The sequence below is a fragment of the Microbacterium sp. LMI12-1-1.1 genome, from assembly GCF_040676455.1.
GTDB lineage: Bacteria > Actinomycetota > Actinomycetes > Actinomycetales > Microbacteriaceae > Microbacterium.
The window spans coordinates 337879-394429 of sequence record NZ_JBEGIA010000015.1 but is presented as its reverse complement, the minus strand read 5'-3'; the positions used below and the strand labels follow the sequence as shown (position 1 = coordinate 394429).

Here is a 56551-nt window from a genome sequence, read left to right as displayed (position 1 = left end):
AGCGCGATGGCGGCCTCGAGCGACGAGTGCCAGTCCGCGAGCGACTCACCGGGAGCGCCGTAGATGAGGTCGACGCTGACGTCGAGACCGGCGTCTCGGGCGGCCGCGACGGCGGTGCGGACGTTCTCGGGGTCGTGCGTGCGATCCAGCGCCGCGAGAACGTGCGGAACGGCGGACTGCATGCCGATCGAGAGCCGGGTGACGCCGGATGCCGCCAGCTCGGCCGCGACCGCCGGCGAGACGGTGTCGGGGTTGGCCTCGACCGTCACCTCGGCGCCCTCGACGATGCCGAAGGTGTCGCGGACGCCGCCGAGCATGCGAGCGAGATCGCCCGGGGGCAGCAGCGTCGGCGTGCCGCCGCCGAAGAACACCGTCGTGGCCGGGCGGTTTCCGCCCGCGCGCTCGAGCACCGGCGCGGCCAGCGCTATCTCGGTCAGGAGCGTGTCGGCGTACTGGTCCTGGCGCGCGCCCCGCAGCTCGGACGCCGTGTACGTGTTGAAGTCGCAGTAGCCGCAGCGGACGCGGCAGAAGGGCACGTGCAGGTACACGCCGAAATCGGTCGCGGGATCGATGCGGATGCCCGACGGGAGCGAGCCGTCCGCGGGAACAGGCTCGCCGAGCGGAAGAGCGGAGCCCATCAGCGGCTCACGCGGGGGTCGTGTAGAGCGGTGAGATGGCGCGCAGGTACCGCGAGAACAGCTCGCGCCGACGGCGCTTGGTGAGCCCGGGCAGCACGCGATAGAGGACCGCGCGCGGCGCATCGAACGCCCGCACCGTGAACCACACCTCGTCGTTGTCGTACCAGTCGAGCATGAACGACTCTTCGCCGCTGACGACCGAGTCGCTCACCGTGCCGAGCGCGAAGCCGACGCGACGGGGCTCCTCCACGGCGAAGATGACACGGAGCTCGGCGTCGGCGCGCAGGCCCTTGACGCGTCCGTCGACGCGGATGGTCGTGCCCGCGCTGACGTACGGCGTGCCGTCCGCGTCGAAGCGCTGCTCAGCCTCCGAGCGGCTGGGCGCGACCGGCGTGCCCTCGGCATCGAAGCTGACGCCCGAGTACATCGGGCCCGATGCGGGGCGCACGTCGCTCAGCTCGAGGCCTGCGCCGCGCTGGGCGGTCCACGACAGCAGCGCTTCGCCGGCGGCACGGAATCTGGCTTCCCCGCTGCCGATGCGCCACGACTGCTCCGCCGGGAGGCTGCGCTCCGGCGGGTAGTGCATCAGATCCGGCGCCTGCGTCGCCCCGACGGCGGCGTAGTCGACGGTGTCGTCACGGAAGGTTCCTCGACGCATGCAGACCAGCCTACTTGGCGCCCTTTCCCTCGACGTCACCCGAGAGCGCGGCGATGAACGCCTCCTGGGGGACCTCGACGCGACCGACCATCTTCATGCGCTTCTTGCCCTCCTTCTGCTTCTCGAGGAGCTTGCGCTTGCGCGTGATGTCGCCGCCGTAGCACTTGGCGAGGACGTCCTTGCGCATGGCGCGGATGTTCTCGCGGGCGATGATGCGCGCGCCGATGGCCGCCTGGATGGGCACCTCGAACTGCTGGCGCGGGATCAGCTTGCGCAGGCGCTCGGTCATCATCGTGCCGTAGGCGTAGGCCTTCTCGCGGTGGACGATCGAGCTGAACGCGTCGACCTTGTCGCCCTGCAGCAGGATGTCGACCTTCACCAGGTCGGCCTCCTGGCTGCCCGCGGGCTCGTAGTCGAGGCTCGCATAGCCCTGCGTCCGGGACTTCAGCTGGTCGAAGAAGTCGAACACGATCTCGCCGAGCGGCATGTTGTAGCGCAGCTCGACGCGCTCCTCGCTGAAGTACTCCATGCCCAGCAGCTGCCCGCGGCGCCCTTGACACAGCTCCATGACGGTGCCGACGTAGTCCTTCGGCAGAAGGATGGCGGCCTTGACGACGGGCTCGCTCACCGTGGCGACCCGGCCGTCGGGGTACTCGCTGGGGTTCGTGACCGTCACCTGCTCGCCGGTGTCGGTGGTGACCTCGTAGATGACGGAAGGTGCGGTCGTGATGAGGTCGAGATCGAACTCGCGCGCGAGGCGCTCGGTGATGATCTCGAGGTGCAGCAGCCCCAGGAAGCCGCAGCGGAAGCCGAAGCCCAGCGCGACCGACGTCTCGGGCTCGTACTGCAGTGAGGCGTCAGAGAGCTTCAGCTTGTCGAGGGCCTCGCGCAGGTCGCCGTAGTCGCTGCCGTCGATCGGGTAGACGCCCGAGAAGACCATCGGCTTGGGATCGGTGTAGCCCGCGAGCGCGTCGACGGCGGGCTTGCGCGCGGTGGTGATGGTGTCGCCCACCTTGGACTGGCGGACGTCCTTCACACCGGTGATGAGGTAGCCGACCTCGCCGACGCCGAGCCCCCTCGTCGGGACGGGTTCGGGACTCGACACGCCGATCTCGAGGAGGTCGTGCGTGGCCTTCGTCGACATCATCTGGATGCGCTCGCGCGGCTCCAGCTTGCCGTCGACCATGCGGACGTAGGTCACCACACCGCGGTAGGAGTCGTACACGGAGTCGAAGATCATGGCGCGGGCGGGGGCATCCGCGTTCCCCTTGGGTGCCGGGATCTGCTCGACGATGCGGTCGAGGAGAGTCTCGACGCCCATCCCGGTCTTTCCCGACACGCGCAGCACATCGTCGGGCGAGCCGCCGATGAGGTTCGCGAGCTCGGCGGCGAACTTGTCGGGGTCGGCCGCAGGCAGGTCGATCTTGTTGAGCACGGGGATGATGTGCAGGTCGTTCTCGAGCGCCAGGTACAGGTTCGCGAGCGTCTGCGCCTCGATGCCCTGCGCCGCGTCGACGAGCAGGATCGCGCCCTCGCACGCCGCGAGCGACCGCGAGACCTCGTACGTGAAGTCGACGTGGCCGGGCGTGTCGATCATGTTCAGCGCGAACGTCTGGTCGCCGGTCGCCCACGGCATCCGCACCGCCTGCGACTTGATCGTGATGCCGCGCTCGCGCTCGATGTCCATGCGGTCGAGGTACTGCGCACGCATGTCGCGGTCGGAGACGACGCCGGTGATCTGCAGCATGCGGTCGGCCAACGTGGACTTGCCGTGGTCGATGTGGGCGATGATGCAGAAGTTGCGGATCAGCTCGGGCGGCGTGGCGGAGGGCTCGAGGGGCTTCAGGGCGCGGGGTGACATGTCCAGACGATTGTACGGGTGCGGGATGCCGAGACTCTGCGCGTCGCCAGGCTGTGGCGGCGGGGCGCCCGGCGAGCGGGCTCCGCGCACCGCGACCGGCGCGCGTCAGGCGGGTGCGGGCAATCGGCTCAGGCCCTCGAGCAGTTCGCCTCGGTCGCTGGCCACGCAGACGCGGATCCAGCCCTCCCCCGATGCGCCGAACGCGCTCCCGGGCGCGACGGCGACGCCCTGTTCGTCGAGGAATCGCTCGCACCACGCCATGACATCGCCCTGCGAGACGTGCGAGACGTCGATCCACAGGTAGAACGCGCCGGTGGGTGCGAGGTGGCGCAGTCCCCGCGCCGACAGCAGCGCCGTCGCGGCGGCGAGATTGTCGCGGTAGTGCGCAGCGCTCTGCGACACGGCGCCCTGGTCGCCGGTGAGCGCCTCGGCCGCGGCCCGCTGCGCCGGCTCGTCGACGCAGCTGACGACGGACTCCTGCACGCGCAGCATCGTCTGCCGCCAACCGGGAGGGGTGACGAGCCAGCCGACGCGGGCGCCCGTCATCGCGTACGTCTTCGACATCGAGAAGACCGAGAGCACCCGACCGTCGCGATCCAGCGTCGCCGGACTCACGTGCGGGGCCCCCCATGTGAAGCGCTCGTACACCTCGTCGCTGAGGAGCCACAGATCGTGCCGCTCCGCCAGCGAGATGAGCGCCTCCAGCGTCGGACGATCGAAGGTCGAGCCCAGCGGGTTGGAGGGCGTGTTCACGATGAGCGCACGCGTGCGCGGCGTGACGAGCGACTCGAGCTCCGCGAGATCCGGCTGGAAGTCGCGCTCCGGACGCAGCGGGTAGGGCACGGGCACGGCCTGCAGCAGGTGGGCGTTCATCGTGAACGTGGTGTAGCCGGGATCCGGCACCAGCACCTCTTCGCCGTGCGACAGCGCGAGTGCCATCGCGAGGTGCAGCGCCTGCGTGGCGCCGACGGTGACCCAGATCTGCTCCGTGTCGACATCGAGGCCGTTCTCACGCGCGAGCTTGCCGCGGATCGCCTCTCGCAGGGCAGGGATACCGCCATTGGGCGTGTAGCGGATGGCGCCGGCCCGCCAGGCGTCCGCCGCGGCATCCCGGATCCGGCCGGCTGCGACCTCGCCCGGCTCGCCGACCGCGAGGATGATCGTGCCGGGCCGTCGCAGCGCACGCTCGAGGATGTGGCGCACTCCCGAGCCGGGCATGTGCGCGATGTGCGGGGCGATCTCGGGCATGCCGCCATGCTAGGCGGCGCCCCCGGCTAGCCTGTCGTCATGGTGGTGCAGGTCGTGCTCGTCCACGGCATCCGGACGTCCGCCACCATGTGGCGCGCCCAGGTCGACTACCTGACCGCGCGCGGCACGCCGGTCACGGCCGTCGACCTGCCCGGCCACGGATCGCGCATGGCCGAGGACTTCACCCTCGAATCGGCCATGATGACGATCGACGAGGCGGTGCGCGCAGCCGCCGAGCGCGGACCGGTCCTCCTCGTGGGGCACTCGATGGGAGGGCTGCTGTGCATCGAGTACGCGGGTGCGGAGGATCCGCCGCCCGTCGCGGGCTTCGTCGCGGCATCCTGCACCGCGATACCGCGCGGTGTGGGACTCGCCGCCTATCGCGTGCTCGCGCGCGGATTCGACTCGCTGCCCGATCGCGGGATGTGGCTGACGAATCGCATGCTCGATCGCATCCTTCCCGATGAGACCCGCGCCGACTTCGGCGCCGGCGGCTATGCCCTGGACGCGCAGGACATCGCGCTGCGCAGCCTCTCGGTTCTGGATCTGCTCGCCGCCCTCCACCGCATCGACGTGCCGCTGTGGTTCGTCAACGGGCAGTACGACCAGCTCCGCGTGAACGAGAAGCTGTTCATGCGCATCGCGCAGCACGCCGAGCTCGTCGTCGTCCCCCGCACCACCCACCACGTCACCGTGATGCGCCCGCGCGTGTTCGACGCGCTCCTCGAGGTGGCTCTGACGACCCTGGAGTCGTCAGACGGCTGACGTCGTGCGATCGCGTGCACGGATCGCGTATGTCATGAACCCGCCGATGATCGACAGGATGCCGCCCACCAGGAAGAGCAGCCAGAAGCCGCCGACGAGCGCCACCAGCCCGGCGCCGAGAAGCGGGCCGATGAGCTGCCCCAGGCTCGCCGAGACGTTGACGAAACCCAGGTCGCGGGCGTGGTCCTCCGCGTAAGGCAGCAGGTCGGTGCCCAGCGCCAGACTCACCGACATGTACGCCCCGTAGCCGACGCCGAGGAGCGCCGCGGCGATCATCGCCGAGGTGAGCGACGGCGCCACGACGAGGATGATCGACGCGAGCCCCTGGATCACGGCCGGCCACACCACGAACGGGAGACGGCGGCCGGTGCGGTCGGAGATCCAGCCCGACACGATCGACGAGACGACGACGAACAGCGTGTACACGAGGATCAGCAGCAGCAGCTCGTCTTCGGCGGTCGCGGCATCCCGGTGCAGCCCGTAGAGCAGGAAGAACAGCAGCAGCCCGGTTCCGAGCGCATTGCCGATGTTCACCGTCAGACGTCCTGCGAGCAGCCAGGCGAAGTCGCGGTCGCGCAGCGCGGCGAGGCGCTCGCGCAGCGTCCTGACCTCCCGCGCCACAGCCACCTCCGCACGCGCGGGCGGATCGGGAAGGAGCAGCGCCGCGACGGTGCCGACGACGGCGAGGAAGCCGGCCAGAGCGAGGTAGCCGACGACGACCCCGAGCTCCAGGAGCACGATGACACCCACCCCGACGACGATCCCGAGCGCCTGCGAGGACGAGACGGCCGCGGATGCCGCGCCTCGCTGAGTCGTCAGCTGGTCGGCGATCAGTGCGGTGAAGGCCGCCGAGGCGACGGCGACGCCCACCGAGACGCCGACCCACGCGAGTCCCACGCCCCACGGGCCCGACGCGAAGGCGATGGCCGTGAGCGACGCCGTGCCGAGCCAGACGCCGCCGAGCGCCCAGGGCCGCCGGCGCCCCCATCGTCCGCGCGTACGGTCGGACAGGCCACCTGCGAGCGGGGCGGCGATGACACCCGCGACGCCGCCGATCGCGAGGACGAGTCCCGACGAGACCACCCCGGACACCCAGCCCGCGGCGTCGTCGGGAGTGTCGAGCTGCAGCGGTATGAGCAGCTGCAGCGGGGTCAGCTGCACCGTCCACAGCGCGAGCCACGCCAGGGTGAAGAGCGTGAACCAGCTTGCGCCGACCTTGCCGCGCTGCCGCGTGCTCACGAGCGCGCCTCGGCGATGAGCGCCCGGTACCAGTCGAACGAGGTCTTCGGTGTGCGCTTGGCCGTGTCGAAGTCGACGTGCACCAGCCCGAATCGCTGCGACCACCCGTCGGCCCACTCGAAGTTGTCCAGCAGTGACCACACCGTGTACTCGCGGACGTCGACGCCCGCGCGCACGGCGGCGCCGACGGCGTCGATGTGGCCTGCCAGATACGCGATGCGCTCGGCATCGTCGACGGGGCCGTCGACGTGGGCGGGCTCGGGGAACGAGGCGCCGTTCTCACCGATCACGAGGGGAGGAAGGCGATCGCCATAGCGGTCGCGGAAGCCGAGCAGAAGCTCCGTGAGCGAGGCGGGCACGATGGGCCACTCCGGTCCGAACCCGGTGACGGGTGCGCCCGGTGTGGGCACGATCTCGAAGGGGACGGGGCTGCCCGGCGCCGCGGCCGCGATCGTCGTCGGATTGTAGAAGTTGATGCCGTAGAAGTCCCCGGGTGCGGAGATGACCTCGAGATCGCCGTCTTCCACCGGCATCGGCGGGATGCCGAACGCCTCCAGGTCCGGGTACGCCCCGGTGAGAACCGGCTCGGCGAAGACGCGGTTGTGGAGGACGTCGTACACCGCGGCCGCGGTGAGGTCGGCATCCGTCCCGCTCGCGGGAAGCACCAGCGTGTGGTTGTTGACGATGCCGACCTCCTCCGCACCGGCGGCCCGCAGCGCGCGCTCGGCCAGACCGTGGGCGAGAAGCTGATGGTGCACGGTGGGCAGCGAGCCGAACAGCAGCTGACGCCCTGGCGCCAGTGTGCCGACGGCATAGCCCTGCAGCGACGTGGAGACGGGTTCGTTGAGCGTGTACCAGTGACGGATGCGGTCGCCGAGAGCCTCGGCGACGATCCCGGCGTACTCGCCGAAGCGCTGCGCAGTGTCGCGCGACAGCCATCCGCCTGCCTCTTCCAGCACGCTCGGCAAGTCCCAGTGGTACAGCGTCGCGAACGGCGTGACGCCGGCGTCGAGAAGATCGTCGGCGAGGCGGCGGTAGTAGTCGAGTCCCGCCTGCAGGACGGGGCCGCCCGCTTCGGGCTGCACCCGCACCCATGAGATCGAGAAGCGGTAGCGGTCGACCCCGAGTCCGGCGAGCAGCGCGACGTCTTCGCGGTGCCGCCGGTAGCTGTCGGGGCCGGGGTCCGCCGTCGCGGCGTCCCGGACGGCGCCGGGAGCGTCGACGAAGTCGTCCCAGATCGACCGTCCGCGTCCGTCGGCGGCACGCGAGCCCTCCACCTGGAACGCGGCGGTCGCCGCGGACCACCGGAAGCCCGGCGGGAACGGTGCGAGGTCGACGGACGGATGCTGCGGCACGGTGGACTCCTTCGTCATGGACGCACGCCTCGGGTGCACGCACCCACGCCTAGATCATGCATCATCGCGCCGCTGCCGCATGCACGCAGGCGGGCGTCAATGGGATGCCGACCGACCTGATAGAATCCTTGTTTGGCTTGCGTGTGGGTTCGCCCTCACGACCGTCGCGAAGCGCCCCTCTCTCGCTGACCGGCACATCCATCCGATTCCCTTCGAACGAAAGAACGTCGACACGTGGCGAACATCAAGTCGCAGATCAAGCGCAACAAGACCAACGAGAAGGCGCGCGAGCGCAACAAGGCCGTCAAGAGCGAGCTGAAGACGCACGTCCGTCGCACCCGCGAGGCGATCGCTGCGGGCGACAAGGCCGCCGCCGAGAAGGCGCTGGGCACGGCGTCCAAGAAGCTCGACAAGGCCGTCAGCAAGGGCGTCATCCACAAGAACCAGGCGGCGAACCGCAAGTCGGCCATCGCCAAGCAGGTCTCCGCGCTCTGAGCCTTCGACACGCTCTGCGACCGTGAGGTCGCCGCCGGCGCGAGATCGCCTGCTGAGCATCGGTCGAGAAGGCCCGTCCCGTCAGGGGCGGGCCTTTCGCGTACCCGCGTTCAAGCGCCGTACGGCGCGCGGGTCGCGATGACCGTGATCATGCGCTCGATAGCGAAGACCGCATCACGAGAGCCGCCCTTGACCTCGGCATCCGCCCTCGCCGTCGCCTGGATCGCGCGACCCAGGCTCTCTTCGTTCCACCCAATCAGATCGCGGCGGGCGCGATCGACCTGCCAGTCCTTCATGCCCAGCCGGGCGGCGAGGGCCGCCGAGGGCTCGCGGTTGCCCGCTACCCGCGCCATGGTCCGCAGCTTCATCGCGACCGCTGCGACCAGTGGGACGGGGTCGGCACCCGAGGCGAGCGCGTGGCGGAGTGCGATGAGCGCCTCGCCGTAGCGGCCGGCGATCGCCGTGTCGGCGACCGTGAACGCCGACGTCTCGACGCGACCGCCGTAGTAGCGTTCGACGATCTGGTCGGTGATGTCGCCGGGAACGTCGGCGATCAGCTGCTGGCACGCCGCGGCGAGCTCGGTGAGGTCGTCGGCGAACGCCGAGACGAGAGCGCGCAGGGCGGTGGGGGCGATGCGCTTCTTGGCGGCCTGGAACTCCCCTACGGCGAAGTCGAAGCGGTCGGAATCGCGCTTGACGGCAGGACACGCGATCTCCACACCGGAGCCCTGTCCGGCGCGGATCGCGTCGAGCAGCTTCTTGCCTCGGACGCTCGCACCGGTGTGACGCAGCACCACGGTGGCGCCGTCCTGTGGCGCCGAGAGGTAGGAGACGGCTTCGGCCAGGAAGGTGTCGGAGCACTTCTCCACGCCGCTCACGCGCACGAGCCGCGGCTCGCCGAACAGCGACGGCGACGTGACGCCCAGAAGGGTTCCCGCGGCGTAGTCGTCGGCGCGGATGTCGGAGACCTCGAGCGTCGGATCCTCGGCGCGCAGGTATTCCCGCACCCCCGCGATCGCGCGCTCGGCGCAGACCTCTTCGGGACCGGACACCAGCACGATCGGCGCGGGCTGTGGCGCCCGCCAGGACAGCTGGGGAATGGCGCTGCGTGCCGCCTTCGCGGGTGCTCGGCGAGCGGGAGAAGCCATTCCCCCAGCCTACCGACGACCACCGACGGCGGTCGTCGGCGGCAGCTGCTGCGGCGGCGGCCGTGAGCGTCGCCGGGAACACCGGCGCTCAGCCGCCGCGCTCGCGCCAGATCGCGACGGCTCCTTCCGACGACCAGAGCGCGATCGCGCCGTCCTGGTCGGTGCGTGCGATGCGCGCGCCCACAGCGTCGAGGATCGCGAGCGTCTCTTCTCTCGGGTGGTCGTAGTCGTTGTCGGTCCCGACCGTGACGAGCGCCACGGCGGGCTGGGCGGCGACGTACAACGCGGCATCCTGGTCTCCACTGCCGTGATGGGCGACCTTGACGATCGCGTACGGCGGGGCGAGCGCGCCGGATGCCGTGAGCACGCGCTGCGGCGACGCGGACAGGTCGCCGAGCGCCAGCGTGGGCGGGATGCCGCCGCCGCGCACGTCGACGACGACGCTGGCGTCGTTGCCCTCCGGGAACGCCCGGCTGCCGGGCTTCGGCCAGAGCACACGCCACCGGGCCGCGCCGAGCGAGCCGGTGAGGCCCGCGGATGCCTCGGTCGCCCGCGCTCCCTGCGCCGTCAGCGCGGTGATCTGGGCCCTGCCCTCGGCGTCGCCGGGACCGTGGAGGACGGTGCCGACCCGGCCGCGCACGGCGGCGAGTCCGCCGATGTGGTCCAGGTCGTAGTGGGTGAGCACGAGCAGGTCGATGCGCTCGATCCCGGCGCGGGAGAGACAGGCGGCGAGTGGCTCGGGATCGGGCCCCGTGTCGATGAGCGCGACGGCGCCGGCCGAGCGGAGCAGCACCGCGTCGCCCTGGCCGACGTCGCAGGCGAGCACCGCCCAGTCGCGGGGCAGCGTCCACCGGCCGGCGATCGAGCTGAGCGCGCCTGCGCCCAGCGCCGCGCCGGTGACCACGGCCACGAGGCAGACGGATCCGGCCCGAGCCAGCCGCTGTGCGCGCGACCCGCCGCGTCCCCGTGCGATGACGAGCCCGATCGCGAGCCCGAGGATCGCCAGGGCCGCCGCTCCCGGCCACCCTTCGAGCCACGGCAGCGCGTCGCCGGGCAGGCCGGCGGTCGTGGTCGCGGTCGCGGCGATCCAGGATGCCGGCACCCACGCGAGAGCCGCCAGACCGGACTGCAGCCACGGGAGTGGTGCGGCAAGGCATGCGGCGAGGCCGAGCACCGTCGCCACCGGCGCCGCGGGACCTGCCAGGAGGTTCGCGAGCACACCGTATACGGGAACAGTCGGCTCGATGAGGATCAGCAGGGGTCCGCACGCGAGCTGGGCGGCGAGCGGCACGGCCACTGCCAGCGCGAGGGGGCGGGGAACGGCGCGAGCGAGGCCTGCAGCGAGCGGCCGCGCGCACAGCAGCAAGGCGGCCGTTGCGGCGGCCGAGAGCGCGAAGCCGAGCGAGGCCGCGAGCCACGGATCGATGACCAGCAGCACCGTCGCGGCCGTGGAAAGGAGCGCGATGCCGACCCCGGCACGGCCGAGCAGCACCGCGAGCATCGCGATGGCGGCCATGGCGGCGGCGCGGATCACGCTGGGCTCCGGCGTGACGAGCACCACGAAGCCCACGAGCACCGCGAGACCGCTCGCGACGCGCAGACCCCGGGAAGCACCGCATGCCGCGGCCAGGGCGAAGGCCATGCCGACGACGAGCGCGCAGTTCGCGCCCGACACGGCCGTGAGGTGCGACAGCGACGCCGCCTTCATCGCCGCGTCGAGCGCCGGCGACACGATCGAGGTGTCGCCGACCGCCAGACCCGGCACGAGGCCGGCGCCCACGCCGGGCAGCCCTGCCACGGCGCGGAGGAGCCCGTGGCGCAGGCCCGCGGCCACGGCGGTGGGACCCTCCGGTGCGTGCACGACGTCGACGCCGCGGGAGGCCCACAGCACGATCACCGACCGCCCGGCGGGACGGCCGGGTGCCGCTGTGCCGCGGGCGTCGACCGCGGCGCCGACGTCGAGCTGCCCGAGACGATCCACGTCGTCGATGGCGACGCGCACGGTGATCTCGACGTCGGCCGCATGCGTCTCGGTGCCGGTCGCGAACCGCGAGGCACGGGCATCGAACGCGAGCGTGCCGTCGGCACGGCGCTCGACCTTCCCGACGACCTGCGCGCGCACGTCGACGGCACGTCCGCCGTCGAGCGCCAGATCGGCGATGCTCGCGCGCTCAGGCTGGGTCCAGGCGACATGGGAGGCGGCTGCCGCGGATGCGGCGGCGGCGAGCACCGTGACGACGAGGGCACGGCGCAGCGCGTTGTGCGGCATCCGGAGCAGTCCCGGCCCCCGCGCAGAGCGAGGGCGGGACCCCGCACGGACGCTCAGGGTCAGGACGGCGACGGCGGCCAGCGCGACGATCGCCCACAGGGCGAGGGCGATCCAGGGCGCGACGGCGGGAGCGAGTGTCGCAGCACCGGCCGCCGCCCAGCACAGTGCGGCGACGGGTACCAGTCTGAGTGCCCCAGCGCGCGGCATCTCACACCGTCACGAGGTCGCGGAGGGACTCCAGCATCTTGTCGCCGATGCCCGGCACGGCGAGGAGGTCTTCGATGCTGGTGAAGCCGCCGTTGTCGTCGCGCCACGCGAGGATGCGCTCGGCGAGGGCGGGCCCGATGCGCGGCAGCGTCTCGAGCAGCGCGGCATCCGCGGTATTGAGGTCGACCCGACCGTCGGCGGGTGCAGCGGCAGACGCGCCGACCGGCGGCGCCTCGCCCTCGCGGGGCACGGGCAGCTGTTCGCCGTCGTCGAGCGTCCGCGCGAGGTTCACCGCGTCGCGGTCGGCGTCGTCGGCGAAGCCGCCCGCCGCCGCGACGGCATCGACGACGCGGGCGCCGGCGGGCAGCACGTACAGTCCGGGAACCCGCACCGCTCCCGACACGTGCACGTAGAGGTCGGCCCTGGTCGTGGCGGCCGCGGCCGGCGTCTGGTCGACGACGACCTCGTCGACCGGCGCCAGCGCACCGCGCAGGATGCCGATGCCGACCGTGATCGCCAGCGCCGCGATCACCAGCACGACGACGGCGCCGATCCCGATACGACGCCGCGCCGCGGAGGGATGGCCAGCGGGCGGCTCGTCGCGGTCACCGGCTGTCACCGGACTCACGCTAAGCGGCCGGTCGCAGCCGGGCGGCGCGCTGGCGCAGGGATGTGGACTTTCCCCGGCGCGACCTTCCTGGGGAGGAGGGTCAGTGCGTGCTGAAGCTCACGACCTTGGGCGGCCGCACGACGGTGCGCGTGATCTCACGGTCGCCGAGGGCACGGAGGACCTTCGCGTCCGCGCGGGCGAGACGCTCGAGCTCCGCAGCATCGATGCGGGCGGCGACCTGCAGGGTTCCGCGCACCTTGCCGTCGACCTGGACGATCGCCGTCACGCTCTCCTCGACGAGCAGAGTCGGGTCGGCGTTGCGCCACGGCACGAGGCCGACGAAGCCGTCGTAGCCGAGGATCTGCCACATCTCCTCCGCCAGATGCGGCGCGAACAGATCGAGGATCATCGCAGTGGCCTCGGCGGCCTCGCGCACCGCAGGGTCCGCCGGGCCTGCGCCGGTGTCGATCACCTTGCGCGTCGCGTTGACGAGTTCCATGAGGCGCGCCACGACGACGTTGAACTTCGTCTGCTCGACGAGGCCGGGAGCGTCCGCGAGCAGGCGGTGCGTCACGCGGCGCAGCGACGCATCGCCCTCCGCCCAGACGACGTCGGGGTCGCTCGTGACATCCGTGGCCACGCGCCACGCGCGCGCCAGGAACTTCTGGGCCCCGGTGGTCGACACGTCCTCCCAGTTGATGTCGTCCTCGACCGGGCCGGCGAAGGCGATCGCGACGCGCACGGCGTCGGCGCCCGGATCGACCATGCTCGACGCGAACTCGACCAGGTTGCCCTTGGACTTCGACATCTTCGAGCCGTCCAGGAGGACCATGCCCTGGTTGATCAGGCTGGAGAAGGGCTCGGTGAAGTCGATCAGCCCCATGTCGAAGAGGACCTTGGTGATGAAGCGCGCGTACAGCAGGTGCAGGATCGCGTGCTCGACGCCGCCGATGTACGAATCCACCGGCGCCCAGCGGTCCGCCTCGCGCGACGAGAACGCCTCGTCGGCGTCCTTCGGCGCGAGGAACCGCAGGAAGTACCACGAGCTGTCGACGAACGTGTCCATCGTGTCGGGGTCGCGCAGGGCGGGCTCGCCCGTCTCGGGGTCGGTCGTCTGCATCCACTCGGTCGCGCCGCCGAGCGGCGACGTCCCCTTCGGCGCGAGGTCGAGCCCCTGCGCGTCGGGCAGGCGCAGCGGCAGCTGGTCCGCGGGGACGGGGACGATGCGGCCGTCCTCGGTGTGGACCATCGGGATGGGGGTGCCCCAGAAGCGCTGACGCGAGATGAGCCAGTCGCGCAGGCGGTAGGACTTCGCCGCGCGGCCCGTGCCGGCGGCTGCGAGCTGCTCGATGATGCGCGCGATCGCGTTCCGCTTCGACAGGCCGTCGAGCGAGCCTGAGTTGATCAGCCGGCCCTCGCCGGTGAGCGCGATACCGGTGCGGGCGGGATCGATGTCGGACAGCGAATCGAGCGGGCCCGGATCGATCGGCACTCCGTCGTCGTCGAGCTCGATGACCGGGATGGCGCCGGTGATCGGCGCGGTGGTGTCGACCACGACCTTGACCGGAAGGTCGAAGGCGCGGGCGAAGTCGAGGTCGCGCTGATCGTGCGCGGGGACGGCCATCACGGCGCCGTGGCCGTAGTCGGCGAGCACGTAGTCGGCGGCCCAGATCGGCAGGCGGTCGCCGTTGATGGGGTTGATCGCGAACCGGTCGAGGAAGACGCCGGTCTTGGGGCGGTCGGTGCTCTGGCGCTCGATCTCGGTCTCGCGCTGGACGCTCTCGAGGTAGTCCTGGAAGCGCATGCGCACCTCCGCCGACGAGCCGGCGGCCAGTTCGGCGGCCAGGTCGCTGTCGGGGGCGACGACCATGAAGGTCGCGCCGTGCAGCGTGTCAGGGCGCGTCGAGAAGACCGTGACCTTGTCGGCGCGGCCCTCGATCTCGAAGTCGATATCGGCGCCCACCGAGCGGCCGATCCAATTCCGCTGCATGCGGATGACCTTCTGGGGCCAGAACCCCTCGAGCTGGTTGAGATCGTCCAGCAGCCGGTCCGCGTACTCGGTGATCTTGAAGTACCACTGCGTGAGCTTCTTCTTGATCACCTCCGCGCCGCACCGCTCGCAGTGTCCGTCGACGACCTGCTCGTTGGCGAGCACGGTCTGGTCGTTGGGGCACCAGTTGACCGGGCTCTCCTTGCGGTACGCCAGCCCGCGCTCGTAGAGGCGCTGGAACAGCCACTGGTTCCAGTGGTAGTACTCCGGGTCGCTGGTGTGGAGGATGCGGCTCCAGTCGTACGACGAGCCGTACTCGCGGAAGCTCTTCTTGTGCTGCTCGATGTTCGCGTAGGTCCACTCGCGCGGGTCGGCGCCGCGCTGGATGGCCGCGTTCTCAGCGGGCAGGCCGAACGAGTCCCATCCGATCGGGTTCAGCACGTTGTAGCCGCGGTGGCGCCAGAACCGCGCCACGATGTCGACGTAGGCGTAGCTCTCGGCGTGCCCCATGTGCAGGTCGCCCGACGGGTACGGGAACATCCCGAGCACGTACTTCCGCGGACGCGTGTCGTCGGCCCCGCCGGCGCGGAACGGGTCGGCCTCGGCCCAGCGCGCCTGCCACTTCTGCTGGATCGAGTACGCGTCGTAGCCCTCGGCGGGCGCAGAGGTGACGGAGGTGTCGGTGTGACTCACGAGGGAAGAACCAATCATGGGATGCCGGGAAGCGCGCGCAGCGCGCGAAGCGCGTCTACCAGGTTAGCGGAACGGCGGTTCACCAGCCTGGCGGGAGCGCTGCCCCCAACGCGGCGAGGGGCGCGCGCGCCTTGACGCCGACCTCGGCGACCTCGGCCGCGGCATCCGATCGCCAGGTGATGCCGCCCCCGGCGCCGACATAGGCGCTGTCGCGACGGACGACGATCGAGCGGATCACCATGGCGAGGTCGAGCCCGCCGTCGTCGCCGATCCAGCCGAAGCAGCCCGAGAACACGCCGCGCGGCGCCGCTTCGAGGCCGTGCAGGATCGTCATCGCCGAGAGCTTGGGGGCTCCGGTCATGGAGCCTGCGGGAAAGGTCGCCTCGAGCAGCTCGCCCACCGTCGTTCCCGGTGCCAGGCGGCCCGACACCGTGCTGACGAGCTGATGCACGGCGGGGTACGACTCGACCTCGAGGAGCGCGTCGACGCCGACGGTTCCAGGCAGGCACACACGGGAGAGGTCGTTGCGCATGAGGTCGACGATCATGACGTTCTCAGCGCGCTCCTTCTCGCTGGCGCGCAACTCGTCGGCCAGCGCGGTATCGCTCGCCGGATCCGGGCCGCGCGGCCGCGTCCCCTTGATCGGCCGGGTGCGGACGACGCCGGCGCCCTCGCCGCTCGACGCCACGTGCAGGAAGCGCTCGGGGCTGGCACTGAGGAGCGCGATCTCCCCCGAGCGCACGAAGCCGCCGTGGTGCGCGGGAGTCGCTCGCCGCAGGCGCCCGTACGCCTCGAGCGGATCCACGGATGCCGGGACCTCGAACCGGGTCGTCAGACACAGCTGGTAGGCGTCGCCCTCGCGAATCGCGTCGCGGCACCGCTCGATGAGCCCCGCGTACTCGTCCGGTGTGTGCCGCGCGCTCGCGACTCCCCGGTCGAGGGCCGGCACCGGCTCCGGCGGCGGAGCGGAGGCGGCGGTGATCGCCGCCGCCAACCCCGGGAGGTCGTCCGGCGATGCGAAGACGTAGATCTGCTGCGCGCCGTGGTCGAACGCGACCAGGCGGCGCACTCGCAGCCAGAGGTCCTGGGGCACGCCGTCGGCGTCGTGGGACGACGGCGCGCCCGCCCGCGCGGCCGCGTCGTCGTAGCCGGTCCAGCCGACCCACCCGCCGTGGAACGGGACGGTGTGTCCTTCGACGTCGCCGGACTCGCCGCTGCACACGGTGGCCGTGGCGAGTAGCGCGTCATCGGGCGTGCCGGTGCCCATCCAGCTCCAGCCGTCGGCGGCGCCGGGTCCGGCATCCAGCCAGAAGGCGTGTGTCTCCTGCGCGAACACGGCGGCGAAAGCGGATGCCGGATCCACCCACTGCGCGACGTGCGCGGCGGCGAGGCTCTCCGACATGTTCCCAGGTTAGAGGGGCGCGGCGGCCTCTAGGCTCGTGGCGTGAACGAGTTCCTCACCTGGCTGCTCGACGCCGTGCAGAGCGTCGACCCGGTGCTGAGGACTCTTCTCGCGGGCTTCGCGATCATGCTCGAGACCAGTGTGCTCATCGGGCTCGTGGTTCCCGGCGACACCATCGTCATCGTCGCCGGCACGGCCGTCGCGTCGCCCCTCGAGGGGGTGATGCTGGGTGTCGCGGTCGTGGTGGGCGCCCTCATCGGCGAGAGCATCGGCTTCTGGCTCGGCCGGTTCCTCGGCCCGAAGATCCAGCACTCGCGCCTGGGCCGCCGGATCGGGGAGGCGAACTGGGAGCGCTCTGAGCGGTACCTGCGCCGCCGTGGGGGTCCCGCGATCTTCATCTCGCGATTTCTCCCGGTCCTGCACTCGCTGGTGCCGCTGACGGTCGGCATGAGCGGCTATCCGTATCGGCGCTTCCTTGCGTGGACGATCCCCGCCTGCGTGATCTGGTCGACCCTGTACATCTCGGTGGCGGCCCTCGCCGCCGGCACGTACCGCGAGCTCGCCGACCAGCTCCACTACGCGGGATACATCTTCGTCGGCATCATCGTGCTGTTCCTGGGGCTCGTGTTCGTGAGCAAGAAGGTCATCGAACGGGCCGAGCGCAAGCACCTCGACCACGAGGGTCCGGACGAGGCCTCCGTGGCGGACGTGAAAGACTGAGGGGATGCCCCAGACGGATCCCCAGCCCGTGCGCGCCAAGGTTCTGTGGTTCGCGCGCCTGGAGTACCGGTTCCACGCGTGGCGGGAGCGACGTGCGCGCCGGCGGGGCCAGAAGCCCACGGTGACACCGTTCCCCGGATACGGCGGTCCGGGCTGGGTCCGCGTGCTGGGTCGCGTCATGATCGTGCCGCCGGCGAAGGTCTCCGAGGGCGGCGAGTATGCCGGGGTGCGCGGCTGGCGCAGTTTCGTGGCCGTTCCGATCGGCTACGCGCAGGTCACGGTCACCATCGCGGGGGTCGAGCACGAGGTCGTCGCCGACCGCGGCGGGGTCATCGACACGCGACTGCCGGCGGCGCTGGAGCCCGGATGGCAGACGTTCACGATGACGGTCGAAGGCGGTGAGCCGGTCGAGACGCGCGCGTTCGTCGTCGCGCCCGACGTGCGGTTCGGCATCGTGTCGGATGTCGACGACACCGTGATGGTCACCGCCATCCCCCGTCCTCTGCTGGCGGCCTGGAACTCCTTCGTCGTCGACGAGCACGCGCGCCAGCCCGTTCCGGGCATGGCCGTGCTGATGGAACGCGTCGTCCGCGAGAACCCGGGAGCGCCACTGGTCTACCTGTCGACCGGCGCCTGGAACATCGCCCCGACGCTGATGCGGTTCCTGAGCCGCCACGTCTTCCCGCCGGGTGCGCTCCTGCTCACCGACTGGGGGCCCACCCACGACCGGTGGTTCCGCAGCGGCCGGGCGCACAAGCTGTCGAACCTCCGGCGCCTCGCCGAAGAGTTCCCGGACGTGCGGTGGCTCCTGATCGGCGACGACGGCCAGCACGACGACGCCATCTACACGACCTTCACCGACGAGCACCCCTCGCGAGTGGTCGCGGTCGCCATCCGGCGCCTCTCCCCCGCCGAGGCCGTCCTCGCGGGCGGACGCACCGCCGTCAACGACCACGCCGCGGCCGAGGTGCCCTGGGTGAGCGACAACGACGGCGCCGGCCTCCTGGAGCGGCTCGAGGGCGTCGGCGTGCTGGGAAGCACCGGCACCGCAACCCTCTGACGTCGGAGCCCGCGCGTAGGCTGGCGGCATGTGCGGACGCTTCGTAGTGGCCAGTGCCGGTCCCGAGCTCGTCGGGGTGCTGCGTGTCGACGTCGAGGGCGACGACCTGCCCGAGCCCTCGTTCAATGTCGCACCCACGAATCGCGCCGCGATCGTGCTGGACTCCGCCAAGACGGAGCCGCCCACGCGGCGGCTGGAAGCAGCGCGCTGGGGACTGATCCCCTCCTGGGCGAAAGACACCAAGATCGGCGCGCGCGCCTTCAACGCGCGGGCCGAGGAGCTCGAAGACAAGCCGATGTTCCGCAGTGCGCTCGAGAAGCGGCGGGCGGTGGTGCCGACATCCGGCTATTACGAGTGGAAGAACGTCGACGGCGTCAAGGTCCCGCACTTCATCCACCCCGCCGACGGCGAGCCGCTGTTCCTCGCCGGCCTCTACGAGTGGTGGCGCGACAAGACCAAGGGCGACGACGACCCCGAGCGGTGGCTGCTGAGCTTCACGATCCTTACCCGGGACTCGATCGGTCACCTCGGATCGATCCATGACCGGATGCCGCTCTTCCTCGACCCCGACCACGCGGATGCCTGGCTCGATCCGACCACCGACAACGTGCGCGACGTGCTCGACGCGGCGATCGACGCGGCCCCGGCCCTCGCCGACACGCTCGAGGACCACGAGGTCTCGAAGGCCGTGGGCAACGTCCGCAACAACTCCCCGGAGCTCATCGAGCCGGTCGAGCCCTGAGCCGCGCTGAGCGTGCGGGGCGCCCGCGTATCCTCGAACGGTGACGATCGCGCCTCCTGCCGTCCCGGCGCTCGCCGGCGACGCCTGGCGTGCGCGCGAAGCGGCGCACGAGGCTCGCGCCCGGGCACTGACGAGCGCCCACCGCGAGCGCGCGGCACGGGGCGAAGCGCACCCCGTCGAAGACTTCCTGTTCACCTACTACTCGTACAAGCCTTCGGCGCTGCACCGATGGCATCCGGGCGAGGGCGTGGAACTGGCGGATGCCGCGGCCGACGCCCGGGCCGCCTGGCGCTGGTACCGACCCGGCACGACGGAGGGTTCGATCGCCGTCGACGGTGCGGCCTTCCGCGCCGAGCGGGGCGCCCTCGTCGCGAACGTCGGCAGGATCCTCCGTGCCACCGCGGACCGGCCCCCCGGCTTCGGCTGCTTCGGCCTGCACGAGTGGGCCATGGTCTACCGTCAGCCGCAGCACCGGCATCCCGTGCCGCTGCGGCTCGGGCAGGCGGCGACCGATGCCGTCGTCGAAGCCCATGAGCTTCGCTGCACGCACTTCGACGCGTTCCGCTTCTTCACGCCCGAGGCGGCTCCGCGCAACCGCGAGACGCCGACCCGCGAGCGGCAGGCGGATCTCGAGCAGCCGGGGTGCCTTCACGCCGGGATGGACCTGTACAAGTGGGCGGTGAAGCTCGGCCCCCTCGTTCCGGGCGAGCTGCTCCTCGACGCGTTCGAGCTCGCCCGTGACATCAGGGTGCTCGACATGCGCGCCTCGCCCTACGACCTCGCCGACTGGGGCTACGACGCCGTCCCCATCGAGACGGCGGAGGGCAAGGCCGCGTACGTGCGTGCCCAGCGGACCTTCGCCGACCGCGGCCGGGTCATCCGGGGGCGACTGATCGACGTCGCCGCGGGCTGAACTCAGCCCGCAGGGCCGCAGGTCGTGCAGGGCAGGTCGCCTTCGCCCGCCTCGGCCACGGCGAGGCGCAGCTCCATCACGCGTGTCGCGGCGTCCTCGAGCCGGTCGGCCGGCAGCGCGCCCGACTCCACGGCGGCGACGATGCCGTCGATGACGCGCGGCGCCGTGTCGGGCGACGAGTACACGACCGTCAGGACCATGTCGTTGCCCGCGGCCAGAGCAGCCACGGCGTTGGCGACGGGATCGGCGTACTGCGGCTGACCCGAACCCTGCAGCATTCCCAGATCGTCGGTGATGGTCACACCGTCGAAGCCGAGCTCCTCCCGCGCGAGACGGTGCCACTCGGGTGACAGGCTCGCGGGCCCGGGATCGACAGCGGTGTAGGCCAGATGGCCGAACATCAGCATCTCGGCGCCGGCGTCTATGCCGGCCTCGAACGGCAGCGCGTCTGCGGCACGCCACTGGTCCAGCGTGAGGTCGGTCGACGGGATCGCGGTGTGCGAGTCGCCAGGGGCGGCTCCGTGTCCGGGGAAGTGCTTGAGCGTCGAGAACACCGAGCCCTCCTCCCCCCGTACCGCGGCGGCCACGCGTTCCGACGCGGCATCAGGCGTCGTGCCGAGCACGCGCCGGTGGATGAACGAGTCCGCGTCGGCCGTGACGTCCGCCACGATGCCGAAGTTCACGGGGATCCCGGCCTGCCGTACGAGCGCCGCGCGACCGGCGAACGCCGCCTCGGCAGCCGACGGGTCTGCCTGCTGCAGGGCGAGCGGCGCGGGGAAGGCATCCCACGGCAGCCGCGACACGTCACCGCCCTCCTGATCGACAGCGACCAGCGGGGGTCGTGCCGGGTCCACCGTCAGTGCCGCGGTGATCGCCCGGAGCGCCGCTTCGTCTCCCGGGATGTTCGCACCCATCAGGAGGAAGCCGCCGACGCCGGAGGACTCCATGTACGCATGGAGCGCGGCGGCATCCGTGGTGGGGATGTGCCCCATCACGACGCTCCCCGCGCGCTCGCGCAGAGACATCGTCGCCACGGCTGTCTCGGCCGGCGTCGCCTCGGGCGTGGGCGACGGCTCCGGCTCCGCCGAGGCCGTCCGCGACGGCGATGCCGACGGGGTCACGGCGGGAGTCGAGGCGCATGACGTGCACATCGCCGCGAGCGCCACGACCGCCGCGAACAGGGCGAGGCGCGGCGCAGATGTCACCCGGCAAGCCTAAGCGCGCTGCGTGCGAGGGGTCTGGGAACGGAAGGACGCGTCAGTGGCGCGCGACGATGGCCGCGGCATCCGTCCCCATCGGCAGCACGCCGTACTGCGCCCCGCGCTCCTCGCCCAGGCGCGCGGCGATGAAGGCCTCCGCGTCGCGCCCCGGCGCGTGTCGCAGCATGAGTGAGGCCTGGAACGCCAGTGCGAGATCCTCGCTGAGGCGACGGGCCTGCGACGCGCCCTCGCCGGGATCCGCCGTCAGCCGCTGCAGCAGGACCAGTGTGCGGTCGACGTGGCGATCGAGCGCGACGGAGGCGCCTGCGGTGCTTGCGAGCTCGTCGGCGAAGGCGTCGCCCGAGTCGCGGTCGCGCGTGAGCGCGCGCAGCACGTCCAGGGCGATGACGTTGCCCGAGCCCTCCCAGATCGCCATGACGGGCTGCTCGCGATAACGGCGGGCGAGCGGGAACGACTCGGTGTAGCCGTTGCCGCCCAGGCACTCCAGCGCCTCGTACGCGTGCTGGGGGCCGCGCTTGCACACCCAGTACTTCGACACCGGAGTCGCGAGGCGACGCAGGGCCACGTCACGGTCGGATGCCTCCGCCTCGAAGAGCTGTGCCAGGCGCATGCCCGTGAGCATCGCCGCCTCGTACTCGAGCGCGAGGTCGGCGAGCACCCCCGTCATGGCGGGCTGATCCACCAGCAGCGCGCCGAACGCCTCGCGCCCGCGGGCGTGCCAGAGCGCCTCGGCGAGGGATTGACGCATACCCGCCGCGGTTCCGAGCACGCAGTCGAGGCGTGTGCGCTGCACCATCTCGATGATGGTGCGCACCCCGCGGCCAGGCTCTCCGACGAGGAATCCGACAGTGCCGTCGAACTCCACCTCCGCCGAGGCGTTGGAGCGGTTGCCGAGCTTGTCCTTCAGCCGCTGGATGCGGAACACGTTGCGCATGCCGTGCGGCAGGACGCGGGGCACGAACAGGCAGGTCAGCCCTTCGTCGACCCCGCTGCTGCGCGTATGCGCCAGCACCAGGAATCCGTCCGACATCGGCGCCGAGCAGAACCACTTGTGGCCGGTGAGCTGATACGCGTGACCGCCCATGGCCTCGCCGACGGTCGTGCCGGCCCGTACGTCGGAGCCGCCCTGCTTCTCGGTCATCGCCATCCCGATGAGGGCGCTGGGCTTCGCGCCCTCCACGATGAGACGCGGCTCGTACGCGCGGGAGTACAGGCGCGGCAGCCAGGTGTCGGCGATCCACGGCGAGCCCTCGATCGAGGCGACAGCGGCGTGGGTCATCGACACCGGGCAGGCGTGCCCCGGTTCGACCTGCGCGAAGAGCATGAACATGGCGGCGCGCGCGACGTGCGCCCCCGGCCGCGGATCGGCCCACGCCGAGGTGTGGGCCCCGCGGGTGATGGCCTCGCCGATCACGCGATGATACGACGGGTCGTACTCGACCTCGTCGAGGCGGTAGCCCCAGCGGTCGTGCGGGTACGCGACGGGGGTGTGGAGGTTCGCGAGCTCCGCGTCGCGCTGGAACGATCCCGAGCCGACGACTCCCCCGGCTTCACGCAGCCCGTCCTCGGCCCAGCCGGCGCCGAACGCGCGCACGGCGGCGCCCAGCGGCGCGTTGAGCGCGAACTCGTCGACGTCGACCCGCCAGGGCGGCTGATTCTCGACGTAGTGCGTCGCTGCGCCGATCACCCGCTGCCCCCGCGCGAACGAGGTCATGATCGCTCCGTCTCCACCGCCATCGCGAGGGCGTACTGCTCTCCCGGGCTGAGCGGCGCCCTCGTCACGATGTCGTGGACGAACGCGAGCTTGTGGCGCACCGGTGTCACGATCGTGAACGGATAGAGGTCGCCGAAGCCCATCGAGCGGTTGATGCGGTTGAATCCCTGCGACAGCCATTCCCAATCGGTGAGCAGCCGCTGGATCGGCTCGCGCTCGTACGAGCCGAGGGGCACGACATCCGTGTCGCGGAGGTTCGTCACCGACGCGTCGAGATGGATGCCGATGACCGCCGCGGTCTGGAGAGTGCCGGTGATGTGGAGGTAGTGGGCGAACGTCTCGGCGAAGTCCTCCCAGGGATGCATCGTCGCGTACTCCGAGATGAACGACTGGCTCCAGTCGGACGGCGCACCGACCTGGTAGTGACGCTTCAACGCGTGACGGTAGCTCGTGCGCTCGTCGCCGAACAGCTCGCGGCAGCGGGCCCACAGCTCGTCGTCGGTGAGCAGCACGTTCTGGTAGTAGTGGCCGACCTCGTGCCGGAGGTGCCCGAGGATCGTCCGGTAGGGCTCTCCGAGGCGCACGCGCAGCGCCTCTCTGCGGTCGTCGAGGCTCTCAGCCAGGTCGATGGTGATGATGCCGTTGGAGTGCCCGATCGTGACGGGCTTGCCGTCGGACAGGCTCGAGATGAGGTCGAACCCGAGGCCGCCCTTCTCGACGTCCCAGCCGACGATCGGCATGCCCAGGTCCGCGAGCTGGAGGATCAGGCGACGCTTCGCCTCCTCCGTCTTCGCCAGCTTCTCGAGCGCGACGGTGTCGTTGCTGGCCGGCTGGCGGCGCGTGAGCCGGCACGAGAAGCATCGGCCGGCCGGCGCGTTCTCCCACACGAGCCAGTTGCACGCCCACTCGCGGTTCGAGCACGTGTACCAGTTCTCGCCGTCGATGACGACCTGACCGTGTCGGATGCCGTGGAACTCGCGTGTCGGCAGGTGGTAGCCGATCTCGGCTTCGCAGTTCGGACACCGCAGGGTGTCGAGGTAGACGAAGTGGCGACAATGCGGACAGCGGGGCTGCGAGCTCACGGTCTCACCGTAGCGTGCCGCCGTGGCGGCGGGAGCATGCGTCACGGCGCCGGAACGAGCTCAACCCGCAGCAGCCTGTCGTCGTCGGGTCGCGGCGATCCGCGCCCGTCGGTGTTGCTCGTCAGCAACCACAGCGAGCCGTCCGGCAGGGCGACGACGTCGCGGAGCCGCCCGTACTCGCCGGTGAACGCGGCTGTCGGCTCACCGACCGCCACTCCCGCGCGCGTGTCGAGCTGCCAGAGCCGCTCGCCGCGGAGACCCGCGACGAACACCGTGTCGCCGACGGCGGCGATGCCACTCGGACTCGCCTCGCTGGTCGCCCACTGGGCGACAGGATCGGCGAGTCCCTCACGTCCGGCGATCCCTTCGACGACCGGCCAGCCGTAGTTCGTGCCCGGTTCGATGCAGTTGATCTCGTCCCACGTGTTCTGCCCGAACTCGCTCGCCCACATCGTCCCGTCTGCGGTCCACGCGATGCCCTGCACGTTGCGGTGTCCCATCGACCAGACCCGCGTGCCCCACGGATTGCCCGGCGCCGGATCGCCGTCGGCGGTGATGCGCAGGATCTTCCCGCCCAGCGCGTCCGGATCCTGAGCGGCGTCGCGCTGCTGGGCGTCGCCCGTGGTGACATACAGGTAGCCGTCCGGGCCGAACGCCAGACGGCCGCCGTCGTGTGTGTTCGCCCGCGGGATGCCGTCCAGCACGACGTCCGGCTCACCGAGCTCGAACGATCCCGGGTCGCCCTGCAACGGCATCCGCACCACGCGGTTGTCGTCGACGGCCCCGAAGTAGGCGTACAGCATCGGTGTATCGCCGGTCGTGAGCAGCGCGAGTCCATGGAGCCCCGACTCTCCGCCCGACACCACGCCGGGCACCGTGCCGACCGGGCGCACCGATCCGGCCGCTGTCAGTTCGAGCACGGCGCCGTCATCGCGCTGCGAGAGGAGTGCCCCGCCGCCGGCGAGCGGCACCACCGACCACGGCGCGGCGAGGCCCGACGCGAGAGCGCCGGTCACGCCTGCGGCCCGCCACCACGTGTCCGCCGCCGAAGACCGGCTCGGCCCGACCGTGGGTGCATCGGCCGAAGGCACCGGCCGCGGCGCGGCGACGCTGCAGCCCGAGGCTGCGAGCAGCAGCAGGACGAGGCATCCGATCGCCAGTCCCTGAGCGCGTCGCCTCATCCGTCCGCCACGGCCGCCTCGAGCGCGGCGAGGTCGATGCGCCGCATGCGGAGCATCGCCTGCACCGCGCGGTGCGCGATGTCGGGATCGGGGTGACGGATCAGCTCGACCAGCCGGTCGGGGATGATCTGCCACGAGAGGCCCCAGCGATCCTTGAGCCACCCGCAGGGCTGCTCCTGCCCGCCGCCCGCCGTCAGGGCGTCCCAGTAGCGGTCGACCTCGGCCTGATCCCGGCAGGGCACGTACAGCGAGAACGCCTCGGTGAAGGGGAACTGGGGTCCGGCATCCATCCCGTAGTAGTCGCGTCCCCCCAGCCGGAAGTGCACGTGCATCACCTTTCCGCCCATGCCCGGCACCTCGTCGGGATACCGGTCGATCGTCACGACCTCCGAGTCCGGGATGAGCGTCGTGTAGAACGCGACCGCCTCTTCGGCGCTGTCGTCGAACCAGAGGAAGGGGGTGACTGCGCTCATGCGTCCCACACTCGCCGACCGGACGGATGCACGCAATGGGTGGATCCGCGCCCTCACCCTTGCTGCGGCAGTCGCACCGTCACCCGCAGACCGCCATCGGGGCGCGGGGCGATGCTGAGCGTCCCCCCATGAGCGTCGGCGATGCTGCGGACGATGGCGAGTCCCAGCCCCACGCCGGCATGGTCGTCGGTGCGCACCCGCTCGCTGCCCCGCTGGAACGGCTCGGTCAGCGTCGAGACGAGCTGCGGGCTGAGCTTCTCACCCGTGTTCTCGACGACGATCTCGGCGGCATCCGCCTGCACGGTCGTCACAAGATCCACGGTGCCGCCGTGCGGGAGATTGTGGACGATCGCGTTGTGGACCAGGTTCGACACGAGCTGCAGCAGCAGCGCGGGCGATCCGTACGCGGGCGCGACCGTGCCGTGCGTGCGGAGGGTCGTGCCGCGCGCCTCCGCGAGGGGCAGCAGCGCCTCGGCCGCCTCCTCCGCGATCAGCGACAGATCCACGGGCTCGCGGCGGAACGAACGCTGATCCGCCCGGCTCAGCACCAGGAGCGCCTCGGTGAGGCCGATGGCCCGGGCATTGACGATGCGGAGACGCTCGATCAGTTCGTCGACGTCGCGATCGGGATCGCTCCGCGCGACGTCGAGCAGCGTCCGCGTGATAGCGAGCGGCGTGCGCAGCTCGTGCGAGGCGTTGGCGGCGAACCGGCGCTGCTCCGCCACGTGCGCCTCCAGCCTCGCGAGCATCGCATCGAAGCTGTCCGCCAGCTCGCGGAACTCGTCGTCGGCGCCTTCGAGCTCGATCCGGTGCGACAGCGAACCGCCCGCGGCGAGCCGGGTGGCTTCGGTGATCCGCCGCAGCGGCGCCAGCATCCGCCCGGCGAGGAACCATCCACCCAGCAGTCCGAACGCGAGCAGGAAGAGCAGCGCCCAGACGGCGGCCGGGGCGAAGGCGCGGATGAGGTCGCCACGGTTCGGCACGAACGGACCAGGCCCGGTGATCGGCCCGTTGGGCACGTAGCGCAGCAGGAAGACCCAGACGATCGCGAGCAGCACCCCGCCGGCGACCATCAGGAACGCCGCGTAGCTCAGGGTCAGCTTCAGCCGGACACTGAGCCCCGGCTCCCTAATCACCACCGGCACTTCCGTCCGCGTCGATCCGGTAGCCGACTCCGGGAACGGTGGCGATCACCCAGGGTTCTCCGAGTCGCTTCCGGAGGGCAGAGACCGTGATGCGCACCGCGTTGGTGAACGGGTCGGCGTTCTCGTCCCAGGCCCGCTCCAGCAGGTCCTCCGCGCTGACGACCCCGCCGTCGGCAGCCATCAGCACCTCGAGCACCGCGAACTGCTTCCGGGTGAGCGCGACGTAGCGGTCGTCGCGATAGACCTCGCGCCGGAACGGATCCAGCCGCAGTCCTGCGATCTCCCGCACGGGCGGCCGGCTGTGCGCACGGCGGCGATCGAGGGCGCGCAGGCGGAGCACGAGCTCCTGCAGATCGAACGGCTTCGTCAGGTAGTCGTCGGCACCGAGCCCGAAGCCCGTGGCCTTGTCGTCGATCCTGTCGGCGGCGGTGAGCATCAGGATCGGGATGCCGCTGCCCGACGAGACGATGTGCTCGGCGATCTCGTCGCCGGACGGCCCCGGGATGTCGCGGTCCAGGACGGCGATGTCGTAGGCGTTGATGCTCAACAGCTCGAGCGCGGTGTGGCCGTCGCCCGCGATGTCGGCCGCGATGGCCTCGAGACGCAGGCCGTCGCGGATGGCCTCGGCCATGAGAGGTTCGTCTTCCACCACCAGCACGCGCATGCTCCGATGGTACGAGTCGGCGCATATCGTCCCCCTATGCGAAACCGCATACGCCGTCGCAACGCCCGCGCGTGTGGAGTGGGAGCATGTCTCGAACTGCTTCCGCACGTCTGAAGCCCTCCGTCGCCCTGTGGGCAGTGATCGCCGCACTGGCCGTCGTGTGCGCGGTCTCTGTCGGGGCGGCGCTCCACCAGTCTGCAGCCGGCGCCGACCGCGCCCCGGGCAGCGCCCTCGCGCAGGAGTCCGGTTCGGGCGTCCCGGCGCAGGGCCCCGCGGATGTCGCGGCCGACGGTGTCGTCACCGAGGACGACGGCATCCTTCCCGACGGCGTCACGGTGCTCGACGGCGCCTACCCGGGCATCACCCAGCTGTCTCCGGATCTGCTCGACGCCTTGCGGCGGGCGGCGGAAGACGCCCGGCAGCAGGGCGTCGTGATCCATGTCAACAGCGGGTGGCGCTCCCCCGAATACCAGGACGAGCTCCTCCAGCAGGCGGTGTCGCAGTACGGATCCGAGGCCGAGGCCGCCCGGTGGGTGGCCACCGCTGCCACCTCGGCGCACGTCGCGGGAGAAGCCGTCGACATCGGCTCCTTCGACGCCGTCGCCTGGATGTCGGAGAACGGCGACGCGTACGGACTCTGCCAGACGTACGGCAACGAATCATGGCACTTCGAACTGCGCCGGGAAGCCGTCGGCAGCGGATGCCCCGCGCCGTACGCGGACCCGACAGAGGACCCGCGGATGCAGGGATGACCCGCGAACTCCGTTCCCGCCGGACCGTGGGCGTCGGCGGGCAAACCGAAAGGCCGCCCTGATCGGGCGGCCTTTTTCGGTGGACCTGAGGGGACTCGAACCCCTGACCCCCTGCATGCCATGCAGGTGCGCTACCAGCTGCGCCACAGGCCCAGACGCTGCTCCCGCTCTCGCGGGGCAACTCGTCTAGCTTACAACATTCCGAGCCGTGCTCCGAACCAGGATCAGTCCTCGGCGGCCGCCGGCGCGGGAAGTTCGACGGGCACGAGGGGGCAGTCCTTCCACAGGCGCTCGAGCCCGTAGTAGACCCGCTCCTCCTCGTGGAAGACGTGCACCACGAGGTCGCCGAAGTCGATCAGGACCCAGCGCGACTCTTGCCGGCCCTCGCGGCGCAGCCGCTTGTGGCCGGCCTCGAGCAGCTTGTCCTCGATCTCGTCCGCGATGGCGGCGACGTTGCGTTCGCTGCGACCGGTGACGAGCAGGAAGATGTCGACCAGCGGGAGGGGCTCCGACACGTCGAGGGCGACGAGGTCCTCGCCGCCCTTCGCGTCCGCCGCTGCTGCGGCGATCTGGAGCATGTCGTGCGACTGCACACTCGCGACCATCAGAAGACTCCTGTCACGAAGGCGAGGATCAGCACGCCGACCAATGCGAGGGCGAGGACGCCCGCTGTGATGGCGAGCGACATCATCAGCTTGCCGCCCTTCTCGGGTGTGGGCGGCTTGATGACGTCGCCGGGCATCTTGACCGTGCTCACGGCGGCGCTGGCCGCGATCGGCGTCGGCGACGAGTGGGAGGGCAGCTCGCCGTCCACCAGGGTGGCGTCGATCTCCTTGCCGTCGGCGGTGCCCTTGGCACGGCCCGTCGAGCCGAGCCCCTCGGGAAGGTTGAACGTGCCGGTGACGATGACCTCGCCCGTGGCGGTGACGGGAGCCACCAGCGGCGCCACTTCGGGCGCCTGCGACACGATCAGCGTGTTCGGGATCGCGATCGACCCGGTGGTGCGCGACAGCAGCTGGTCGAACGACGGCGGGAACTCGACGGCGGTCGGCGCGCCGGCGACGGGCGGCTCATCGAGAAGGCTGGCGCCCAGCAGCGGGCTGACCGCCTTCGGCACGGCGATCTGCTCCTCGGCCGCCTCTTCGTCGACCGCGTCGTCCGTGTTCGCGACATCGCCGAAGACGGCCGAGAGCTGCTCGGCTTCCGGTTCGGGCGCCGCGGATGTCTGCGGTGCGGCGGTGAACGAGGGAACGGCGATGGGCGCCGCGGCAGCCGGCTCATCCCAGCGCGGGGCGGGAGCGGCCTCGTCGGGTGCGGATTCCCGCGGCAGGCCGAACAGCGCGTGCATCCCGCTGTCGGTCGGCACCTGCGAGTCGTCCGGCGGTGCCGTGACCAGGGGGCTCTCCGGCTCGCGGAACGGTGCGACCGGTGGGGGCGCCGCCGGGAAGGCGAACGCGGGGGCCGCGCCCGTCGATGCGGCGGCGTGCGCTGCGACGACCTCGGGGGTGATCACGGGCACCGACGCGGTGCGGATGCGCTCCTGCTGGCGCGCCTGGCGGCGGGTGAGCGGGGAGACTCCGAGGTCGACCGCGGAGTCAGGCACCGGGGCGGGCGCGACAGCGACCGGCTCGGCGGGCCGCGGGAACGGGGCCGCGGTCACGGGCGCAGCGGGGGTGGGAGCCGCACTGAAGGGCGAGGGAGGCGGTGCCACCGGCGCCGCTGCGACCGGAACGGCCTCGGCGGGCGTGTCCGCGTCGTCGACCGGCTCGTCGGACGTCGGGGTCGCAGTGATGACGGGAGTGGATCCCGTGTTCCGCAGTTCGCGGATCTGCTTGCGGGTGAGGGCTGGCGTTGCCGGGTGCTCGGGTGTACTCATTCCTTGCTCCGGTAGAGATGATGCTTCGCAATGTATTGGACGACCCCGTCTGGCACGAGGTACCACACGGGGTGTCCTCGCTGAACTCGATCACGGCAGTCCGTCGACGAGATCGCGAGGGCGGGGATCTCGAGCTGGCTGACGTCGTCGCTGGGCAGACCGTCGGTGTTCAGAACGTGTCCGGGTCTGGATACAGCCACGAAGTGGGCGAGGTCCCACAACTCATCATGGTCTCTCCAACTGAGAATTTGCGCTATGGCGTCCGCGCCCGTGATGAAGAACAGCTCCGCGTCCGGGCGCTGGGCCTTCAGATCGCGGAGCGTGTCGATGGTGTACGTGGGTCCGTCGCGGTCGATGTCGACGCGACTGACGGTGAATCGGGGGTTGGATGCCGTGGCGATGACGGTCATCAGATAGCGGTGCTCGCTCGGCGAGACGTCGGCCTTCTGCCACGGTTCCCCCGTCGGCACGAAGACGACCTCGTCGAGGTCGAACCACTGTGCGACCTCGCTGGCAGCCACCAGGTGCCCATGATGGACCGGATCGAAAGTGCCGCCCATCACTCCGACCCTGGGGGCTGTCGTCACCGACATGCAGGGGACCTCAGTGGCCGTGCCCCGCTCGCTGTACGTCGTCCGCGTGGGCCCTGGCGTAGGCCTCGGCCTTCTGCGAGTGACGGTTCGCCACATTGCGGTACGACAGCGTCACCAGTGCCAGCGCGCCGAAGACCACGATCGCGGTGACGCCGTACCCGACGGTCTCGAGGGCGACGTTGCCGTGGTGCTCGGTCTCCTCGGCAGCGAGGGCGATGATCGTGGCGAGTGTCATTCGGGCTCCGTTCGGGTTCGCCGCGGGGACGCGGGACTGGTCAAGTCTATTCCGTTACGCGCGGACCTGCCCGGCACCCCGCGCGAGCCACTTCGAGCTGGTGAGCTCGGCGAGTCCCATCGGGCCGCGCGCATGCAGCTTCTGGGTCGAGATGCCCACCTCGGCGCCGAATCCGAACTCGCCGCCGTCGGTGAAGCGTGTCGAGGTGTTGGCCATGACCACCGCCGAGTCGACCTCTGCGAGGAAGCGCGCCTCGCTGGCGGCATCCTGCGTCACGATCGACTCCGTGTGATGCGTCGAGTAGTGGCGGATGTGGGCGAGCGCCTCGTCGAGGTCGTCGACGACCCGCATGGCAAGGTCGAGACTGAGGTACTCGGCCGCCCAGTCCTCGTCCGTGGCGGGGACGATGCCCGATGCGAGTCTGCCCACGGTCTCGTCGCCGTGGACCGTGACGCCGCTCTGCTGCAGCGCCGCGACGACGGGGCCGACGAGGCGATCGGCGGCGCCGCGGTGCACGAGCACCGTCTCGACGGCGTTGCAGACACTCGGGCGCTGGGTCTTGGCGTTCACCACGATGTCACGGGCCCACTCCAGCGGCGCGGTCTCGTCGAGGACGATGTGGACCACGCCTGCGCCGGTCTCGATGACGGGAACGGACGACTCGGTGACCACGGTCTCGATCAGCTGCGCGCTGCCGCGGGGAACGAGCACGTCGACGATGCCGCGGGCGTGCATCAGCTCGCGCGCGCCCTCACGTCCGAACTCGTCGACGGTCTGGATGGCCTCCGGGTCGAGGCCGCGGTCGGCCAGCGCCCCGCGCATCGCGCGCACGAGGGCCGCGTTCGTGCGCTCGGCGGCCGTGCCTCCGCGCAGCACCACCGCGTTGCCGGAGCGCAGCGCCAGAGCGGCGATGTCGACCGTGACGTTCGGGCGAGCCTCGTAGATCGAGCCCACGACGCCGAACGGCACCGACACCTTGGTGAGCGACACCCCGTTGGCGAGCGTGCGCTCGTCGAGGACGCGGCCGACGGGGTCGGGCAGCTGGGCGATCTCACGGACCGCGGCGGCGAGGGCCGCCACGCGGGGTTCGTCCAGACGCAGCCGGTCCTGCAGCGCCGTGGTCAGACCGCTCTCGCTTCCGCGCTGCAGGTCGTCGGCATTGGCGGCGACGATCTCCGGGGCGGCGGCCTCGATCGCGTCGGCGATCGCCAGCAGCGCATCGCGCTTGGCATCGTCGCCGAGAAGGCCGACGCTGCGCGCGGCATCCTTGGCGAGCAGCATCCGTTCCCGTGCCGTGGTGGCGGTGGTCATCCGCCCATTCTATCGACCGCCGTGCGCACCGGACCGGTGGCGGCGGGCGCCGTCGGCTCGGGGTTGGGCTGGAACCATGTGCCGATCTCGGCGCCGGACAGGGCCTCGCCGACGAGGTCCGCGCTGGTGACGAGCACACCGATCCCGGATGCCGCGGCCAGCCGCGCCGCCGACACCTTGGTCGCCGCTCCCCCGGTGCCGACGCTGTTGACGACGACCGAGCCGAACTCGAAGCCGTGCAGATCGTCGCCGTACATCACGTGCGGGATGGGCCGGGCGCCGGGCTCGTCAGGCGGACGGGTGTAGAGGCACTCGATGTCGCTCAGCAGCAGCAGCGCGTCGGCGCCGATCAGCTGTCCGACGAGGGCGGCGAGCCGGTCGTTGTCGCCGAATCGGATCTCGTGCGTGGCGACGGTGTCGTTCTCGTTGACGATCGGCAGGATGCGCAGGCCCAGGAGCCGCTCCATCGCCCGACGGGCGTTGGACCGGTGGGTCGGGTTCTCGAGGTCGCCCGCCGTCAGCAGCACCTGGCCGGCCACGATCCGGAACGGCCGCAGCGCCTCCTGATACCGGTAGATGAGCACGTTCTGCCCGACCGCCGCTGCCGCCTGCTGCGTGGCGAGGTCGCTCGGGCGCTCGTCGAGCAGGAGGTACGGCATCCCCGTCGCGATCGCGCCGGACGAGACGAGCACGACCTCGGTACCGCGACCGTGGGCGGCGGCGAGTGCGTCGACGAGCGGCTTGATCTTGTGGGCGTTGTCGCCGCTGATCGAAGACGAGCCGACCTTGACGACGACCCGGCGGGCTGCCGCGAGATCGCGGCGCTCGCGCGCGCTCACTCCGCGTCCTCCTCGTTTCGGTAGCGCTCGGCGATCCGCTCGGCCTCGAGCTCGGCGCGGGCCTCGGCCTTCGCATCCATCATGTCGTGGTACTTCTCGCGGCGCTCGGACGTGGTGCGGCGGGTGTCCCGCAGCAGGCGCGGGTCGGTGCCGCGCGGCGCCGTCATGAGCTCGGCGTTCGACGAGATCGAGGGCTCCCAGTCGAAGATGATGCCGTCGCCCTCGCCGATGACGACGGTGGCGCCCGGCGTCGCGCCGGCGCGGTACAGCTGGTCCTCGACGCCCAGCTTCTGCAGCCGGTCCGCCAGGTAGCCGACGGCCTCCTCGTTCTGGAAGTCCGTCTGCTGCACCCACTTCACCGGCTTGTCGCCGAGGATCCGGTAGATGTTGCCGTACGTGCCGCCCTCGACACGCACCGAGAACTCCTTCTCCGAGCCGCGCGGGCGGATCACGATCCGCTCGGGCGCGGGCGCCGCCGCCAGCTCGGCACGATGCGCCGCGACGATGTCGCCCAGGGCGTACGTGAGCTGACGCAGACCTTCATGACTCACCGTGGAGATCTCGAAGACGCGGAACCCGCGTGCCTCGAGATCGGGGCGCACCAGGTCGGCGAGATCCTTGGCCTCCGGCACGTCGATCTTGTTGAGTGCGATGAGCTGCGGGCGCTCCAGCAGCGGCGTCTGCCCCTCGGGGACCGGGTACGCCGCCAGCTCGGCCAGGATGACCTCGAGGTCGCTGAGCGGGTCGCGACCGGGTTCGAGCGTGGCGCAGTCGAGGACGTGCACGAGAGCGGTGCAGCGCTCGACGTGGCGCAGGAACTCGAGCCCGAGTCCCTTGCCCTCGCTGGCGCCCTCGATCAGGCCGGGGACGTCGGCGACGGTGTACCGCTGCTCCCCCGCCTGCACGACGCCCAGATTGGGGTGCAGTGTGGTGAAGGGGTACTCCGCGATCTTGGGCCGAGCGGCGGAGACAGCCGCGATGAGGCTGGACTTGCCCGCGGAGGGGTAGCCGACGAGCGCGACATCGGCGACGGTCTTGAGCTCCAGGAGGACGTCGCCCTCCCAGCCGGGCGTGCCGAGGAGCGCGAAGCCCGGCGCCTTGCGCTTGGGGTTGGCGAGTGCGGCGTTGCCGAGCCCGCCGAGGCCACCGGGAGCCGCCACGAAGCGCATGCCGGGTTCGATCATGTCGACGACGGTCTCGCCCGACTCGTCCTTGACCACTGTGCCGACCGGGACGAGCAGCTCGAGCGACTCCCCGGCCGCGCCGGAGCGGTGATCGCCCATTCCGAAGCCGCCGTTGCCCGCGGAGCGGTGCGGTGAGTGGTGGTACGACAGCAGCGTCGTGACCTGGGGGTCCGCGACGAGCACGACGTCACCGCCGTGGCCGCCGTTGCCGCCGTCAGGGCCTGCGAGCGGCTTGAACTTCTCGCGCTTGACCGACACGCAGCCGTTGCCGCCCTTGCCGGCGCGCAGATGCAGCGTCACTCGGTCGACGAACGTGACCATGCGGTCCCCCTGAGCTCTGGTTGCTCTCCGGCAGTGCGGGAGAGCGATAAAGGGAAGGGGCGAGCCGAAGCCCGCCCCTTCCGGAAGTCTGTGCGACTGGCTGGATTACTCCGCGGCCGCCACGATGTTGACGACCTTGCGGCCGCCCTTCTGGCCGAACTCGACCGCGCCTGCGGCGAGGGCGAACAGCGTGTCGTCGCCACCGCGGCCGACGTTGGCGCCGGGGTGGAAGTGGGTGCCGCGCTGACGGACGATGATCTCGCCGGCGAGGACCTGCTGGCCGCCGAAGCGCTTCACGCCCAGTCGCTGAGCGTTGGAGTCACGACCGTTGCGGGTGGAGCTTGCGCCCTTTTTGTGTGCCATCTCTGCGTCTCTTCCTGGACTTACTTGATGCCGGTGACCTTGACGCGCGTGAGGTCCTGACGGTGCCCCTGGCGCTTCTTGTAACCGGTCTTGTTCTTGAACTTCTGGATCACGATCTTCGGGCCGCGCTCCTCACCGAGCACCTCGGCGGTCACGGTGACCTTCGCGAGCTTGTCCGCGTCGGTCGTGACGGAGTCACCGTCGACGAAGAGCACCGCGGGGAGCTCGATCTTGTCGCCGACCTTGGCGGCCTGGCGATCGAGGACGACGATCGTGCCGACCTCGACCTTCTCCTGCCGGCCTCCGGCGCGCACAACTGCGTAAACCACTTCACACCTGTTTCTTCTGGGAGCGCACGCGCTCATGACGTCATCCAAGACTTGGCGCGGATATCTCGACGCACCAAGGGTCTACTTTATCAGATGCGCGATCAGTCCGCGAAAGCACGCCCCCGCCGTGTCGCGGCGTCCCCGTAAGATCTGCACGTGGCCATCCTGATCGACGATCCTCGCTGGCCGGCACACGGGCGTCTGTGGGCGCATCTGGTGACGGACTCGGACCTCGACGAGCTCCATGCCTTCGCCGCGGCGAACGGCATCCCGCGCCGCGGCTTCGACCTCGACCACTACGACGTGCCCGAAGAGGCGCACGCGCGGCTGATCGCGGCGGGTGCGCAGCACGTCAGCGGCCACGAGCTGGTCAGGCGGCTCATCGCGTCGGGGCTGCGGGTGCGGGCGCGCGATCGCCGCTGAACCGTCAACGCGGAGCGGATGCCGACAGCTCGAGCACGTCGGCCGCACGACACGGGCCATCGAGCACGCGGATGGCCTCGCCGAGGCGACGCGCACGGGCGTGCAGGGGCTCGTCGTCGAGCCCCCGCTCGATCGCGCGACGGATCGCCGCGGGCTCGCTCCGGCGCGACATCGTGGAGCCGACGCCGGCCCGCGCGACGGCGCGGCCCATACGCGGCTGGTCGGAGGTCGCGTCCAGCGGAAGGGTGAGGACGGGAACCCCGTGTGCGAGCGCCGCGAGCGTGGTCCCGTGGCCGCCATGGCTCACCACCAGTGACGCGTGTGCGAAAAGCTCGTCGTGCGGCACCCACTCGTGCACCTCGACGCCGTCGGGCACGGCCACCTCGCCGGCTGTCACGGACGGCCCGAGCGTCGCCACGACCCGAGCGTCCAGCCCGGCGACGGCGTCGAGCACCCGCTGCCACGTGGCGACGAGGTCGGCGAAGCCGAACGTGCTCAGGCTCACCACGACGGTCGGCTCCGCCGGCACCGCGTCGACGCTGTTCGTCATCGCGCCGGCGTAGACGACGGTCCCGCGCGCAGCAGACAGCTCCGGTTGGCGCGGGAAGGGAACCGCGAGCCCGGGGACGGATGCCACGAGGATCGGCGCCGCGCGCGCCCGCGGCCCGCCGACCCGCACGCCGCGTGGCCACGTCAGGGCGCCGAGCACCCGGAAGCCGGGCGCCAGGAACTCGTGCATGGTGTGCTCCAGGACGACGAAGCACTGCTCCATGCGGTCCAGGACGTCCACGACGGCCAGCAGCATGCAGTCCACGACGACGACGTCCACGGGATCCGCCACCAGCTGGGCGACGGTGTCGTCGGCGATGCCCCGGTCGGTGAAGAGCCGCAGCATCCCCGCCGGGCGCGGATCCAGCACGAAGCCCGGAGCGCTCGCGTACTCCGTGAACCGGAGTCCGGCGGCGCGGTAGGCGCCGCCCTGCGAGTCGTGTCCGAGCACTCGCACGTCATGTCCGCGCTGCACGAGCGCACGGGCGATCGCAATCGTGGGCACGCGGTTGCCGCCGCCGTCCCACGTCACGAACACGTAGCGCGCCATGGCGCCCCCGTTCCCCGCCACCACCCTAGCGAGCAGGGCTGCTCCCCGACAGGGATGCGCTCCCCGCCCCGGCCAAGGCCGGGGCGGGGAGCGCGTGGATCTCAGTCCTCGGAGGGCGTGTGAGGCACCGGAGTGCCCGTCAGCGCCGCGGTGGTGACGCGGCGGCGGGAGCGCCCCTGGCCGGGAGCCTTGGGCTCGGGGAGCGCGTTCAGCACCGAGTCGAGCAGCAGGTCCTTCTCGGTCCGGCTCTCCTTCTTCGACCCCGAGTCCTGGCGCTTCTTGCGCTGCTTCTTGGGGCGTTCGACGGGCGCCTGCTCGATGACCGGTGCCGGCTCGGCCGGCGGGGCCTCGTCGTTGTGATGGATCGTGGATGCCGCGATCTGCGCGAGCGCCGACTTCACGCCCTCGGTGATGACGTGGGTGCCGTTCGATCCGCCGCTCGCAGGCGCCGGTGTGCCGCCGCGCGGTCGGCGGCCCGAGGTCGGTGCGCCCGCAGCGGGTGCTCGGTGCTTGACGACCGGGTCGTGGTGGACGATGACGCCGCGTCCTGCGCAGACCTCGCACGCCTCGCTGAAAGTCTCCAGCAGGCCGAGGCCGAGCTTCTTGCGGGTCATCTGCACCAGACCGAGCGATGTGACCTCGGCGACCTGGTGCTTCGTCCGGTCGCGGCTCAGGCACTCGACGAGGCGGCGCAGCACGAGGTCGCGGTTGGACTCGAGCACCATGTCGATGAAGTCGACCACGATGATGCCGCCGATGTCGCGCAGGCGCAGCTGCCGGACGATCTCTTCGGCGGCCTCGAGGTTGTTCTTGGTGACCGTCTCTTCCAGGTTGCCGCCGGATCCGACGAACTTTCCGGTGTTGACGTCGACGACCGTCATCGCCTCGGTGCGGTCGATGACGAGCGATCCGCCCGACGGCAGCCAGACCTTGCGGTCGAGGGCCTTCTCGATCTGCTCCGTCACACGGAACGCGTCGAACGGGTCCTGCTCGCCCTCGTAGCGCTCGACGCGATCGAGGAGGTCGGGCGCGACCGATTCGAGGTACTTCGAGATGGTGTGGTGCGCGTCCTCGCCCTGGATGAGCATCTTCGAGAAGTCCTCGTTGAAGACGTCGCGGACGATCTTGACCAGCAGGTCCGGCTCGGAGTGCAGCAGAGCGGGCGCCTGGATCGTCTCGATCTGCTTCGAGATGTGCTCCCACTGGTTCGTGAGGCGCTGCACGTCACGGGTGAGCTGGTCCTCGGTGGCCCCCTCGGCGGCGGTGCGGACGATCACGCCGGACGATTCGGGAAGCACCTCCTTGAGGATCTTCTTGAGGCGTGCGCGCTCCGTGTCCGGCAGCTTGCGGGAGATGCCGTTCATCGCACCGCCGGGCACGTACACGAGGTACCGGCCGGGGAGCGAGATCTGGCTCGTCAGGCGGGCTCCCTTGTGCCCAACCGGGTCCTTGGTCACCTGCACCAGCACGCGGTCGCCGGTCTTGAGCGCGAGCTCGATGCGTCGTGGCTGGTTGCCCGTCTCCACGGCATCCCAGTCGACCTCGCCGGAGTAGAGCACGGCGTTGCGGCCGCGACCGATGTCGACGAACGCCGCCTCCATGCTCGGCAGCACGTTCTGCACGCGGCCCAGGTAGACGTTGCCGATGAGGGAGGCGTCCTGGTTGCGGGCGACGTAATGCTCGACGAGGACGTTGTCCTCCTGCACGGCGATCTGCACGCGGCCGTTGCGCGAGCGCACGATCATCACGCGGTCGACCGACTCGCGTCGCGCGAGGAACTCGGCCTCGGTCACGACCGCGCGGCGGCGCCCGGCCTCGCGGCCATCGCGGCGGCGCTGCTTCTTGGCCTCCAGGCGCGTCGATCCCTTGATGCGCTGCGGCTCGGTGATGAGCTCGACGGCACGCTGGCGCGGCTGCGACTGCGGCTGCTCGGCGGGGGCGGATGCCTCGTCCCGGCCCTCGCCGCCGCGGCGACGACTGCGCCGGCGCGAAGTGCTCGATGAGGCGGCCGGCTCCGGCTCCTCCTCCGGCTGACGCCCCGAGCGCGGCGGGAGCGGGGCGATCGCGGGCGCGTAGAACATCAGCTGCGTCGACACGGCCGACACGAAGTCCTCGGGCAGCAGGCCGAGGCTCACGGCGGTCAGGCGCTCCGGCTCCGACGGGGCGTCGGAATCGCGCGGGGCCTCGATCTCCGGCGCGGCGCCGGCTTCTGCCTCAGTCGTTGCGGAGGTCGCCGACTCGGCGGCCGGCGCGACGTCGGTCGTGGGCTCGCCGGGCTCTGCAACAGGCTCGGCGCTCTCCGACGGCGTGTCGGCTGCATCCGCCGGCGCGGCGTCGTCGACGGGCTCCGCGCCGTCGGTCACGGTCTCGACCGCCGCGGACTCCCCCGCGTCGGCAGGTTCGGCCGTCTCCGGGGTCTCGACCGCCGTGTCCGCCTCAGGGGCGGGCGCCGCTTCGTCCGCTGGTGTCAGCGGCGCGTCGGGTTCGGTCTGAGGGGTGAATTCGGCATCGTTTCCATCAGCCATCACTGGCGTACTCCTAGCGGGGCGACACCGCGCGTCGCCCGGCGAAATCTCGTGCGGCGCCGCCCATGCCCACCGGACGGGGCGGTGCCGCGAACTCACTCGGTCTGCAGCGGATATCCGGCGCTAGGCGGATGCTCGCGCTGCCAAGGGCATTCGTCGCCCTGAAGTCTTCTGGTGATGATCGTCACGGCGCGGCCGCGAGTCATCGACCCCCATTATCGCACTTCCCCCGCCAGAATGCCCATTCGCACCGCGCGAGCGTCTTCCCCACGCCGCGGCGTGCGGATTTGCCACGGCGCCCGGTGCGGCATCCGTGCAGATCGCGATGCCATAATCCGAGTCATGCCCGAGCAGCAGACCCACACCCGTCCCACGGGACTCGCCATCTGGCTCGTGATCGCCGGTGTCGTCGGGTGGTGGGCGGCCTTCTCGCTCACGGTCGAGAAATTCCACGCACTCGCGAATCCCGACGCGATCGCCTCATGCGACCTCAGCGTCCTGGTGCAGTGCACCGCGAACCTCGACTCGTGGCAGGGAAGCATCTTCGGCTTCCCCAACCCCATCCTCGGAATCACCGGTTGGGTCGCGCCGATCGTCGTCGGCACGGCCATCCTCGCGCGCGCCCGGTTCGCGCGGTGGTTCTGGTGGTGCTTCTGGCTGGGGATCGCCTTCGCATTCGGACTCGTGATCTGGCTCATCGGCCAGAGCATCTACGCCCCCAACCTGCACACGCTGTGCCCGTGGTGCATGGTCACCTGGTCGGTGACCATCCCCACGTTCTACGCGGTGACACTGCACCTCCTGCGGGCCGGACTCGTTCCCGCATCGGAGCGCGTGCGCACCGCCGCCGACCGGCTCATGGCCTGGGTCCCTCTGGCCGCCATCGTCAGCTACGCGATCATCCTGCTGCTCGCGCAGCTCGAGATGAACGCGGTCGTCAACATCTGGCAGACGCTGTTCGGCTGACCGCCGGAGTCTCCGGGCGGCCAGCCGACGAGCTGATCAGCCGAACCAGATCTCGAGTTCGCGCGCCGCGGACTCGGTGCTGTCTGAGCCGTGCACGAGGTTCTGCTGCACCTTGAGGCCCCAGTCGCGGCCGAAGTCGCCGCGGATGGTGCCGGGGGCGGCCGTGGTGGGATCGGTCGTGCCCGCCAGTGACCGGAAGCCTTCGATGACGCGGTTCCCCGCCAGGCGGATCGCGACCGAGGGGCCGGACATCATGAACTCGACCAGCGGCTCGTAGAACGGCTTGCCCTCGTGCTCGGCGTAGTGGCGCTCGAGGGTCTCGCGATCAGGCTCCACGAGACGGATGTCGACAAGGGCGTATCCCTTCGCCTCGATGCGGGCGAGGATCGCGCCGGTGAGGCCGCGTGCGACGCCGTCGGGCTTGACGAGGACGAGGGTCTCTTCGGTGGCCATGCGGGTCTCCGTTTCGGATCGGGGTTATGAGGGGGGATTCGCCGCGAGCCGCGCGTTGCGCCGGTCCAGAGCAGCTCCCTTGATCGTCGCATATCCGTACATGGTGCCGAAAATGAGGGCGACGATCGCCAGCGCCGGCACCAGGAACGCACCGAGTGCGATGATCCCCTGCAGCACCCATCCGAGCACGATGCCCCAGCGGTAGCGCACCACCCGGGTCGTTGCGATCATCAGCAGCGCGAGCACGGTGCCGGCGACCACGCCCCACCACGGCGCGATCGGCGCAGGGAGGGCCCCGAGTCCGTAGATCACGAGTCCCGCCAGGAAGGCGATGATGGACTCGAATCCCAGCACGATCGTCGCGAGCGACTCGGCCGCCCCGCGCGGGCGCCGGGTCCGAGGTGCGTGTTCTGCGCTCATTCGCTCCACCCGGCCTTCCAATCCTCCGCCGCAGCGAGGGTCAGCGCCTCACCGGCGAGCACCACGGAACCGGCGATCACGACAGCGCGGCGATCGGATGCCGCTGCCCACGCCCGCGCCGCCTCGGCGGCTTCCGCGAGATCGCGATGCACCGAGACGCGCAGGTCGTGCGCCTCAGCGAGGTCGGCGATCGCGTCGGCGTCCTCGGCGCGGTCCGAGTCGGGCGCGGTGGCGAACACGTGCGCGGCGACGGGAGCGATCTCCGCGACGATGCCCGCCGCGTCCTTGTCGGACAGCACACCGAGCACGACACCCCACTCGTCGAAGTCGAAGGCCTCCCGCAGCGCGGTCACGAGCGCACGGGCGCCGTGCGGGTTGTGCGCCGCGTCGACGAGCACCGTCGGGCTCGCGCCGACAAGCTGCAGTCGCCCGGGCGAGGTCGCGCCGCCGAGGCCGTCCGCGAGCACATCGGCCGCGATGGGCTGGGAGCCGCCTCCGACGAGGGACTCGACCGCCGCGATGGCGAGAGCGGCGTTGAAGCCCTGGTGAGCCCCGTACAGCGGCAGGTACTCGTCCTCGTAGGTAGCGGCGAGCCCACGCACGGTGATCTGCTGCCCCCCGACGGCCAGCCGCTGCTGGGCCAGCGCGAACTCGGCGCCCTCGAAGGCGATCGAGGCGCCGCGCGCGGCGGCGGCCGAACGGAGCACGGCCTGGGCGGCGGCATCCTGCCGCGCCGAGACGACCGCCGCGCCGTCCTTGATGATGCCGGCCTTCACCGTCGCGATCTCGGCGATGGTGTCGCCCAGGCGGTCGGCGTGATCGAGGTCGATCGGCGCGAAGACCGCCACGTCGCCGTCGGCGCTGTTGGTCGAGTCCCATGAGCCGCCCATGCCCACCTCGAGCACGAGCACGTCGATCGGCGCGTCGGCGAACGCGACGAACGCGAGCACCGTGAGCAGCTCGAAGAACGTGAGCCGCGCGTCGTCGTTGGCCGCCAGCTCGGCGTCCACGAGGTCGACGAACGGCGCGATCTCGTCCCACGCGTCCGCCACGGCGGCATCGTCGATGGGCTCGCCGTCGATCATGATGCGCTCCGTGAAGCGCTCGAGATGCGGACTGGTGAACAGCCCGGTCCGCAGGCCATGGGCGCGCACGAGGCTCTCGATCATGCGGCTGGTCGACGTCTTGCCGTTGGTGCCGGTGACGTGGACGACGCGGTAGGTCTTCTGCGGGTCGTCGAGCAGCTCGAGCACGCGGCGGGTGCGCTCGACGCGCGGCTGCACCCACTGCTCTCCCTGCCGCTGCAGCAGCGCCTCGTAGACGGCGTCGGCCCTCCGGCGCTCGCGATCGCTCATGCCGAGACCCCCGTCCGGCCGACCGAGACGGTGAAGGCGCCGCGGTTGGCATAGGTTCCCGCGTCGATCACCGCCTCGTACTCCACGGGTGCGCGACCGTCGCCCGAGCCGATCAGCTCCGCGACGCGGGAGCGCACCGCATGCGTGACGGCGAGGGTCTCGCCGGCCACGTTCGCGACATCGAATGCGGCGGCGACCGCGTCGGCGTCCGCGTCGTCGTCGAACAGCAGGCCGAGCCCGATGCGATCGCTGACGTCGAAGCCGGCCGCCTTGCGGGTGTCCTGCACGGCGCGGATGACATCGCGGGCCAGGCCCTCGGCCTCGAGCTCGGGCGTCGTCGTGGTGTCCAGCAGCACGAAGCCGTCGCCCGAGAGCAGCGCGATGGCGGTGCCGTCGGCGACGCCGCCCGCCTCGAGGGTGAGGTCGTACTCCCCCGGCTCCAGGGCGATGCCGTCGACCACCACGCCGCCGTCGCGTTCCTCCCAGACGCCCGCCTTGGCGCCGGCGATGACATGCTGCACCTGCTTGCCGAGGCGCGGGCCTGCGGCTCGCGCATTCACGCTGAGGCGCTTGCTGATGCCATAGCGTGTCGAGACGTCGTCACCCAGCTCGATCAGCTCGACCGACTTCACGTTGAGCTCGTCGCGCAGGATGCCGTCGAACTGGGCGAGCGACGCGGCATCCGCCACCGCCACGGTCAGTGCCGGCAGCGGCAGGCGTACGCGACGGCCCTCCTTCTTGCGGAGGGCGTTCGCCACGCTGGATGCCTCGCGCACGGCGTCCATCGCGGTGCGGATGTCGTCCGCGGCGGGGAACGCGTCGGCGTCCGGCCAGTCCTGAAGGTGCACGCTGCGGCCCCCGGTGAGGCCCTGCCAGACCTTCTCGGCGACGAGCGGGATCAGCGGCGCCGCGACGCGGGTCAGCGTCTCGAGCACCGTGTACAGCGTGTCGAACGCCTCTCGGCTCTTCGGGTCGTCGGAGACGCCGACCCAGAAACGGTCACGCGAGCGGCGGATGTACCAGTTCGTCAGCGCTTCGGCGAAGTCGCGGAGCTTCGCCGCGGCGAGCGTCGAGTCCAGCACCTCGAGGTCGGCGGCGACATCGCGCACGAGGTCGCCCGCGAGCGCCAGGATGTAGCGGTCCAGCACGTCGGTCGAGTCGGTGCGCCACGAGGCCTGGTAGCCCTCGCCGGTCGCGCCGCCGGCCGCGTTGGCGTAGGTCGCGAAGAAGTACCAGGCGTTCCACAGCGGCAGCAGGAACTCGCGCACGCCGGCGCGGATGCCCTCCTCGGTGACGATGAGGTTGCCGCCGCGCAGCACCGAGCTCGACATGAGGAACCAGCGCATCGCGTCGGAACCGTCGCGGTCGAAGACCTCGCTGACGTCGGGATAGTTCTGCAGCGACTTCGACATCTTGAGCCCGTCGCTGCCGAGCACGATGCCGTGGCACGAGACGCCCGTGAACGCAGGCCGGTCGAACAGCGCGGTCGACAGCACGTGCATCACGTAGAACCAGCCGCGCGTCTGCCCGATGTACTCGACGATGAAGTCGGCGGGCGAATGCTCGTCGAACCACTGCTGGTTCTCGAACGGATAGTGCACCTGGGCATATGGCATCGAGCCGGAGTCGAACCAGACATCGAAGACGTCCTCGATGCGGCGCATCGTGCTCTTGCCGGTCGGGTCGTCGGGATTCGGGCGCGTCAGGTCGTCGATATACGGCCGGTGCAGATCGACCTCTCCCTCCGCGTTGCGCGGCAGGCGACCGAAGTCCCGCTCCAGATCCTCCAGCGAGCCGTAGACGTCGACGCGCGGGTGCTCCGGGTCGTCGCTCTTCCACACCGGGATCGGCGAGCCCCAGTAGCGGTTGCGGCTGACGGACCAGTCGCGCGCCCCCTCGAGCCACTTGCCGAACTGCCCGTGCTTGACGTTCTCGGGCACCCAGGTGATCTGCTCGTTGTTCGCGAGCATGCGGTCCTTGATGTCGGTGACGCGGATGAACCAGCTCGACACCGCGCGGTAGATGAGCGGGTTGCGGCACCGCCAGCAGTGCGGGTACGAGTGCTCGTAGCTCGCCTCGCGGAGGAGTCGCCCCTCCTGGCGGAGCAGCCGGATGAGCGGGCGGTTGGCGTCCATCCAGAGCTGCCCGGCGACATCCGTGACCTGCGGCAGGAAGCGTCCGCCGTCATCGAGGCTCATGATGAGCGGGATGCCGGCGGCCTCTGTCACCCGCTGGTCGTCCTCACCGAAGGCCGGGGCCTGGTGCACGATGCCGGTGCCGTCGCCGGTGGTGACGTAGTCGTCGACGAGGATGCGCCACGCACGCTGCGTGCCCCAGATCGAGGCATCCGCGTAGTAGTCGAACAGGCGGTCGTACGTGACGTCCTCGAGCTCCGTCCCGAGGACGGTCTGCTCGACGGCTTCGCGCGCGGCCTCCGCGGAGTCGTAGCCGAGGTCCTTCGCGTACCCCGCGAGGAGCTCCTCGGCGAGGAGATAGCGGTGCGACTCCGCTTCGGCGGGCTCGTCGTCGCGGTGCACATCGGCCGCCCCGTTGGGTCCCCCGGGCACGACCACGTAGCGGATGCCGGGGCCGACGGCGAGGGCGAGATTCGTGGGCAGGGTCCACGGCGTCGTCGTCCAGGCGAGCGCGCGCACGCCGGTGAGGCCGAGCGCCTCCGCCTTCAGGCCCGTCAGCGGGAACGTGATCGTCACCGACGGGTCCTGACGCATCTTGTAGACGTCGTCGTCCATCCGCAGCTCGTGTGCCGAGAGCGGTGTCTCGTCGCGCCAGCAGTACGGCAGGACACGGTGGCCCTCATAGGCCAGACCCTTGTCGTAGATCGTCTTGAACGCCCACAGCACGGACTCCATGTAGGTGAGGTCCAGCGTCTTGTAGCCGCGCTCGAAGTCGACCCAGCGCGCCTGCCGGGTGACGTAGTCCTCCCACTCGCGCGTGTAGGCGAGCACCGATTCGCGGGACTTGGCATTGAACGCGGCGATGCCCATGGCCTCGATCTCGCTCTTCTCGGTGATGCCGAGCTGCTTCATCGCCTCCAGCTCGGCGGGCAGTCCGTGCGTGTCCCAGCCGAACACGCGGTCGACCTTCTTGCCGCGCATGGTCTGGAAGCGCGGGAACACGTCCTTGGCGTATCCGGTGAGGAGGTGGCCGTAGTGGGGCAGTCCGTTGGCGAACGGCGGACCGTCGTAGAAGACCCACTCGTCGGCGCCGTCGCGCTGGTCGATCGAGGCGCGGAAGGTCTGGTCGGCCTTCCAGAACGCGAGGATCTCGCGCTCGATGTCGGGGAAGCGGGGGCTCGGGACGACGGGACTCGCTCCGGTCCCCGGGCGTGCCGAGGCATCGGCCGCAGGTCCGAAGGCGGAGGGGCGGGGATAGGTCATCTTCTCTCGCAGGTGCTCGCTCGTGTGCTTCCTGCGGGGACGACATGCCTGGAACGGTGACCAGACGTACCGCGGTACCACCCTGCTTTGACGTCTCGGTCCTTCGACGGGGCCGAGCTGCCCTCTCTCACTGCGGCTGTGACGGGCCTGACCCGCTCGGTTCTAGTGGGGAATCCGCGTGAGCGGACACCTGTTCTTCCGAGAGCTCCCCGGTGATGGCCGGATCGACGCTGCTGGGACGAGTCTACCGTGGCTGTGCAAGGGGGGAATGCGGAGCACGGCGACGGGGTTTCTGGACTCGTGCCAAGATTGACATCCGTGACCGCAGCAGCACCCGAATCCGCTCTGGTTCCCGAATCCACCCCGACGCGCAGAGTCGCGTGGGCCTCGATGGTGGGAACCTCGCTCGAATCCTTCGACTTCTACCTCTTCGCCTACTTTTCGGCGTTCTTCGTCGGGCCGCTGTTCTTCGACCCGCTCGGGCAGTTCGGCGCCACGAGCGCGGCGTTCCTGACGATCGCGCTCGCCTTCGTGGTGCGCCCCATCGGTGCCGTGATCTTCGGCTACATGGGCGACCGCGTCGGCCGCCGGGCCACCCTGCTGTGGACCGTGGGCATCATGGGCGTCGCGACCGGGTTGATCGGCCTCCTGCCGACCTACGCGCAGGCGGGCTGGCTCGGAGCCGTCCTCCTGATCGTGCTGCGCATCGTGCAGGGCCTGTCCCTGGGCGGCGAGTGGGGCGGATCGATCCTCATCGCGACCGAGAACTCCGGCCCGGTCAAGCGCGCGTTCTACGCCGCGATCCCCCAGCTCGGCTCCCCCGTCGGATCGATCCTCTCGGCGGCCGTGTTCATCGTCCTCACCGCGGTGCTCCCCGCCGAGCAGATCGCCGAGTGGGGATGGCGCATCCCGTTCCTCCTCGCCATCCCGCTGCTGCTGGTATCGCTGTACCTGCGCTGGTCGATCTCCGAGACGCCCGTGTTCGAGGGCGTCGTGGCGGAGGGGCGCCGCGATCGCATCCCGTTCATCACGATGTTCACCAAGCGCCCCGGCGCCATGGCGATCGCGATCGGCGCTGCCCTGCTGGGCATCGGGTCGTACTCGCTCATGAACACCTACACCGTCAACTACGGGGTGGAGCAGCTGGGTTTCAGCTTCCAGGACCTGCTCATCGCGACCACGATCGGCGGCCTCCTGCAGCTCGTGACCATCCCGCTGTTCGGGGGGTGGGCGTCGCGCATCGGGTCGGCACGCGTCGTCCTGTGGGGTGCGGTCGGCACTCTGCTCATCACGTTCCCGATGTATTTCCTCCTCCAGTTCGCCACGTTCCCGATCCTGGTCGCGACGATGCTCATCGGCGGGATCCTTCCGACGATGGCGTGGGCGGCACTCGGCGGGCTGATGAACGACCTCTTCCCCGACCGGTTCCGCTACTCTGCCCTGTCGTTCGCGTACGCGCTGGCGGCGACGATCAGCGGATTCGTCCCGTTCCTCACACTCACCCTCGGCGAGGCGACCGGCTACGCGTGGTGGCATCCCGGCGTGATCCTGGCGATCATGTCGGCGGTCACGCTCGTGTCGGCTTGGCTCGCCGCGCGGCGCGCCGTCGAGCCGGAACTCGCGACCGACCCGGCCAGCGCGACGGCGACGGCGACGGCGACGGCCTGAATCCCGACGCGCCCGAGAGCGGACGGATGCCGGCTGTCGCGGCATCCGTCCGCTTTTCCGGGTCGAGCGCAGCCGGGCTAGAATCGAGCGTCATCCCACACTCAGGCACGCTCACACAGTGCCGCACATATCGCTCGAGGAGTTCCGCATGACCGACGGCCGCCCCGCACAGGGACAGATTCCGGACAAGCCCGCACTGGAGGGCCTCGAGGACAAGTGGGATGCCGCGTGGTCCGAGCAGGGCACGTACCTGTTCGATCGCGTTCGCGCCGCCGAGGTGGGCCGCGAGGGCGTGTACTCGGTCGACACTCCCCCGCCGACCGCGTCGGGCAGTCTCCACATCGGACACGTCTTCTCGTTCACGCACACCGATCTCAAGGTGCGCTACGAGCGCATGCGCGGCAAGACGGTGTTCTACCCGATGGGATGGGACGACAACGGCCTGCCCACCGAGCGTCGTGTGCAGAACTACTACGGCGTGCGCTGCGACCCGTCGCTGGCGTATGTTCCCGGCTTCACCCCTCCGTTCGAGGGCGGCGACAACAAGTCCAGCCGCGCCGCCGACCAGGTGCCCGTCAGCCGCCGCAACTTCATCGAGCTGTGCGAGCGGCTCACCGTCGAGGACGAGAAGCACTTCGAGGCGCTGTTTCGCCAGCTGGGACTGAGCGTCGACTGGACGCAGACATACCGCACCATCTCCGACGACACGATCCGCACCAGCCAGCGCGCGTTCCTGCGCAACCTGGAGCGCGGCGAGGCCTACCAGGACCTCGCGCCCACGATGTGGGACATCGACTTCCGCACGGCGATCGCACAGGCCGAGCTCGAGGAGCGCGAGCAGCCCGCCGCCTTCCACCGCGTCGCGTTCCACAAGACGGACGGCTCGGGCGATGTGCACATCGAGACGACGCGTCCCGAGCTGCTCGCGGCCTGCGTCGCGCTGGTCGCGCACCCCGACGACGAGCGCTACCAGCCGCTCTTCGGCACCACCGTGCGCACCCCGCTCTTCGACGTCGAGGTGCCGGTGCTGGCTCACCCGCTCGCCCAGCCCGACAAGGGCTCGGGCATCGCGATGATCTGCACCTTCGGCGACGTGACCGACATCATCTGGTGGCGTGAGCTGAACCTGCCGAACCGGACCATCCTCGGCCTGGACGGTCGTATCGTTCCGGACGCACCGGACGCCATCACGACGGATGGCGGCAAGGCGGCGTACGCCGAGCTCGCCGGCAAGACGGTGTTCTCCGCCAAGAAGCGCGTGGTGGAGCTGCTGCAGGAGTCCGGCGAGCTCATCGGCGACCCGAAGCCGTTCACGCACGTGGTGAAGTTCTACGAGAAGGGCGATCGCCCGATGGAGATCGTCTCGACGCGCCAGTGGTACATCCGCAACGGCGCTCGCGACGAGGCGCTGCGCGAAAAGCTCATCTCGCTCGGCGCCTCGATGTCGTGGCACCCGGACTTCATGCGGGTGCGCTTCGACAACTGGACGAACGGCCTCACCGGGGACTGGCTGGTGTCGCGTCAGCGCTTCTTCGGCGTGCCGATCCCGGTCTGGTACGCCCTCGACGAGAACGGCGAGCGCGACTACGACCGCGTCATCAGACCCGACGACGCATCGCTGCCTGTCGACCCCTCGACCGATGTGCCGGCCGGGTACACGGCCGACCAGCGCGGAGTGCCGGGCGGTTTCGAGGGTGAGAACGACATCTTCGACACCTGGGCGACCTCGTCGCTGACGCCGCAGCTCGCCGGCGGCTGGGAGCGCGATCCCGAGCTCTGGAACCTCGTCGCGCCGTTCGACCTGCGCCCGCAGGGCCAGGACATCATCCGCACGTGGCTGTTCTCGACGCTGCTGCGCAGCGCCCTCGAGGACGACCGCGCGCCGTGGACGGATGCCGCGATCTCGGGCTTCATCGTGGATCCCGACCGCAAGAAGATGTCGAAGTCGAAGGGCAACGTCGTCACTCCGGCCGACATCCTCTCGCAGCACGGCTCGGACGCGGTGCGGTACTGGGCGGCGTCGAGCCGTCTCGGCACCGACGCGGCGTTCGACCCGCAGAACCCGACGCAGGTGAAGATCGGCCGTCGCCTCGCGATCAAGGTGCTCAATGCGGCGAAGTTCGTGCTGTCGTTCCCCGTGCCCGCGGACGCGCAGGTGACCCACGCGCTGGACGCCTCGATGCTCACCGCCCTGGACGCGGTCGTGCGCGATGCGACCAAGGCGCTGGACGCCTACGACCACGCCCGTGCGCTCGAGGTCACCGAGTCGTTCTTCTGGACCTTCTGCGACGACTACCTCGAGCTGGTCAAGGAGCGCGCCTACAACCAGGCCGACGTGGGCCAGCCATCCGCGGCGCTCGCGCTGCGCATCGCGCTGTCCACGCTCCTGCGCCTGTTCGCCCCGGTGCTCGCGTTCGCGGCCGAGGAATCGTGGTCGTGGTTCAACGACAGCTCGGTGCACAACGCCGAGTGGCCGGAGCCGCTCGGCATCGAGGGCGACCCGGCGGTGCTCAGCATCGTCGGCGAGGCGCTCATCGGGGTGCGCCGCGCGAAGACCGAGGCGAAGGTGTCGCAGAAGGCGGAGGTGTCGCAGGTCACGATCGCAGCTCCGGCCGAGGCCATCGCGGTGCTGCGACTCGCGGAGGGCGACCTCAAGGCGGTCGGGCGCATCGCCGAGATCGGCTATGCGGAGGCCGACGCCCTGTCGGTGTCGGAGATCGAACTCGTCCCCCAGGAGGCGTGACATGCAGCTCGGAACGCGCTGGACCTCGGGCGACGAACCACCTCAAGCGGTGCCTGAGGCGCTGCGCCGCGGCATCCGCTCCGTCGACGAGACGATCCCGGGCGACCAGCTCGGTCAGCCGCGGCCGCGCTGGACCCTCACCTGGCTCGAGGGCAAGCCGATCGCGGAGCTCGACACCGGGGTGATCGTGACGCTCGACGCCGACGGCGAAGCCGTCGCCCGGAACGATCCGGACGACGGCTTCGGGTAGGCCTGGGCTCACTCCTCCGGCGCGTTGTGCGTCGAGGCAGAGAGCAGCAGCCGCACGGCGACCGCGGTCGCGACCAGCGTGACACCGGCGGCGAGCAGGAACGGCAGTCGCAGATCGATGCGCGCCACCCAGCCGCCGAGGAGCGTCGCGAACGGGAAGATGCCCCACGTCAGCGTGCGGCTGATGCCCAGCACGCGGCCGAACAGGTGCCCCGGCACGATCCGCTGACGCAGGGCGCCCCACGGCACGTTCCAGATCGACACCGCTGCCGCCATGACGGCGTACGCGATGGTCGCCGAGATCGCCTCCGGCGCGGCCCACACTCCCGCGAGTCCGACCGCAGCGACGATGTTGGCGCCGAGCATGACCTTGCCGCGTCCGAACTTCGCGACGAGCGACGCCGCGACCAGCGAGCCGCCGAGGCCGCCCAGCCCGATCCCGGCGGTGACGAGCCCGATGGCGGCCGGCGCGACACCGTGCACATCGAGGAAGTAGAGGAACACCGGCGCCTGGGCGAAGGCGAACGCGCAGCCCACGATGGAGGTGAAGACCACCATCGACCGGAGGAAGCGGTGCCGCCAGAGATAGACGAGGGCTTCGCGGGCGGACACGTTCACCGGTGCGGCGGTCTCCGGGGCCTCGATCTCGGCGCTCGCCTCGACGTCGGCGTCCATATCGGCCGCTGCGAGCGGCTCGCCGGCGGCGACCGCTGCCTCTGCCGTCGACGCCGCGCTCTTGCCCGTCGGAGCCTCGGCCCGCAACGGGCGCGCGGCCGACAGCGGCAGCATCACCGCGAGGACGATGGGGATGAGGTAGCCCGCGGCCCCGACCCAGAGCGGCAGCGCGAGCGCGACGGCGAACAGGACGCCGCCGATGGGAGCGGCGATGAAGCTGTCGATCGTGATCTGCGCTGCCTGCAGCCAGCCGTTGGCACGGTCCAGCGCGGGGCGCTGCACCACGCTCGGGACGATGGAGTTGGTCGCGTTGTCGAAGAGAGTCTCCCCCAGGCCGAACACGAGCACGCCGGCGAACAGCCACCAGATGCTGATGGCGCCCGTGACCGTGAGGGCGGCGAGCCCGACGGCGGCGAGCCCGCGAAGGCCGTTGGCGATCGCCATGACCCATCGGCGATCGAACCGGTCGACGATCATGCCCGCAGGCAGTCCGAAGACGAGCCACGGCAGGAACGCCAGGGCGCTGAGCGCGGAGATCGCGAGCGGGTCGCGGGTGAGCGTGGTCGCGATCAGCGGGACGGCGACGCGGCCGACCCCGTCCGCGAGGTTGCTGATAGCCGCAGCCGTCCACAGCTTGCCGAAGTCGCGGCCGAGCGGGACCCTGCGTGCCCGCCCGGCCGGCGTCCCCGGCCGCTCGACGGTGTCGATGCTCTCGCTCATCGCGGGAGCATCCCCGTCGCCGCGAGCGCCTCGGCATCGCGCCGTGCGCCGCTCACGGCGGTCTGTGCGGCCAGTGCGCCGCGTCGTTCGGCGCCGTCCCGCCGCTCGACGCGCGCGATCACGTACGCGTCGATCGCGGATGTCGCGCGCAGCAGCGCGCGGTCGAATCGTGTGGCGGATGCATCGAAGCCGCGTGCCGCGAGTTCGCCTGCCGTGATGGTGGTCATGACTGTCCTCCTAGTTGCGGAAGCGGGAAGACGTCAGCCCGGATGGTGACGGGGCGTACGTTCTCGCCGGTCTGGTTGCGGTAGTTGTCCACGGCCTCGTCGATCAGGGCCATGATCTTGAGAGTCAGTTCTTTGCTCTGCTCGGGTGTGAGTCGCGCCGTGGCCGTGGAGATGAGCGTGCCGTCCTGCCAGAGCTCGTCCTCACCGCCGATCCCCCGGTTGACGAACTCGAGCAGCTGATCGTTGCGGTTGCGCAGGAACTCGTTCATGACCACCTGGGTCGCGGCACGGCCGGCCGGAGTGGACATCGCGTCGGGGTTGGCGAACGACACGCCCCCGACCGGACGCTCCCACCACCGTTCGCGGCCGGTGCCGCGATCGGGGGCCTCCCGGATGAGGTCCTGCTTGGCGAGTGCGCGCAGGTGGTAGCTCGTCGAGCCGCTGGACTCGCCCAGCCGCTCGGCGAGGGAGCTGGCCGTCTGCGGGCCGTACTGGCTGAGGATGTCGTAGATCCTCACGCGGAGGGGGTGCGCGAGTGCGCGCAGGGCGCCGGAGTCGAGGACACGATCCTCGTTGTGTCGCTGTTCGCTGCGGGCTGCGGCATCCGCCTGCTGCTCCTCGTTCTCTGCCATGTCCCCAGAGTAGCGATGCAAAGAACTCTTTGCAAGGAGTTCTTTGCAATCATGTGTTTGCAAAGAGATCTCGGCATGCGCGGCCGCGTGACTAGGCTGGACGCCATGCCGAACGACAACCCGCTTCTCGCGCCCAGCTCACTCCCCTACGGGCTTCCGGACTACGCCGCGATCCTCCCCGAGCACTATCTGCCCGCGTTCGAGCAGGCTTTCGCGGCACACACCGCTGAGGTCTCGGCGATCACCCGGGTGCGGTCCATGCCGACGTTCGAGAACACCCTCGTCCCGCTCGAGGAGAGCGGGCGTCTCCTGGGCGATGTCGCACGGACGTTCTACACGGTGTCATCGGCGGACGCGACGGACGACATCCAGCAGATCGAGGAGCAGCTCGCGCCGCTGATGTCGGCCCACCAGGACTCGATCCAGCTCGACTCGGCGCTGTACTGGCGCATCAAGACGATCCACGATCAGCTCGATCAGCTCGACCTCACGCCGGAGCAGCGGTATCTCGTCGAACGCCACCATACGGAGATGTCCCACGCCGGCGCCGGCCTCGACGACGAGGCGAAGAAGCACCTCACCGAGTTGAACCAGCGCCTCTCGACGCTCACCACGCAGTTCGAGAAGAACCTGCTCGCCGACACGAACGACCTGGCGGTCGTCTTCGACGACGCGACGGAGCTCGACGGACTCTCCGAGGGCGAGCTGTCCGCTGCGGCACAGGCGGCGTCCGATCGCGGCCTCGACGGCAAGTGGGTCGTCACACTGACGCTCTTCACCGGTCACCCCTACCTCTCGAGCGTCACCGACAGGGATTCCCGCGCACGACTGCTGACGGCATCCCGTTCCCGCGGATCTCGCGGCAACGAGCACGACAACCGTGCCACTCTGCTCGAGATCGTGCGCCTGCGCGCGGAGCGCGCGGCACTCCTCGGCTACGACTCGCACGCGGCCTACATCACGTCGGACGAGACCGCAGGCTCCCCCGCAGCAGTGCACGACCTGCTCCGCCAGCTCGCGCTGCCCGCCGCCCGTAACGCGCGCAGGGAGCAGGAGAAGCTGCAGGCGATCATCGACGCCGGTGGCGACCCGTTCCCCCTGGAAGCGCACGACTGGGCGTTCTACACCGAGAGGGTGAGGGCGGCGGAGTACGACCTCGACCGGTCTGCGCTGCGCCCGTGGTTCGAGGCCGAGCGCGTACTTCAGGACGGCGTGTTCCGAGCGGCTGGCGATCTCTACGGCATCACCTTCACCGAGCGCGGCGATCTCGGCAGCTATCACCCCGATACGCGCGTCTTCGAGGTTCACAACGCCGACGGATCGGCACTCGGGCTCTACATCCTCGACCTGTACACCCGCGACACGAAGCGCGGCGGCGCGTGGATGAACTCGATCGTCCTGCAGTCGCGCCTGCGCGGCACGCAGCCCATCGTGGTCAACAACCTGAACGTCCCGAAGCCCGCAGCGGGGCGTCCGACGCTTCTGAGCCTCGACGAGGTGACGACGCTGTTCCACGAGTTCGGCCACGCGCTCCACGGCCTGTTCGCGACGGTGACGTACCCGCACTTCGCGGGCACCAACGTCTACCGCGACTTCGTCGAGTTCCCGAGCCAGGTCAACGAGATGTGGATCTACTGGCCAGAGATCCTGGCTTCGTACGCCCGCCACATCGACACGGATGAGCCGCTCCCGACCGAGATCGTCGAGAAGCTGCACGCCTCGGAGGCGTTCAACCAGGGCTTCGCGACGAGCGAGTACCTTGCGGCGGCGTGGCTCGACCAGGCCTGGCACTCGCTCTCCGTCGACGAGGTGTCGGCAGACCTCGACGTCGCTGCGTTCGAGGCCGCGGCCCTGGCCGACATCGGTCTCGACAACCCTGTCGTGCCGACGCGGTACTCGTCGACGTACTTCGCGCATGTGTTCTCGGGTGGCTACAGCGCGGGCTACTACTCCTACATCTGGAGCGAGGTCCTGGACGCCGACACCGTCGAGTGGTTCCGTGAGAACGGCGGCCTGCGTCGGGAGAACGGCGATCGTTTCCGCGGCCGCCTCCTGGGCGTCGGCGGATCGAAGGATCCGCTCGAGGCCTACCGGGACTTCCGCGGGCGGGATGCGGAGATCCAGCCGCTGCTGGAGCGCCGCGGCCTCGCCGGCTAGATCCGCCTAAGGAGCGGCGGTGTGGGCGATCGCCCATGCCGCCGCTGCTGCTCGGGAGGGTACTTCGAGCTTGGTGCGCGCGTTGGCGACGTGCCGGTGCACCGTGTGGACGCTGAGGAACAGCTCTGCCGCGATCTGCGCGTCCGTCTTGCCCTGGGAGATCAGCAGGAGCACCTCGCGCTCCCGTGCGGAGATCGGAGACGTCTTCGCGCTCGCTCCATCCGGCGCCGCCATCGCGGGCGGTAGGACGAGGTCGCCGCCGAGCTGTTCCTCAGCGACCGCGTCGAAGGCGAGCGCCCGTCGCAGGAACGCGCTCGCGTCGCCGTGCCACGGGTGGTGATCGGAGCCCTCGAGCACTTCCAGGTGCGCGCCCGGGATCGCGGCCGCCGTGGCGGCGCCCAGCGCGAGGGGAATGGCCCGGTCCCCCCGCCGGTGCAGCACCAGGGTCGGTGCCCGCACCTGTGGCGCCGTGGCGCGCGCGTCGAACGAGTAGACGGCCTGCAGTCCGGCTGCCGCGGCCGCCGCGGTGGCCGTCGAACGCTGGTGACGCGCGAAGGCGCGGCGCTGCTCCGCAGTCGCGTCAGGGTAGAAGATGTCGGACATCACGCGGGAACTCACCCCCCAGCTCTTGCGCACGAGCTCCACCAGTGCGGCGCGGTCGCCGGGCGAGGCGATCGATGAACCGTCCAGGTACGCTCCCGAGAGGACGAGGCGGCGCACACGCTCCGGGTGGCGGGCCGCGAACTCCACGGCGATCGCACAGCCGGACGACCCCGCGAACAGCGTGGCCTGCTCGGCCTCGGCGGCATCGAGCACCGCCTTCATCGCATCGACGTGCGGCTCCAGGCTGTCGGGCGTCTCCGGCCTGGTCCTCGACAACCCGCTCCCCGGCGTGTCCATGCGCAGGACGCGCCGGTGACGCGCCATCGCCTCGACGAAGGTGCGGAAGGGCCCGTACTCCCAATCGCGCTCGAGATGACTCATCCACCAGCCGCCGATGAGCAGCGGCGCGCCGGCGCCCATCTCCGACCACGCGACGTCGTCGGAACCCGACCAGGCGTAGCGGACGGTGGACACGACATCAGTATGGGTCACGGTCCGGCCCGCGGGGAGTGGCCGGAATCGGCCATCCCTCCGCCGATGCCGCTACCAGCGCCACGCCGCGAGGGCCGCGACGCGCGGACGCTTCACAGCGATCCACGTCGCGTCGGCGCGCGCGACCAGTGCCCCACGACTGTCGACCATCGCGGCCGATGTCTCGTACCGCCGGCCGTGCTGCTCACGCGTCCAGCTGTGGATCACGAGGTGCTCCCCGACGCGCGGGCGGCGCTCCACACGGGCGGTGATCGTGCCCAGCAGGCACAGGATGCGATTCTCGAGCGCGTGGGCGGGGTAGCTCGGGCAGTCGAGCGCGCCCCACACGGCGGGATAGTCGGCAGTGCCGGCGTGCGAGATCCGCGTATCGACGCTCCACGGTGCCGCGAGGCGGCCGGCAGTGCCCTCGAGCGGGCCGAGGGTCACGTGCATGCCGTCCGTGCGGTCCACG

The 56551-nt window shown here is 70.7% G+C and carries 51 protein-coding genes and 1 tRNA gene (2 of these 52 running past the window's edge); 13 read left to right on the top strand and 39 right to left on the bottom strand.

Going from position 1 to position 56551, the window contains the following annotated elements; genetic code table 11:
• The 4 genes from hemW to MRBLMI12_RS15805 all read right to left on the bottom strand — a co-directional run.
• Window positions 1-638 carry the 5' portion of a radical SAM family heme chaperone HemW gene (gene hemW / locus MRBLMI12_RS15820; protein ID WP_363357315.1) on the bottom strand. The gene continues 580 nt to the left of window position 1, outside the view, so 638 of the gene's 1218 nt are visible here — the first part of the coding sequence; its start codon is at window positions 636-638; the stop codon falls past the left edge of the window.
• Between the two features lie 7 nt (window positions 639-645).
• A complete protein-coding gene (locus MRBLMI12_RS15815; RefSeq protein ID WP_363357314.1) occupies window positions 646-1296 on the bottom strand; it encodes a DUF1990 family protein in 651 nt (216 codons plus the stop codon).
• 10 nt (window positions 1297-1306) lie between these two features.
• Window positions 1307-3157, bottom strand: coding sequence for a translation elongation factor 4 (lepA, locus tag MRBLMI12_RS15810; RefSeq protein WP_363357313.1), 1851 nt, complete (start codon window positions 3155-3157; stop codon window positions 1307-1309).
• 105 nt (window positions 3158-3262) lie between these two features.
• Window positions 3263-4405 carry a pyridoxal phosphate-dependent aminotransferase gene (locus MRBLMI12_RS15805; protein WP_363357312.1) on the bottom strand — a complete coding sequence of 381 codons (1143 nt, stop codon included), beginning with the start codon at window positions 4403-4405 and terminating at the stop codon, window positions 3263-3265.
• A gap of 39 nt (window positions 4406-4444) precedes the next feature.
• Between MRBLMI12_RS15805 and MRBLMI12_RS15800 the strand changes: the two genes are divergently transcribed.
• Window positions 4445-5170, top strand: coding sequence for an alpha/beta fold hydrolase (locus tag MRBLMI12_RS15800; protein ID WP_363357311.1), 726 nt, complete (start codon window positions 4445-4447; stop codon window positions 5168-5170).
• On the opposite strand, the gene MRBLMI12_RS15795 is transcribed toward MRBLMI12_RS15800, so the two are convergent.
• Both MRBLMI12_RS15795 and MRBLMI12_RS15790 read right to left on the bottom strand, forming a co-directional pair.
• On the bottom strand, window positions 5159-6409 hold the full coding sequence (locus tag MRBLMI12_RS15795; RefSeq protein ID WP_363357310.1) for an MFS transporter: 1251 nt from the start codon (window positions 6407-6409) through the stop codon (window positions 5159-5161). The two genes, MRBLMI12_RS15800 and MRBLMI12_RS15795, sit on opposite strands and share 12 nt — an antisense overlap.
• Window positions 6406-7782 carry a GH1 family beta-glucosidase gene (locus MRBLMI12_RS15790; RefSeq protein ID WP_363357309.1) on the bottom strand — a complete coding sequence of 459 codons (1377 nt, stop codon included), beginning with the start codon at window positions 7780-7782 and terminating at the stop codon, window positions 6406-6408. Before MRBLMI12_RS15790 ends, MRBLMI12_RS15795 begins: the two co-directional genes overlap by 4 nt.
• Before the next feature lie 216 nt (window positions 7783-7998).
• On the opposite strand from MRBLMI12_RS15790, the gene rpsT reads away from it, so the two are divergent.
• Complete coding sequence (gene rpsT, locus MRBLMI12_RS15785; RefSeq protein WP_163617239.1) at window positions 7999-8259, top strand: 30S ribosomal protein S20; 261 nt, start codon at window positions 7999-8001, stop codon at window positions 8257-8259.
• A gap of 110 nt (window positions 8260-8369) precedes the next feature.
• On the opposite strand, the gene holA is transcribed toward rpsT, so the two are convergent.
• The 5 genes from holA to MRBLMI12_RS15760 form a co-directional block, all read right to left on the bottom strand.
• Window positions 8370-9407 carry a DNA polymerase III subunit delta gene (gene holA, locus MRBLMI12_RS15780; RefSeq protein WP_363357308.1) on the bottom strand — a complete coding sequence of 346 codons (1038 nt, stop codon included), beginning with the start codon at window positions 9405-9407 and terminating at the stop codon, window positions 8370-8372.
• Window positions 9408-9495: 88 nt separating this feature from the next.
• Window positions 9496-11883, bottom strand: a complete 2388-nt coding sequence (locus tag MRBLMI12_RS15775) for a ComEC/Rec2 family competence protein (protein ID WP_363357306.1) — start codon at window positions 11881-11883, stop codon at window positions 9496-9498.
• A gap of 1 nt (window position 11884) precedes the next feature.
• Window positions 11885-12436 (bottom strand): ComEA family DNA-binding protein, encoded by a 552-nt coding sequence (locus MRBLMI12_RS15770; RefSeq protein ID WP_414686232.1) that lies wholly within the window; start codon window positions 12434-12436, stop codon window positions 11885-11887.
• A gap of 157 nt (window positions 12437-12593) precedes the next feature.
• Window positions 12594-15176, bottom strand: coding sequence for a leucine--tRNA ligase (gene leuS / locus MRBLMI12_RS15765; RefSeq protein WP_404907553.1), 2583 nt, complete (start codon window positions 15174-15176; stop codon window positions 12594-12596).
• Window positions 15177-15255: 79 nt separating this feature from the next.
• Entirely contained in the window at window positions 15256-16578 is a 1323-nt protein-coding gene (locus MRBLMI12_RS15760; RefSeq protein WP_363357303.1) for an anthranilate synthase component I family protein, read from the bottom strand.
• 42 nt (window positions 16579-16620) lie between these two features.
• On the opposite strand from MRBLMI12_RS15760, the gene MRBLMI12_RS15755 reads away from it, so the two are divergent.
• The 4 genes from MRBLMI12_RS15755 to MRBLMI12_RS15740 are packed head-to-tail and all read left to right on the top strand — an operon-like array spanning window position 16621 to window position 20013.
• Window positions 16621-17298, top strand: coding sequence for a DedA family protein (locus tag MRBLMI12_RS15755; RefSeq protein WP_349427428.1), 678 nt, complete (start codon window positions 16621-16623; stop codon window positions 17296-17298).
• 4 nt (window positions 17299-17302) lie between these two features.
• Window positions 17303-18358 carry an App1 family protein gene (locus tag MRBLMI12_RS15750; protein ID WP_349427427.1) on the top strand — a complete coding sequence of 352 codons (1056 nt, stop codon included), beginning with the start codon at window positions 17303-17305 and terminating at the stop codon, window positions 18356-18358.
• 28 nt (window positions 18359-18386) lie between these two features.
• Window positions 18387-19100, top strand: coding sequence for an SOS response-associated peptidase (locus MRBLMI12_RS15745; protein ID WP_363357302.1), 714 nt, complete (start codon window positions 18387-18389; stop codon window positions 19098-19100).
• A gap of 40 nt (window positions 19101-19140) precedes the next feature.
• A complete protein-coding gene (locus MRBLMI12_RS15740) occupies window positions 19141-20013 on the top strand; it encodes a 3-methyladenine DNA glycosylase (protein ID WP_414686222.1) in 873 nt (290 codons plus the stop codon).
• A 2-nt stretch (window positions 20014-20015) separates the two neighbouring features.
• Here MRBLMI12_RS15740 and MRBLMI12_RS15735 read toward each other — a convergent pair whose 3' ends face one another.
• The 7 genes from MRBLMI12_RS15735 to MRBLMI12_RS15705 are packed head-to-tail and all read right to left on the bottom strand — an operon-like array spanning window position 20016 to window position 27492.
• A complete protein-coding gene (locus MRBLMI12_RS15735) occupies window positions 20016-21218 on the bottom strand; it encodes a glycoside hydrolase family 3 N-terminal domain-containing protein (RefSeq protein ID WP_363357301.1) in 1203 nt (400 codons plus the stop codon).
• Between the two features lie 52 nt (window positions 21219-21270).
• Window positions 21271-22947, bottom strand: coding sequence for an acyl-CoA dehydrogenase family protein (locus MRBLMI12_RS15730; protein WP_363357300.1), 1677 nt, complete (start codon window positions 22945-22947; stop codon window positions 21271-21273).
• Entirely contained in the window at window positions 22944-24029 is a 1086-nt protein-coding gene (locus tag MRBLMI12_RS15725; protein WP_363357299.1) for a zinc-binding metallopeptidase family protein, read from the bottom strand. The genes MRBLMI12_RS15730 and MRBLMI12_RS15725 overlap by 4 nt, the downstream gene beginning before the upstream one ends.
• A gap of 41 nt (window positions 24030-24070) precedes the next feature.
• Complete coding sequence (locus tag MRBLMI12_RS15720; protein ID WP_363357298.1) at window positions 24071-25210, bottom strand: PQQ-dependent sugar dehydrogenase; 1140 nt, start codon at window positions 25208-25210, stop codon at window positions 24071-24073.
• The gene (locus MRBLMI12_RS15715) at window positions 25207-25683 is read right to left on the bottom strand and encodes a VOC family protein (protein WP_349427421.1); all 477 of its coding nucleotides are present in this window, start codon (window positions 25681-25683) and stop codon (window positions 25207-25209) included. Before MRBLMI12_RS15715 ends, MRBLMI12_RS15720 begins: the two co-directional genes overlap by 4 nt.
• 53 nt (window positions 25684-25736) lie before the next feature.
• Window positions 25737-26819, bottom strand: coding sequence for a sensor histidine kinase (locus MRBLMI12_RS15710; protein WP_363357636.1), 1083 nt, complete (start codon window positions 26817-26819; stop codon window positions 25737-25739).
• Window positions 26812-27492, bottom strand: coding sequence for a response regulator transcription factor (locus MRBLMI12_RS15705; protein WP_363357297.1), 681 nt, complete (start codon window positions 27490-27492; stop codon window positions 26812-26814). Before MRBLMI12_RS15705 ends, MRBLMI12_RS15710 begins: the two co-directional genes overlap by 8 nt.
• A gap of 86 nt (window positions 27493-27578) precedes the next feature.
• Between MRBLMI12_RS15705 and MRBLMI12_RS15700 the strand changes: the two genes are divergently transcribed.
• A complete protein-coding gene (locus MRBLMI12_RS15700; RefSeq protein WP_363357296.1) occupies window positions 27579-28244 on the top strand; it encodes a M15 family metallopeptidase in 666 nt (221 codons plus the stop codon).
• Window positions 28245-28324: 80 nt separating this feature from the next.
• On the opposite strand, the gene MRBLMI12_RS15695 is transcribed toward MRBLMI12_RS15700, so the two are convergent.
• The 10 genes from MRBLMI12_RS15695 to rplU all read right to left on the bottom strand — a co-directional run bounded on the left by MRBLMI12_RS15695 (window position 28325) and on the right by rplU (window position 35295).
• Window positions 28325-28397: transfer RNA gene (locus tag MRBLMI12_RS15695), tRNA-Ala, on the bottom strand.
• Between the two features lie 71 nt (window positions 28398-28468).
• Window positions 28469-28849: a ribosome silencing factor gene (gene rsfS / locus MRBLMI12_RS15690; protein ID WP_349427418.1), complete on the bottom strand. Its 381-nt coding sequence runs from the start codon at window positions 28847-28849 to the stop codon at window positions 28469-28471.
• The gene (locus MRBLMI12_RS15685) at window positions 28849-30120 is read right to left on the bottom strand and encodes a hypothetical protein (protein ID WP_363357295.1); all 1272 of its coding nucleotides are present in this window, start codon (window positions 30118-30120) and stop codon (window positions 28849-28851) included. The genes rsfS and MRBLMI12_RS15685 overlap by 1 nt, the downstream gene beginning before the upstream one ends.
• The gene (gene nadD / locus MRBLMI12_RS15680) at window positions 30117-30713 is read right to left on the bottom strand and encodes a nicotinate-nucleotide adenylyltransferase (RefSeq protein WP_331905657.1); all 597 of its coding nucleotides are present in this window, start codon (window positions 30711-30713) and stop codon (window positions 30117-30119) included. Before nadD ends, MRBLMI12_RS15685 begins: the two co-directional genes overlap by 4 nt.
• A 10-nt stretch (window positions 30714-30723) precedes the next feature.
• Window positions 30724-30948: a hypothetical protein gene (locus tag MRBLMI12_RS15675; RefSeq protein WP_363357294.1), complete on the bottom strand. Its 225-nt coding sequence runs from the start codon at window positions 30946-30948 to the stop codon at window positions 30724-30726.
• 54 nt (window positions 30949-31002) lie between these two features.
• A complete protein-coding gene (locus tag MRBLMI12_RS15670; protein ID WP_363357293.1) occupies window positions 31003-32259 on the bottom strand; it encodes a glutamate-5-semialdehyde dehydrogenase in 1257 nt (418 codons plus the stop codon).
• The gene (gene proB / locus MRBLMI12_RS15665; protein ID WP_363357292.1) at window positions 32256-33098 is read right to left on the bottom strand and encodes a glutamate 5-kinase; all 843 of its coding nucleotides are present in this window, start codon (window positions 33096-33098) and stop codon (window positions 32256-32258) included. The genes MRBLMI12_RS15670 and proB overlap by 4 nt, the downstream gene beginning before the upstream one ends.
• A complete protein-coding gene (obgE, locus tag MRBLMI12_RS15660; RefSeq protein ID WP_349427413.1) occupies window positions 33095-34603 on the bottom strand; it encodes a GTPase ObgE in 1509 nt (502 codons plus the stop codon). The genes proB and obgE overlap by 4 nt, the downstream gene beginning before the upstream one ends.
• 105 nt (window positions 34604-34708) lie before the next feature.
• Window positions 34709-34966 (bottom strand): 50S ribosomal protein L27, encoded by a 258-nt coding sequence (rpmA, locus tag MRBLMI12_RS15655; protein ID WP_168914038.1) that lies wholly within the window; start codon window positions 34964-34966, stop codon window positions 34709-34711.
• A 20-nt stretch (window positions 34967-34986) separates the two neighbouring features.
• Window positions 34987-35295, bottom strand: coding sequence for a 50S ribosomal protein L21 (rplU, locus tag MRBLMI12_RS15650; protein ID WP_308867116.1), 309 nt, complete (start codon window positions 35293-35295; stop codon window positions 34987-34989).
• 156 nt (window positions 35296-35451) lie between these two features.
• Here rplU and MRBLMI12_RS15645 point away from each other — a divergent pair, with 156 nt between their 5' ends.
• Entirely contained in the window at window positions 35452-35718 is a 267-nt protein-coding gene (locus MRBLMI12_RS15645; protein ID WP_349427412.1) for a DUF4031 domain-containing protein, read from the top strand.
• 4 nt (window positions 35719-35722) lie between these two features.
• On the opposite strand, the gene MRBLMI12_RS15640 is transcribed toward MRBLMI12_RS15645, so the two are convergent.
• Both MRBLMI12_RS15640 and MRBLMI12_RS15635 read right to left on the bottom strand, forming a co-directional pair.
• Window positions 35723-36817, bottom strand: a complete 1095-nt coding sequence (locus MRBLMI12_RS15640) for a glycosyltransferase (RefSeq protein WP_363357291.1) — start codon at window positions 36815-36817, stop codon at window positions 35723-35725.
• A gap of 101 nt (window positions 36818-36918) precedes the next feature.
• Entirely contained in the window at window positions 36919-39342 is a 2424-nt protein-coding gene (locus MRBLMI12_RS15635) for an Rne/Rng family ribonuclease (protein ID WP_363357290.1), read from the bottom strand.
• Window positions 39343-39684: 342 nt separating this feature from the next.
• Here MRBLMI12_RS15635 and MRBLMI12_RS15630 point away from each other — a divergent pair, with 342 nt between their 5' ends.
• Window positions 39685-40308, top strand: coding sequence for a vitamin K epoxide reductase family protein (locus MRBLMI12_RS15630; RefSeq protein ID WP_349427409.1), 624 nt, complete (start codon window positions 39685-39687; stop codon window positions 40306-40308).
• A 36-nt stretch (window positions 40309-40344) separates the two neighbouring features.
• Here the strand turns inward: MRBLMI12_RS15630 and ndk are convergent, their stop codons facing one another.
• From ndk to ileS, 4 genes are read right to left on the bottom strand one after another with little or no spacing between them, the layout of a single operon-like run.
• A complete protein-coding gene (gene ndk, locus MRBLMI12_RS15625) occupies window positions 40345-40761 on the bottom strand; it encodes a nucleoside-diphosphate kinase (protein WP_308867112.1) in 417 nt (138 codons plus the stop codon).
• Window positions 40762-40785: 24 nt separating this feature from the next.
• Window positions 40786-41181 (bottom strand): DUF4233 domain-containing protein, encoded by a 396-nt coding sequence (locus MRBLMI12_RS15620; RefSeq protein ID WP_349427408.1) that lies wholly within the window; start codon window positions 41179-41181, stop codon window positions 40786-40788.
• The gene (locus MRBLMI12_RS15615; RefSeq protein ID WP_363357289.1) at window positions 41178-42536 is read right to left on the bottom strand and encodes a bifunctional folylpolyglutamate synthase/dihydrofolate synthase; all 1359 of its coding nucleotides are present in this window, start codon (window positions 42534-42536) and stop codon (window positions 41178-41180) included. The genes MRBLMI12_RS15620 and MRBLMI12_RS15615 overlap by 4 nt, the downstream gene beginning before the upstream one ends.
• Window positions 42533-45934 (bottom strand): isoleucine--tRNA ligase, encoded by a 3402-nt coding sequence (gene ileS, locus MRBLMI12_RS15610; RefSeq protein ID WP_363357288.1) that lies wholly within the window; start codon window positions 45932-45934, stop codon window positions 42533-42535. Before ileS ends, MRBLMI12_RS15615 begins: the two co-directional genes overlap by 4 nt.
• Window positions 45935-46252: 318 nt before the next feature.
• On the opposite strand from ileS, the gene MRBLMI12_RS15605 reads away from it, so the two are divergent.
• From MRBLMI12_RS15605 to MRBLMI12_RS15595, 3 genes are all read left to right on the top strand, one after another.
• Window positions 46253-47602, top strand: coding sequence for an MFS transporter (locus tag MRBLMI12_RS15605; protein ID WP_363357287.1), 1350 nt, complete (start codon window positions 46253-46255; stop codon window positions 47600-47602).
• Between the two features lie 148 nt (window positions 47603-47750).
• On the top strand, window positions 47751-50345 hold the full coding sequence (valS, locus tag MRBLMI12_RS15600) for a valine--tRNA ligase (RefSeq protein ID WP_363357286.1): 2595 nt from the start codon (window positions 47751-47753) through the stop codon (window positions 50343-50345).
• Window position 50346: 1 nt separating this feature from the next.
• On the top strand, window positions 50347-50595 hold the full coding sequence (locus MRBLMI12_RS15595; protein ID WP_363357285.1) for a hypothetical protein: 249 nt from the start codon (window positions 50347-50349) through the stop codon (window positions 50593-50595).
• A gap of 8 nt (window positions 50596-50603) precedes the next feature.
• On the opposite strand, the gene MRBLMI12_RS15590 is transcribed toward MRBLMI12_RS15595, so the two are convergent.
• Genes MRBLMI12_RS15590 through MRBLMI12_RS15580 form a run of 3 tightly spaced genes read right to left on the bottom strand, consistent with a single transcriptional unit; the run spans window position 50604 to window position 52848 of the window.
• Window positions 50604-51989, bottom strand: a complete 1386-nt coding sequence (locus tag MRBLMI12_RS15590; protein ID WP_363357284.1) for an MFS transporter — start codon at window positions 51987-51989, stop codon at window positions 50604-50606.
• Window positions 51986-52216, bottom strand: coding sequence for a hypothetical protein (locus MRBLMI12_RS15585; RefSeq protein WP_363357283.1), 231 nt, complete (start codon window positions 52214-52216; stop codon window positions 51986-51988). Before MRBLMI12_RS15585 ends, MRBLMI12_RS15590 begins: the two co-directional genes overlap by 4 nt.
• On the bottom strand, window positions 52213-52848 hold the full coding sequence (locus MRBLMI12_RS15580) for an ArsR/SmtB family transcription factor (protein WP_349427400.1): 636 nt from the start codon (window positions 52846-52848) through the stop codon (window positions 52213-52215). The genes MRBLMI12_RS15585 and MRBLMI12_RS15580 overlap by 4 nt, the downstream gene beginning before the upstream one ends.
• Window positions 52849-52953: 105 nt before the next feature.
• On the opposite strand from MRBLMI12_RS15580, the gene MRBLMI12_RS15575 reads away from it, so the two are divergent.
• Window positions 52954-55005, top strand: a complete 2052-nt coding sequence (locus MRBLMI12_RS15575) for a M3 family metallopeptidase (RefSeq protein WP_363357282.1) — start codon at window positions 52954-52956, stop codon at window positions 55003-55005.
• Window positions 55006-55011: 6 nt separating this feature from the next.
• Here the strand turns inward: MRBLMI12_RS15575 and MRBLMI12_RS15570 are convergent, their stop codons facing one another.
• Window positions 55012-56082: an alpha/beta fold hydrolase gene (locus tag MRBLMI12_RS15570; RefSeq protein WP_363357281.1), complete on the bottom strand. Its 1071-nt coding sequence runs from the start codon at window positions 56080-56082 to the stop codon at window positions 55012-55014.
• Window positions 56083-56151: 69 nt separating this feature from the next.
• A protein-coding gene (locus MRBLMI12_RS15565) for a hypothetical protein (protein ID WP_363357280.1) crosses the window boundary here: on the bottom strand, window positions 56152-56551 show its 3' portion. Its footprint extends 428 nt past the window's final position; only the last 400 of its 828 coding nucleotides appear in the window; the start codon falls outside the window, past its right edge; it ends in the stop codon at window positions 56152-56154.

Excerpts from the sequence above, each read along its gene's own strand:
- MRBLMI12_RS15630 (WP_349427409.1), top strand. The coding sequence starts at position 39,685 with ATGCCCGAGCAGCAGACCCACACCCGTCCCACGGGACTCGCCATCTGG.
- MRBLMI12_RS15635 (WP_363357290.1), bottom strand. The coding sequence starts at position 39,342 with ATGGCTGATGGAAACGATGCCGAATTCACCCCTCAGACCGAACCCGAC.
- valS (WP_363357286.1), top strand. The coding sequence starts at position 47,751 with ATGACCGACGGCCGCCCCGCACAGGGACAGATTCCGGACAAGCCCGCA.
- MRBLMI12_RS15580 (WP_349427400.1), bottom strand. The coding sequence starts at position 52,848 with ATGGCAGAGAACGAGGAGCAGCAGGCGGATGCCGCAGCCCGCAGCGAA.
- MRBLMI12_RS15800 (WP_363357311.1), top strand. The coding sequence starts at position 4,445 with ATGGTGGTGCAGGTCGTGCTCGTCCACGGCATCCGGACGTCCGCCACC.
- MRBLMI12_RS15590 (WP_363357284.1), bottom strand. The coding sequence starts at position 51,989 with ATGAGCGAGAGCATCGACACCGTCGAGCGGCCGGGGACGCCGGCCGGG.
- MRBLMI12_RS15620 (WP_349427408.1), bottom strand. The coding sequence starts at position 41,181 with ATGAGCGCAGAACACGCACCTCGGACCCGGCGCCCGCGCGGGGCGGCC.
- MRBLMI12_RS15640 (WP_363357291.1), bottom strand. The coding sequence starts at position 36,817 with ATGGCGCGCTACGTGTTCGTGACGTGGGACGGCGGCGGCAACCGCGTG.
- MRBLMI12_RS15750 (WP_349427427.1), top strand. The coding sequence starts at position 17,303 with ATGCCCCAGACGGATCCCCAGCCCGTGCGCGCCAAGGTTCTGTGGTTC.
- MRBLMI12_RS15670 (WP_363357293.1), bottom strand. The coding sequence starts at position 32,259 with ATGACCACCGCCACCACGGCACGGGAACGGATGCTGCTCGCCAAGGAT.
- holA (WP_363357308.1), bottom strand. The coding sequence starts at position 9,407 with ATGGCTTCTCCCGCTCGCCGAGCACCCGCGAAGGCGGCACGCAGCGCC.
- MRBLMI12_RS15715 (WP_349427421.1), bottom strand. The coding sequence starts at position 25,683 with ATGAGCGCAGTCACCCCCTTCCTCTGGTTCGACGACAGCGCCGAAGAG.
- MRBLMI12_RS15720 (WP_363357298.1), bottom strand. The coding sequence starts at position 25,210 with ATGAGGCGACGCGCTCAGGGACTGGCGATCGGATGCCTCGTCCTGCTG.
- ndk (WP_308867112.1), bottom strand. The coding sequence starts at position 40,761 with ATGGCCACCGAAGAGACCCTCGTCCTCGTCAAGCCCGACGGCGTCGCA.
- MRBLMI12_RS15675 (WP_363357294.1), bottom strand. The coding sequence starts at position 30,948 with ATGACACTCGCCACGATCATCGCCCTCGCTGCCGAGGAGACCGAGCAC.
- MRBLMI12_RS15595 (WP_363357285.1), top strand. The coding sequence starts at position 50,347 with ATGCAGCTCGGAACGCGCTGGACCTCGGGCGACGAACCACCTCAAGCG.
- rpmA (WP_168914038.1), bottom strand. The coding sequence starts at position 34,966 with ATGGCACACAAAAAGGGCGCAAGCTCCACCCGCAACGGTCGTGACTCC.
- nadD (WP_331905657.1), bottom strand. The coding sequence starts at position 30,713 with ATGTCGGTGACGACAGCCCCCAGGGTCGGAGTGATGGGCGGCACTTTC.
- MRBLMI12_RS15615 (WP_363357289.1), bottom strand. The coding sequence starts at position 42,536 with ATGAGCGATCGCGAGCGCCGGAGGGCCGACGCCGTCTACGAGGCGCTG.
- ileS (WP_363357288.1), bottom strand. The coding sequence starts at position 45,934 with ATGACCTATCCCCGCCCCTCCGCCTTCGGACCTGCGGCCGATGCCTCG.
- MRBLMI12_RS15585 (WP_363357283.1), bottom strand. The coding sequence starts at position 52,216 with ATGACCACCATCACGGCAGGCGAACTCGCGGCACGCGGCTTCGATGCA.
- rsfS (WP_349427418.1), bottom strand. The coding sequence starts at position 28,849 with ATGGTCGCGAGTGTGCAGTCGCACGACATGCTCCAGATCGCCGCAGCA.
- MRBLMI12_RS15730 (WP_363357300.1), bottom strand. The coding sequence starts at position 22,947 with ATGACCTCGTTCGCGCGGGGGCAGCGGGTGATCGGCGCAGCGACGCAC.
- lepA (WP_363357313.1), bottom strand. The coding sequence starts at position 3,157 with ATGTCACCCCGCGCCCTGAAGCCCCTCGAGCCCTCCGCCACGCCGCCC.
- MRBLMI12_RS15700 (WP_363357296.1), top strand. The coding sequence starts at position 27,579 with ATGTCTCGAACTGCTTCCGCACGTCTGAAGCCCTCCGTCGCCCTGTGG.
- obgE (WP_349427413.1), bottom strand. The coding sequence starts at position 34,603 with ATGGTCACGTTCGTCGACCGAGTGACGCTGCATCTGCGCGCCGGCAAG.
- MRBLMI12_RS15815 (WP_363357314.1), bottom strand. The coding sequence starts at position 1,296 with ATGCGTCGAGGAACCTTCCGTGACGACACCGTCGACTACGCCGCCGTC.
- MRBLMI12_RS15575 (WP_363357282.1), top strand. The coding sequence starts at position 52,954 with ATGCCGAACGACAACCCGCTTCTCGCGCCCAGCTCACTCCCCTACGGG.
- MRBLMI12_RS15775 (WP_363357306.1), bottom strand. The coding sequence starts at position 11,883 with ATGCCGCGCGCTGGGGCACTCAGACTGGTACCCGTCGCCGCACTGTGC.
- MRBLMI12_RS15805 (WP_363357312.1), bottom strand. The coding sequence starts at position 4,405 with ATGCCCGAGATCGCCCCGCACATCGCGCACATGCCCGGCTCGGGAGTG.
- MRBLMI12_RS15685 (WP_363357295.1), bottom strand. The coding sequence starts at position 30,120 with ATGAGTACACCCGAGCACCCGGCAACGCCAGCCCTCACCCGCAAGCAG.
- MRBLMI12_RS15705 (WP_363357297.1), bottom strand. The coding sequence starts at position 27,492 with ATGCGCGTGCTGGTGGTGGAAGACGAACCTCTCATGGCCGAGGCCATC.
- MRBLMI12_RS15745 (WP_363357302.1), top strand. The coding sequence starts at position 18,387 with ATGTGCGGACGCTTCGTAGTGGCCAGTGCCGGTCCCGAGCTCGTCGGG.
- MRBLMI12_RS15790 (WP_363357309.1), bottom strand. The coding sequence starts at position 7,782 with ATGACGAAGGAGTCCACCGTGCCGCAGCATCCGTCCGTCGACCTCGCA.
- MRBLMI12_RS15760 (WP_363357303.1), bottom strand. The coding sequence starts at position 16,578 with ATGTCGGAGAGCCTCGCCGCCGCGCACGTCGCGCAGTGGGTGGATCCG.